The following is a 56,700-nucleotide window of genomic DNA, read 5'->3' as shown; positions in this document are numbered from 1 at the left end:
GTTTCGATCCGCCCTGCTTTGTCACGTCTGAAGCACGCCATCCCCACCAAAACGTGGCGGCGATCACAAAATCACCACTCAATTTTAACGTCATGTTTTTCATGAATAATTTTACTCCCCCTTGCTTTGACTTCCCTGAACCGCCGGGATAGCATTTATTTGAAATGCAATTTCGCATATTGAAATTTAGCGAACCAAAAACAGACGATTCGCACAGGCGGAGAACCGGCATGAGAGTGAGTTACAGCGAGTTAAAACAGCAATTCAAACGCGTGCTGCTGGCGCGCGGCGTGGCGGAACATCTCGCCGACGACTGCGCCGGCATGTTCGCCGACACCACCGCCAGCGGCGTTTACTCCCACGGCGTTAACCGCTTTCCGCGCTTTATTCAGCAGTTGGACGCCGGCGATATCGTGCCGGACGCCGAACCCAGCAAACTGTTGTCTCTGGGGGCGATCGAGCAATGGGATGCGCACCAGGGCATCGGCAACCTTACCGCCCGCCGCATGATGGATCGCGCCATGCAGTTGGCCGACGATCATGGCATCGGCCTGGTGGCGCTGCGCAACGCCAACCACTGGATGCGCGGCGGCGGTTACGGCTGGCAGGCGGCGGAGAAAGGCTATATCGGCATTTGCTGGACCAACTCGATCGCCGTGATGCCGCCGTGGGGCGCCAAAACGTGCCGTATCGGTACCAACCCTTTGATCGTCGCCGTGCCCGGCAACCCGATCACCATGGTGGACATGTCGATGTCGATGTTTTCCTACGGCGCGCTGGAGCTGAACCGGCTGGCGGGTAAAACCCTGCCGGTGGACGGCGGCTTCGACAACGACGGCCGCCTGACCCGCGATCCGGCCATCATCGAAGAGAATCGGCGCATTCTGCCGATGGGGTATTGGAAGGGATCGGCGCTGTCGATCGTGCTGGACATGATCGCCACCCTGCTGTCCGGCGGCGCCTCGGTGGCGGAAGTGACGGAGGATCACCGCGACGAGTACGGCGTCTCGCAGGTGTTCATCGCGATTGAGATCGACCGGTTGATCGACGGCGACAGCCGCGATCAAAAACTGCAGCGCATCATGGATTACGTCACCAGCGCCGAACGGGACAACCCCGACGTCGCCATTCGCCTGCCGAGCCACAAGTTCCCGCGCATTCTGGCAGAAAACCTGCGCGACGGCATTCCGGTCGACGAACGAGTCTGGGCGCGCATTCAGGCGCTGTAACGGGAGGAGCATCATGATATTCGGCCACATCGCCAACACCGCGCCCGAGCAGTACCCGACGCCGGTCGCCAACGCCGTCGCCTATTTGCAGCGCACCGATTTCAGCGTCTTGCCCGCAGGGCGCTATGAAGATCCCGCCACCGGCTACGTGGTGCAAGTGCTGGATCTGCATACCCAACCACCGGATGCGCTGCGCCCGGAAGTCCACCGGCAAAACGTCGACGTGCAGTTTCTGGTCAGCGGCACCGAACTTATCGGCGTAGCGGCGGACAACGGCGACAACGTCGTTCATCAGGAGCTGCTGGCGCAGCGCGACATCCTGTTTTATCAGGACGTGGCCGACGAATCCTGGCTCACGATGCGGCCCGGCAACTTCGCGGTATTTTTCCCACAGGACGTGCATCGCCCGGCCTGCATTAACCAACGCCCCAGCGCGATACGCAAGGTGGTGGTGAAAATACCGCTGGCGTCGTTTAGCGCCTGATAGCCGCCACACCGTAACGATAACAACACCGGTCCATGGGCCTGTGCGGGCGCCCCTGCGCCCAAATCAAGCAAAACAATAACGCCCGACCCTACAAAAAAGCGAACATCGAAAGAGGTCCTTATGAATACAGCCTCCGTTTCCGTCAGCCAAAGCCAGGCGATCCCCAAGCTCCGCTGGCTGAGGATCGTGCCGCCGATCCTCATCACCTGCATCATTTCTTACATGGACCGGGTCAACATCGCCTTCGCCATGCCCGGCGGCATGGATGACGAACTCGGCATCACCGCCTCGATGGCCGGGCTGGCCGGCGGCATCTTCTTCATCGGTTACCTGTTTCTGCAGGTGCCCGGCGGCAAGCTGGCGGTATACGGCAACGGCAAGAAATTCATCGGCTGGTCACTGTTGGCCTGGGCGGTGATCTCGGTGCTGACCGGGCTGGTCACCAACCAGTACCAGCTGCTGTTCCTGCGCTTCGCCCTCGGCGTTTCCGAAGGCGGCATGCTGCCGGTGGTGCTGACCATGATCAGTAACTGGTTCCCGGATAAGGAGCGCGGCCGCGCCAACGCCATCGTCATCATGTTCGTGCCGATCGCCGGCATTCTCACCGCCCCGCTGTCGGGTTGGATCATCACCGCCTGGGACTGGCGCATGCTGTTTCTGGTGGAGGGCGCTCTGTCGCTGGTCGTCATGGCGCTGTGGTACTTCACCATCAGCAACCGGCCCCAGGAGGCCAAATGGATCTCGCAGGCGGAAAAAGAGTATCTGGTAAAGACCCTGCACGACGAACAGCTGCTGATCAAAGGAAAAACGGTGCGCAACGCCTCGCTGCGCCGGGTGCTCGGCGACCGGATCATGTGGCAGCTGATCCTGGTGAATTTTTTCTACCAGACCGGTATCTACGGCTACACCCTGTGGCTGCCGACCATTTTGAAAGAGCTGACCCACGGCGATATGGAACAAGTGGGCCTGCTGGCTATCTTGCCCTATATCGGCGCCATCTTCGGCATGCTGATCATCTCCACCCTCTCCGATCGCACCGGTAAGCGCAAAGTCTTCGTCGCCCTGCCGCTGGCCTGCTTTGCCGCCTGCATGGCGCTGTCGGTGCTGCTGAAGGATCACGTCTGGTGGTCTTACGCTGCGCTGGTCGGCTGCGGCGTATTTATTCAGGCGGCGGCCGGGGTGTTCTGGACCATCCCGCCCAAATTGTTCAACGCCGAAGTGGCCGGCGGCGCGCGCGGCGTGATCAATGCGCTGGGCAACCTCGGCGGCTTTTGCGGCCCGTATATGGTCGGCGTCCTGATCAGCCTGTTCAACAAGGATGTCGGTGTCTACAGCCTGGCTGCCTCGTTGGCGATCGCCTCCGTGCTGGCGTTGATGCTGCCCAATAAATGCGACCACAGTACGAGGAGCGAATGATGGAATATTGGCTGGGGCTCGACTGCGGCGGCACCTTCATCAAGGCGGGTTTATACGACCGCAGGGGCCATGAACACGGCGTTGCGCGGCGCAATCTGGCGATCGTCGCGCCGCAGCCCGGCTGGGCCGAGCGCGATATGGCATCGCTGTGGCGCACCGCCGCCGACGTGATCCGTGAAGTGCTGTCCGCCAGCGGCGTCGCCGCCGGCGCCATCCAGGCCATCGGCATCTCGGCGCAGGGCAAGGGCGCGTTTCTGCTGGATAAACAGGGGCAGCCGCTGGGCAACGCCATGCTCTCTTCCGATCAGCGCGCGCTGGCGCTGGTGCAGGAATGGCAACGGCAGGGCGTGCCGCAGGCGCTGTATCCGCAAACGCGCCAAACGCTGTGGACCGGGCACCCGGTCTCGCTGCTGCGCTGGCTGAAGCGGCATCAGCCTGAACGTTACGCCCGCATCGGCAGCGTGCTGATGGCGCACGACTACCTGCGCTATTGCCTGACCGGCGAGCTGGCCTGCGAAGAAACCAATATCTCCGAATCCAACCTGTATCAGATGCGCAGTGGACGCTATGACCCGGCGCTGGCGCAGCTGCTGGGCATCGGCGACATCATGCCCGCCCTGCCGACGATTGTCGGTTCGGCCGACATCGCCGGACGCGTCGCGGCAAACGCCGCGGCCATTACCGGCCTGCAAATCGGCACCCCGGTGGTCGGCGGGTTGTTCGACGTGGTGTCCACCGCGCTGTGCGCCGGCCTGCAGGACGAAACCCGGCTCAACGCGGTGATGGGGACCTGGTCGGTCACCAGCGGCATCACCGACGCCATCGTCGAGGGTTTCGATCATCCCTTTGTCTATGGCCGCCACGCCGAAAACGGCCAATACATCGTGCACGAAGCCAGCCCCACTTCCGCCGCCAACCTGGAATGGTTCTGTCACCAATGGGGGCTGCAGGACTACGACCAGCTTAACCGCTGGGTCGCCGCCCTGCCGAAAGCCGCCGGCGATCTGCTGTTCGCCCCTTTCCTGTATGGCTCCAACGCCGGCCTGGGGCTGAGCGCCAGCTTCTACGGCCTGCAGGCCTTCCACCAGCGCGAGCACCTGGTGCAGGCGATCTACGAAGGCGTGGTGTTCTGCCACATGACGCACCTTAACCGCATGCGCCGGCGTTTCCCTGAGGCGCAGGCGCTGCGCGTGACCGGCGGCCCCGCCAAATCCCTCCCCTGGATGCAAATGTTCGCCGACGTCAGCGGCCTGCCGGTTGAGCTGCCGCAGGTGGAAGAAACCGGCTGTCTGGGCGCGGCGATGGCGGCCATGGTCGGCAGCGGCGTCTTCAGCGATTTCACCGCCGCCCAGCGCCGGCTGGCGCCGCGTATCGAGCGGCTGCTGCCTGATGCGGCCGCCGCCGAAGCTTACGACCACAAACACCAACGTTATCAGGCGCTGATTGCTGCATTGCAACATCTGCAGCCCGCCAACAAGGAGGCCCCATGAGCACGAAACCGCGCCTGCAGCTGGCGCTCGATCAAACCCGTTTGGATACGGCGCTGCGCACCGCCGAGACCCTCAGCCCCCATGTGGACATCATCGAGGCCGGTACCATTTTGTGCATCAGCGCCGGCATTCAGGCGGTTAGCGCGCTGCGCGAGCGCTGTCCGCAGCACACGCTGGTGGCCGATCTCAAGGTGGCCGACGCCGGTGCGACGCTGGCCGAGCAGGCCTTCGGCCAGGGCGCGGACTGGATGACCGTGATCTGCGCCGCGCCGTTGGCCACCATGGCCAGCGCGCGGGAGGTCGCCGAGCGTCACGGCGGCGAAATCCAGATCGAACTGTTCGGCCGCTGGACATTGGAGGATGCGCGGCAATGGCACGGCCTTGGCATTCGCCAGGCGATCTATCACCGCGGCCGCGACGCGCAGGCCAGCGGGCAAACCTGGGGCCGACAGGATCTGGATCGGATGAAGGCGCTGTCCGATCTGGGCATCGCGCTGTCGGTGACCGGCGGCATCACGCCCGCCGACCTGCCGCTGTTTAAAGAGATCGCCGTCACCGCCTTTATCGCCGGCCGCGCGCTGGCCGAGGCCGGCGATCCGCCGGCGGCCGCCAGGCAGTTCCGCGCCGCCATCGATGACATCTGGAGATCATGATATGCGTCAGCACCCGTTGGGAATCTACGAGAAAGCACTGCCGAAACACCTGAGCTGGCCCGAGCGCCTGGCGCTGGCCAAGGCCTGCGGCTTCGACTTCGTCGAAATGTCGGTGGACGAAAGCGATGAACGCCTGGCGCGCCTGAGCTGGAGCAAGGCGCAGCGCTTGGCGCTGGTGGAAGCCGTGCTGGAAACCGGCATCCGCATCCCGTCGATGTGCCTCTCCGGCCACCGGCGCTTTCCGTTTGGCAGCCACGATCCGGCGCTGCGCCAGCGCGCCTTCGACGTGATGGAACAGGCCATTCAGCTGGCCAAAGACGTTGGTATCCGCACCATCCAGCTGGCCGGCTACGACGTGTATTACGAAGAACAGGACGAGGGGACGCTGGCGCGCTTTAGCGAAGGCATGCAGTGGGCGGTAGAGCGTGCCGCCGCCGCCCAGGTGATGCTGGCGGTGGAAATTATGGATACCGCCTTTATGAACTCGATCGGTAAATGGAAAGCCTGGGACGCCCTGCTGGCCTCGCCGTGGTTCACGGTATATCCGGACGTCGGCAACCTCAGCGCCTGGGGCAATGACGTGCCGCGCGAGCTGGAGCTGGGCATCGATCGCATCGCCGCCATTCACCTGAAAGACACCTACCCGGTCACCGCCGTTTCGCCGGGACAATTCCGCGACGTGCCGTTTGGCGAAGGCTGCGTCGACTTCGTCGAGGTGTTTCGCACGCTGCAGCGCCTCAATTACCGCGGCGCATTCCTGATTGAGATGTGGACCGAAAAAGCCGAGGAGCCGGTGGCCGAGATCGTTCAGGCCCGCCGCTGGATCGAACAGAAAATGCAACAAGGGGGCATGACATGCTGACTCAGTTAAAACAACAGGTGCTGGAGGCCAATCTCGATCTGCCGCGCCATAAGCTGGTGACCTTTACCTGGGGCAACGTCAGCGCGGTGGATCGCGAACGCGGCCTGGTGGTGATCAAGCCTTCCGGCGTTGAATACGAGCATATGACGGCGGAGGATATGGTGGTGGTCGATCTGGCCAGCGGCCGCACCGTCGAGGGGGTAAAAAAACCGTCGTCGGACACCGCCACCCATCTGGCGCTGTACCGCGAATTCGCCGATATCGGCGGCATCGTGCACACCCATTCGCGCCACGCCACCATCTGGGCGCAGGCCGGGCTGGATATCCCCGCCTGGGGAACCACCCACGCCGACTACTTTTATGGCGCGATCCCCTGCACTCGCCTGATGACCCAGGATGAAATTGAGCACGATTACGAACTGGAAACCGGCAACGTGATTATCGAAACCTTCCGCCGGCGCGATATCAATCCCAACGCGATCCCGGCGGTACTGGTCAACGCCCACGGCCCCTTCGCCTGGGGCAAAGACGCCCACAATGCGGTGCATAATGCGGTGGTGCTGGAAGAAATTGCCTACATGGGCATTTTCTCGCGCCAGCTGACGCCGGGCATTCACAGCATGCAGCGCGAACTGTTGGACAAACACTACCTGCGCAAACACGGCCAACACGCCTACTACGGGCAGTAGCGCGCCGGGGCTTTAACCGTGGCACCCGATGCTTTGCCGCATCGGGTGCCAACGGGCATGAGGCGCAGCGTAGCGAAAACCGCATTCGCCCATCGGCGAAAAATTCGCTATCATCCGCACCCACCCTCCAGCCGGCCGCCCGATGTCTACGATCACCGATACCTTTATCGCCCCGCCATGCCATGACCAGATAGAGATCCTCTATCAGGACGATCATCTGGCGCTGATCAATAAGCCGGCCGGGCTGCTCAGCCTCTCGGGCAAGAATCCGCAGAATCTCGATTCGGTACACCACCGGCTGGTACAGAGGTTCCCCGGCTGCGCCCTGGCGCACCGCCTGGATTTCGGCACGTCCGGTTTGATGGTGGTGGCCCGCAACAAGGCCGTCAACGCCGCGCTCTGTCGGCAGTTCAGCGAACGCACCGTCGGCAAAGTGTACAGCGCGCTGCTCTGCGGCCATCTGGCGGATAACGAAGGGGTAATAGACGCGGCGATCGCCAAAGATCCGGCGTTGTTCCCGCTGATGTCGATTTGCGCCCTCCACGGCAAGCCCGCCCGCTCCCGCTATCGGGTCGTCGAACGTTTTTATCGTGAAATGGAAGGCGGGATCTCGCTGCCGCTGACGCGGGTGCAGCTCACCCCGGAGACCGGACGCACCCACCAGCTGCGTATTCACAGCCGGCAATTGGGCCATCCTATTTTAGGTTGCGATCTGTATGGCGGGCGCCTGCTGCCGGGTGCCGAACAGACGCCGCGGCTGATGCTGCACGCCAGCGAGCTGGACTTTGTGCACCCCATCAGCGGAGAGCGGATAGCCGCTCGTCACGCCGCGCCGTTCTGAACGCGGCTTACCACATCAAATCGTCGGGCACTTTAAAGTCGGCGTACGGATCGTCTTCATCCTGCTCTTCCTGACTCAGCGCGCTGTGCAGCACTATGCTGGCCGCATCACGCTGCGCGATTTTATCGGCGACGCTCGCGGGGATAATCGCGTATTCACACTCTTCGCGGCTCTCGACAACCAAGCGGGCAATGGCGAGGCGGCCATTGATCAGCTGCGTCTGGGTCGCTTTATCCACCAGGATTTTTTTGATCAGGTTACCGTCGGTGAAGTTGAAACCGATATCGCCTTTCGCCAGGACGATGCGGTTCATCTCGATCAGCTGCTTCACCTGCGCCTTGTATTCTTTGGACAGCGCTGCCTGCTTTTGCTGCTCGCTCAGTTGCTTATCGCGCTCAAGCTGCGCCTTTTTATTCTCTTCCACCGCCTCTCTGGCCTCGCGCGCCTGAACGCGTGATTTTTTAGCCGTTCTCTGGACTTTGGCCATTTTCTTGCTGGTTACCAAGCCCGCTTTGAGCATCTGCTCTTGTAAGGTGAGTTTTGTCATGTTCGTGTCTGAAGCCTTGGGGTCATGGGGGGATTATACCCGTAATTTTTCAGGCTGCACCAGCTTGCCGGGCGGCTGCACCGCAGGGCAACGGCGGCAAACCCACCTGAACCCCAGATCATGAATGTGGCTCATGTGGTAATGAAATTAAGTCTCTTTCACTCCCACCGGGACTCTGGCAAAAATAGACCTCATTAACGACAGACAATATGAAATCGGCTGAACGAAAAAATATAAAAACAAGCCATTGAAATAAATGGATAAACCCAGCCTTCATATCATATAACAGGATGCTATAAGACGATGAATAGAGACTTTACCTTTACGATTAAGAGCAGTTCTTTCAATGAAGATTATAACCCTTCTGAAAATACGCGTATCACCACCAACTTCGCCAATTTGGCCAGAGGGGAAAACCGCCGGGAGAACCTGCGCAACACGCTGGTGATGATTAACAACCGCTTCAATTCGTTGGCGCATTGGGATAACCCCAAGGCCGATCGCTATGCGGTCGAGCTTGAAATCATTTCGGTTGAGATGCGCATTGAAGATCACAGCGCCAGCTTCCCGGTAATAGAAATCCTGAAAACCAACATCCTTGATAAAAAAACGCAAACGCGTATCGAGGGCATCGTCGGGAACAATTTCTCCTCTTACGTGCGCGATTACGACTTTAGCGTCTTGCTGCCGGCGCACAATAAAAACACGGCGGAATTTACCATTCCGGATGATTTCGGCGATTTGCACGGCAATATCTTTAAGCACTTCGTCAATTCAAACGAATACCATGAGAATTTCAGCAAACCGCCGGTGATCTGCCTCAGCGTGTCCAGCAAAGACACCTATCATCGGACGGGCAATCAACACCCGGTCTTGGGCGACGAGTATCGGCAAGACGGCGCTTCGCTGACCGACCGGTATTTTAAAAAAATGGGCCTGCAGGTGCGCTACTTCATGCCGAAAAATAGTGTCGCGCCCCTGGCGTTTTATTTCCCCGGGGATTTGCTGAGCGATTACACCGATCTGGAGCTGATTGGCACCATCAGCACGATGGAGACCTTCCAAAAAATCTATCGGCCTGAAATTTACAATGCCAACTCGGCGGCGGGGCAATGCTATCAGCCAAGCCTGAATAACCAGGATCATTCATTAACCAAGATTGTTTACGATCGAGAAGAGCGTAGCCAGTTGGCGATTGAGCAGGGGAAATTTACGGAAGAGCAATTTATCAAACCCTACAAGCCTATTCTTGAGCAATGGTCTGCTCACTACGCGCTTTGATTCACTTAAATACAGGTCACCTATCATGAAAATATTGCTCCCCACATCGACCGCCGGCAGCTTACCCAAACCGGTCTGGCTGGCCCAACCGGAAACCCTGTGGTCGCCCTGGAGATTGCAAAATGAAGAATTAATCGAAGGCAAGCAAGACGCCCTGCGTCTATCGCTGGCAGAGCAACAACAGGCCGGCATCGATATCGTCAGCGATGGCGAGCAAACGCGCCAGCACTTCGTCACGACGTTTATCGAACACCTCAGCGGCGTCGATTTCGAGAAACGCGAAGTGGTTAAAATCCGCAATCGCTACGAGGCGAGCGTGCCAACCGTGGTGGGGGCGGTCTCGCGTCAAAAGCCCGTTTTCGTTGAAGACGCCAAATTTTTACGCCAGCTGACCCAGCAGCCGATTAAATGGGCCCTGCCGGGGCCGATGACCATGATCGACACGCTTTATGACAACCACTATAAAAGCCGCGAGAAATTGGCCTGGGAGTTCGCCAAGATCCTCAATCAGGAAGCCAAAGAGCTTGAGGCCGCCGGCGTCGACATTATTCAGTTTGATGAGCCCGCATTTAACGTGTTCTTTGACGAGGTGAATGACTGGGGCATCGCCGCCCTGGAAAGAGCCGTTGAAGGGCTTAAGTGTGAAACGGCCGTACATATCTGCTATGGATACGGCATTAAGGCCAATACCGACTGGAAAAAGACGCTGGGCTCTGAGTGGCGGCAATATGAAGAGGCGTTTCCCAAGCTGCAAACGTCGACTATCGATATTATCTCGCTGGAATGCCATAACTCGCACGTGCCGATGGATCTGCTTGAACTGATCCGCGGTAAAAAGGTGATGGTCGGCGCCATTGATGTAGCGAATCATGCCGTCGAGACGCCGGAAGAAGTGGCCGCTACGCTGCGTAAGGCGCTGCAGTTTGTCGATGCCGACAAGCTCTATCCGTCGACCAACTGCGGCATGGCCCCTCTGCCTCGTCAGGTCGCCCGCGGCAAGCTGAATGCCTTAAGTGCAGGCGCCGAGATCGTGCGCCGGGAACTGTTGGCCAAATAACCGCACCAGCGCCCGCCGCAGTAGCCTCCTGTGGCGGGCGATGATCATCGTCTCCCGCTCCCCGCAACGCCCCCCCTCTGGTGTATACTCGGGTTTCTACGCGATGCCAGCCACAGCGGCCTGAACGGCCCCTCAGCCAGCCCACAACAGCTTAATAACAGTGGAACCCTCATGAGCCCAGATACCGCTCGCATCAGCGAAATCATCGATCGCGCCAGGATCTCGCCTTATCAAATCCTGATCCTGACCTTATGTTTCCTCATCGCCCTGCTGGACGGGTTCGATACCGCCATCATCGGCTATATCGCCCCGGCGCTGCGCGAAGAGTGGGGCCTGCAGCCAGCGCAGCTCTCCCCCGCCTTCGGTGCGGGATTGTTCGGTCTGCTGATCGGCAGCCTGCTGTTCGGGCCGCTCGCCGACGCTATCGGCCGCAAGCGCGTGCTGCTCGTCGCGGTGCTGGTGTTTGGCGGCTGCACCCTGGCTTCAGCCTATGCGCATTCGATCGAATCCCTGACCCTGCTGCGCTTTATCACCGGCATTGGCCTCGGGGGCGCGATACCGACCTGCATCACCCTCAGCTCTGAGTACTCACCGGCGCGCCGGCGCATGCTGATGGTCACCCTGAGCTGGAGCGGCTTTACCGCCGGGCTGGCCCTGGGCGGCCTGTTGGCCGGGCAGATCATCCCGGCGTTCGGCTGGCGCGGCCTGCTGCTGGTCGGCGGCATGGCACCGTTGGCGCTGCTGCCGCTGTTGGCCTGGCAAATGCCCGAGTCGGTGCGCTTTATGGCCGCCAGCGCCAAACATGCCGATCGGCTGCGCCTGGTGGTCGAGCGTATCACCGGCCAGCGTTGGACGGGGGGACCCATTGTCGATGACGAGCGCCCGGCGCAGGCCAGGTCGCCGATCTCGCACCTGTTTATCGAAGGGCGCGCCGTGCGCACCCTGCTGCTGTGGGCGGCATTCTTCTGTTCGCTGTTCGTGTTCTACCTGCTCACCAGTTGGCTGCCGACGATCCTCAAAGACGCCGGTTTCGATATCGCCCACGCCTCGCGCATCGGCGCGATGGTGCCGCTCGGCGGCACCCTGGGCGCCATCCTGATGGCGCTGCTGATGGATCGGGTCGGGCCCTATCGCGTGCTGGCCGTCTCCTACCTGGGCGCCGCGCTGGTGATCGGCGTGACCGGGTATCTGATGGGCGACGCATACACGCTGGCCGCCGTCGTGTTCCTGATCGGCTTCGGCGTGGCCGGCGCGCAAAACGGCCTGAATCTGGTTTCCGCCACCCTTTACCCGACCGCAGCCCGCGTGACCGGCGTCAGCTGGGCCATGGCCAATGGCCGTTTCGGCTCGATCGTCGGCTCGATGCTCGGCGCCTGGATGATGACCGCCGCCGGTTCGCCGGAAGTGTTCTTCCTCTGGCTGGCGCTGCCGGCGCTGCTGGGCGCAGCCGCCATCTTCCTGCTCTATCGCCTCAGCCTGCGCCGCCGCGCGCCGCTCACGGAGCCGGCGGCCGGCATCTGAACTCGCGGAAATAAAGGGCCGGGGCGCCATCAGTGACGTCTCGGCCTGCAATAAAAAAGGGGGCCAAGGCCCCCTTCTCTGTTATTCCGCCTTGGCGGAAGCGTCTTCGGTGCGATACAGGTGCACGTCCATTTGCGGGAACGGAATGCCGATGTTGTGGGCATCCAGCGCGCGCTTGAAGTTTTCCATCAGATCGAAGTACACATTCCAGTATTCCGCGTTAGTGGTCCAGGAACGGGTCACGAAGTTCAGAGAGGACGGCGCCATCTCGTTCAGACGCACGGTCACGCCTTTGGCGTGCATGATGCGCTTGTCGGCGGCGATCACGTCGCCCAACACCTTCTTCACCACATCGATATCGGCGTTGTAGGCCACGCCTACCACGATGTCCACGCGGCGGTTCGGTTCGCGGGAGTAGTTGATGATGTTGCCGGCGATGATTTTACCGTTCGGCACCACGATGGTTTTGTTGTCTGCGGTACGCAGGGTGGTGGAGAAAATCTGCACCTGATCGACGGTACCGGCCACGCCGCCCAGATCGACATACTCACCCACGCGAAGCGGGCGGAAGATCACCAGCAGCACGCCGGCGGCGAAGTTGGACAGCGAGCCTTGCAGCGCCAGGCCGACGGCCAAACCGGCGGCACCCAGCACGGCGATCACCGAGGTGGTCTGCACGCCGACGCGCCCCAGCACCGCGATGAAGGTGAATGCCAGCACGCCGTAACGTACGATCGCCGACAGGAAGTCTGCCACCGTGGCGTCGATGCCGCGCAGCTTCATTACGCGGTTCAGCGCATTGCCGACCACGCGGGCCACGATCGAACCGATGATCAGGATAACGATGGCGGCGACGATATTTACCGCATACTGGATCAACAGATCCTGGTTCTTCACCAACCAGTCGCCGGCACCGTTGATGCCGTCTACTACATTCAAATCTTTCATTCGTGTCGTCCTAACTCAGTCCCTAACGGGAGAAACTCGCAAAAATACACTGGCTTCGGCAGCCAGTAGGAAACCACCGCCTAAGGGTAACCAACATTAAAGGCTCATGCCAACCGTCAGCGTTAAAAATAGCCGAAACCGCCCGCCGCTTCTTCTATGCTGAGAACAGCGCGTTGGCCATTTCACGACAAGGGATCCGTTCTTCATGCACATTCGCTCTTCGCTCAAACACTATTGGCAAGTGCGGCCCAGGCTGCTGTTTTCCGTCGGCGCCGGGCTGTTGTGCTTCCTGCTGCTGCCCGCCCAGCTCTCGTTGTTGCAGCGTTTGATGATCGGCTGGAATACGCTGGCCTGGCTCTATCTGCTGTTTCTCTGGCGGCTGATGTTGGTCAGCACGCCGCAGCACATTCGCCAGATCGCCCGGCGACAGGACGAAAGCGCCAGCACGGTGTTGGCGCTGGTCAGTTTCGGTTGTCTGGTGAGCATTCTGGCGATCCTGTTCGAATTGAGCAGCGCCAAACAGGCCAGCGACTCGCTGAAAACCCTGCATCTGGCACTAACCGGCGGAACGCTGGCGGTTTCCTGGCTGCTGCTGCCAACTGCCTTCACCATGCATTACGCCCATCAATTTTATCGCCAGGGTGCGCAGCAGGCCCCTTTGCCTCTGCTGTTCCCCGGCAACCTCACCGAGCCGACCTATCTGGACTTCGCCTACTTCTCCTTCACCATCGCGGTCGCGTCGCAGACCGCCGATGTGGCGGTCGGTGCGGCAGAGGTGCGCAAGATCACCCTGTTGCAGTCGGTGATCTCCTTCGCGTTCAACATGCTGATCCTGGGTCTGTCCATCAACGTCGGTGCCGGCCTGTTGGGCTGAAAACGAAAAAGGCTCCCCGCAGGGAGCCTTTTGCATAGTGCAACAGCTGGCGAAGATTACAGAACGTCTACCGCGTTCAGATCTTTGAAGGCCTGCTCCAGACGCGTCACCATGCTGGTCTGCGCTGCGCGCAGCCAGACGCGTGGATCGTAGTATTTCTTGTTCGGCTGATCGGCGCCTTTCGGGTTGCCCAGCTGGCCCTGCAGGTAAGCTTCGTTCGCTTTGTAGTACTGCAGGATGCCGTCCCAGGTCGCCCATTGGGTGTCGGTGTCGATGTTCATCTTGATCACGCCGTAGCTGACGGACTCTTTGATTTCCGCATCGCTGGAACCGGAACCGCCGTGGAACACGAAGTTCAGGCTGTTATGCGGCAGGTTGAATTTCTCGGAAACGTATTTCTGAGAATCGCGCAGGATGGTCGGAGTCAGCTTAACGTTACCTGGCTTGTACACGCCGTGCACGTTACCGAACGAGGCTGCGATGGTGAAGCGCGGGCTGATGGCGTTCAGTTTTTCGTACGCGTAAGCCACGTCTTCCGGCTGGGTGTACAGCGCGGAAGCGTCCATATGGCTGTTGTCCACGCCGTCTTCTTCACCGCCGGTGCAGCCCAGTTCGATTTCCAGCGTCATGCCGATTTTGGCCATGCGCTTCAGGTAGGCGCTGCAGATCTCGATGTTTTCTTCCAGAGATTCTTCAGACAGATCGATCATGTGGGAAGAGAACAGCGGTTTGCCGGTAGCGGCGAAGTGCTTCTCACCGGCGTCCAGCAGGCCGTCCAGCCATGGCAGCAGTTTCTTCGCGCAGTGGTCGGTGTGCAGGATCACCGGCACGCCGTAGTGTTCAGCCATCTGGTGAACGTGGTGTGCGCCGGAGATAGCGCCCAGAATCGCTGCGCCCTGAGGCACATCGGTCTTCACGCCTTTGCCGGCGATAAACGCGGCGCCGCCGTTGGAGAACTGAACGATGACCGGCGCGCGCACTTTAGCCGCGGCTTCCAGCACTGCGTTGATGGAGTCGGTACCCACGCAGTTTACCGCTGGCAGCGCAAAGTTGTTCTCTTTAGCAACTGCGAAGACTTTCTGAACGTCATCACCCGTGATGACACCCGGTTTTACGAAATCAAAAATTTTAGACATGTTACTTTGTCCTGTTTCGTCGGCCGTAGATGGATGTAAATCGATGTTTTCACGCCGCGCAGCGTTAGCCGCGCGGTATAAAACAAACGGGCGGCTTTCGCCTCCCGTTGTCTGAATTACTGCTTAGCGCGCTCTTCCAGCATCACGACTGCAGGCAGCGGTTTCCCTTCAACGAATTCCAGGAATGCGCCACCGCCGGTGGAGATGTAGGAAATTTTGTCAGCGATACCGAACAGATCGATGGCTGCCAGAGTGTCGCCGCCGCCAGCGATAGAGAAAGCGTCGCTATCGGCGATCGCGCGGGCGACAATTTCGGTGCCCTTACGGAAGTTAGGGAACTCGAATACGCCAACCGGGCCATTCCACAGAATGGTCTTGGCGTTCTTCAGGATAACGGCCAGACGCTCGGCAGAGACGTCGCCCATATCCAGAATTTGCTCGTTGTCCTGGATCTCGCTCGCCGACTTCACGGTCGCGGTTGCGGTTTCGGAGAACTCGGTCGCTACGCGCACGTCGGTCGGCACCGGAATGTCGCAGGTTTCCAGCAGTTTCTGCGCGTTCGGGATCAGGTCAGGTTCGTACAGGGACTGGCCCACGTTGTTGCCCTGCGCCGCCACGAAGGTGTTGGCGATGCCGCCGCCGACGATCAGCTGATCGGCGATTTTGGACAGGGAATCCAGCACGGTCAGTTTGGTGGAGACTTTAGAACCGCCCACGATGGCGACCATCGGACGGGCCGGGTTGCCCAGCGCTTTGCCCAGCGCTTCCAGTTCGGCGGACAGCAGCGGGCCGGCACAGGCGACAGGCGCGAACTTGCCCACGCCGTGGGTGGAAGCCTGCGCGCGGTGCGCGGTGCCGAATGCATCCATCACGTACACGTCGCACAGCGCCGCGTATTTCTTGGACAGGGTTTCGTCGTCTTTCTTCTCGCCCTTGTTGAAGCGGACGTTTTCCAGCACCACCAGTTCGCCTTCGGCGACGTCGACGCCATCCAGGTAATCCTTCGCCAGACGCACTGGGGATTTCAGGTGGTCTTTCAGGTAGTTGACCACAGGCAGCAGGGAGAATTCTTCGTTGTACTCGCCTTCGGTAGGACGACCCAGGTGGGAGGTTACCATCACGCGGGCGCCTTGCTTCAGCGCAGCTTCGATAGTCGGCAGGGAAGCGCGGATACGCGCGTCGGAAGTCACTTTACCGTCTTTTACCGGCACGTTCAGATCGGAGCGGATCAGTACGCGTTTACCCGCCAGATCCAGATCGGTCATCTTAATTACAGACATGGTGAACCCTCTTTATTGAATCTCTATAAAATTGCCTGAGCAGCGCGCCAATCACGCCGGCGCCGCCGTACTAGAAACCGCTGGCGGCCATTGCCCGTGTTGTATCCAACATCCGATTGGCAAAGCCCCATTCATTGTCGCACCAGACCAAGGTCTTTATCAGGTGCTGCCCGCTGACCCGGGTCTGCGTACCGTCGACGATAGCGCTGTGCGGGTCATGGTTAAAATCGATCGAGACCAATGGTAATTCCGTGTAGTCAACTATACCACGAAATGATTCCCGTGCGGCCTTTTGCAACAGCTGGTTGACCTCCGCCACCTTCACCGCGGCGCTCACGCTGACGCTCAGATCGATAGCCGTCACGTTAATGGTCGGCACGCGCACCGAGATCGCCTCGAAGCGGTCGCAAAACTGCGGGAAGATGCGGGTGATGCCCGCGGCCAGCTTGGTATCGACCGGAATGATCGACTGGCTCGCCGCGCGGGTGCGCCGCAAATCCGCGTGATACGCGTCGATCACCGGCTGATCGTTCATCGCCGAGTGAATGGTGGTCACGGTGCCGGACTCGATGCTGTAGGCGTCGTCCAGCAGCTTGATCACCGGAATAATGCAGTTGGTGGTGCACGAGGCGTTGGACACGATGCGATGTTCCGCCAGCAGCGTCTGATGGTTGACGCCGAACACGATGGTGGCGTCCAGATCGTTGCCGCCCGGGTGGGCGAACAGCACTTTCTTCGCCCCCGCCGCCAGATGGGCTTCGCCATCCGCCCGGCTGCCGTACACGCCGCTGCAGTCCAGCACCACGTCGACGCCCAGTTCGCCCCAGGGCAACTGCTCCACCGCCGGCTGATGCAACAGGCGAATCGCGTCGTCCCCGACGCTCAGCGTGTCGCACTCCTGCCGCACATCCCAGGCGAAGCGGCCGTGGCTGGAGTCGTACTTCAGCAGATGGGCCATGCCCTCGGCGTTCGCCAGCTCGTTGATCGCCACCACGGAGATTTCCGCCCGTCGTCCCGATTCGTACAGTGCGCGCAATACGCTGCGGCCGATGCGGCCAAAGCCGTTTATCGCTATGCGGATGGTCATGCTGCTCCTGAAAAAGGGCCGTCCACGCCGGGTTGGCTCACCGGCACCGGTCGGCGCTGACTGGTTGTCTCACTAACCCGCATAGAGTAGTGGATCGTACCGCCCGCTGTGAATCGCCGAGTTTGCATTATTCCCGCGCTTCAGCGGTTTTTCACCGCCGTCACATCGGCATTTCTGTTGAAGAGTGCTTCAACTGAAACGCTTCAGCTGAGCATAAACCAAAGTTTTGGCAAAAGGAACAAGTGCAACAGTTCCTCAGGTAACGGAGGGGAGTTTTACGAGCATAAGATGATCTGGCGCACATTTTTGGCCTCAAGACCGCGACGGATTTTCGCTCGCCGGCCCCGTTTCGCCGTAGTGCTCACGAAAATAGTCGCGCAAAAATTCGACCGTCACCCGCACTTTCGCCGACGTTGCCAGCCGGGAAACGTATACCGCTAGCGGTTTAACTCTGTAAACGAAACGCCCGCATCGGCGGGCGTCCTGGTTAGGCTTTCGGGAATATCCACAGATGCTCGGCCGGCAGGGAGAGCCGGCACAGCGCCCGATCGCGCGCCTCGTGGCCATAGGCGCGCACCACGAAGTCTTCGGCCACGGTGCGGAACAGGTATTCCCAGCGATCGCCGAGATACATGCTGGTCAGCAACGGCAGCTCAAGCTGGTTGCCCTGCGGATCTTCGCCCAACTGCACGCGCTCCACGCGGATCACCGCCGTGCCCTCCTGCCCGACCTGCACGCCGGCGCCCGCTTTGCCCCACAGCGCCCAATCCTTGCCTTCGATGCGCGCCCGGTCGCCTTCCAGCGCCACGATCTTGCCCGGCAAGCGGTTGTTGCTGCCCATGAACTCGGCGGTGAACAGCGTGGTGGGCGAGCCGTACATCTCCTGCGGCGTGCCCTGCTGTTCGATTTTGCCGTTATTGAGCAGCAGGATGCGATCGGAAATGGCCATCGCCTCGTTCTGATCGTGGGTCACCATCAGCGCCGACAGACCGAGCTTGATGATCAGCTCGCGCAGGAATACCCGCGCCTCTTCACGCAGCTTGGCATCGAGGTTGGACAGCGGCTCATCCAGCAGGATCACCGGCGGGTTGTAGACCAGCGCACGCCCGATCGCCACGCGCTGCTGCTGGCCGCCGGAAAGCTGGTGCGGGTGCCGCTTGGCCAGATGCCCCAACCCGAGCTGATCCAGTACCGCCTGCACTCGCTGGGCGATTTCCGCCGAGCCGGTCTTACGCAGCTTCAGCGGGTAAGCGACGTTTTCAAACACCGTTTTATGCGGCCACAGGGCATAGGACTGAAACACCAGCCCCAGATTGCGCTCTTCGGCGGGAATTTCGCTGCGCGCGCTGCCGTTGTACACGGGGTTATTGCCGATGACGATCCGCCCCTGGCTCGGTTTCTCCAGCCCGGCCACCGCCCGCAGCAGCGTGGTTTTGCCACTGCCCGACGGGCCCAGCAGCGAGACCACTTCGCCCCGTTTCAGATCCATCGACACCCCTTTCAGCACCGGGTTGTCGCCATAGGTCAAATGCAGATTCTCTACCGAAAGTTCAATCATGTAATTTCACTCCAAAGCGCAAGGCGATCCCCAGCCCCAGCACCACCAGCAGAATATTGATGAACGACAGCGCGGCGACGATATCGATAGCGCCCGCGGCCCACAGAGAAACCAGCATCGAGCCGATGGTTTCCGTGCCCGGAGACAGCAGATACACCCCGGTGGAATATTCGCGTTCAAAAATCAGGAACATCAGCAGCCAGGAGCCGATCAGGCCATAGCGCGACAGCGGAATGGTGACGTGGCGGGTGATCTGGCCGCGGCTGGCGCCGGCGCTACGCGCCGCCTCTTCCAGCTCCGGCCCCACCTGCAGCAACGTGGAAGAGATCAGCCGCAGGCCGTAGGCCATCCACACCACGGTGTAGGCCAGCCAGACGCTGAAGATGGTGCTGCGCAGCGAACGCAGCCAGACAATCCAGTTAGCACGCAGCCACTCGGCCATCGGCAACGCCGACAGCCAGCCTTCCTTGAGCGATTTGTCCAGCCACATCGGCAGGAACAGGAACACCCACAGGAATGCCAGACCGGCCAGCAGCCCTGGCACCGCGCGCGGCACCAGCACGCTGTAGTCGAGGAAGCGCGTGGCGCCATCCGGCTTGCGGTGCATGGCGATGCCGATAAACAGGTAGCACGCCACCGCCAGCGCCCCGCCGATCACCCCGATCGCCATCGAGTTGACGATGGCGCGCAGCAGGTTGGGCTGCGCCCAGATGGTGCGAAAGGTGTTGATCGACAGTTCGTCCCAGACAGACACGCCCACGCCCCAGTTGGAGATAAAGGCGCGCAGCACCACGCCGATCAGCGGCACGCCGATGGTCACGGTCAGCCAGAACACCACCACCGCGCCGGCCACCCAGCGCCATTTACCCAGCGGCAGCGCGCGGGCCTGCGAGGCTTTGCCCTTGACGGTGACAAAGCGGTTGGCGGTGCGCATCAGCCGGCGCTGCAGCATCACCAACGGAATAGTGATGCAAATCAGCACCACCGCCACCGCCGCCATCAGATGGTAAGACGGCGTGCCCAGCTTGTTGGTCAACTGGTACAGGTAGGTCGCCAGCACCAGGTTGCCTTCCGGATCGCCCAGCACCAGCATCAGGCCGAACACTTCCAGCCCGAGGAAGAACAGCAGCACCCCGGCGTACAAGATAGACGGCCGCACCATCGGCAGACTGACGGCGGTCATCACCTGCAGCGGCGTGGCGCCGGCGGTGCGCGCCGCTTCTTCAACGTCGGAGCCCACGCTGCGCAGCGCCGAGGAGATGTACAGGTAGGCGTGGGGCACGTGCGTCAATCCGGCTATCACCACGATGCTGGCCATTGAGTAGATGTTCCACGGCACGAAGCCCAGCAGCGCCTCCGCCCACAGCGAGAAGAAGCCTACCGGCCCCGCCGCCACCACGTAACCGAAACCCAGCACCATCGGCGACACGAAGATCGGCACCAGAATCAGCGGTTCGATGATTCGCCGCCCCGGCAGATCGGTGCGCACCATCAGGAAGGCCAAAATGCCGCCGAGCGGGATGGCGATAATCACCAGGCCGAATGCCAGAATAAATCCGCTTTTCAGGGCTTTGTAGAAATCCGGGTCGGTAAAGATGAACTCGAAGGCCTCAAGGCTGAAGACCTTGGAAGGAGAGAAAAACGGTGCCGAGAGGAAGCTTTGAATAATGATAAACGACAGAGGGACATAGATAACCAGCGCGGTTATCAACACCACCAGGCCGCGCGGCAGGCTCTGCCACTTTCTGCGCCATGCTTGCATAAATGCTCCCTATGGTTGTAAACGACGACCAAAGGGCGCGCGCCCGTGCGACAGGCGCGCGTCCGAATGCAGTCCCTGTTATTTCGCCGCGGCGGCGCGCCATTGTTTGATGTAGTCGAGACGCTTGGCCGGCTGCAGATATTCCAGCAGGCTGTCATCGACCGGGATCGGCTTTAGCGCGTTACCCAACAGCTTGGTCATGCCATCGATGTCGTTCTTGCCTTCGATGTCGTTGCGGATCGAGGGGATATCCGCCTGATTGGCGAGAATATTTTGCCCTTTCTCCGACAGCACGTAGTCGAACCACAGCTTGGCGGCGTTAGGGTTGCCGGCCTCTTTGCTGATGAAGCTCACGCGCGACAGCACCAGGGTATAGTCTTTCGGATAGACAATGCCGAGCGACGGGTCGCTCTTGGCGCGAGCCTCGGCGTATGAACCGAGGATATTGAAGCCGATCAGGTTTTCACCGGAGGAAACGCGTTCCATCATGGTGCCGGTGGAGGATTGCACCGCCAACCCGCCCTTGGCCACGTCGGCCAGCGTTTTGAAGTAGTTGGGATCGGCCTTGAAGTCCTGCACCGACAGCATGAAGCCGACGCCGGATTTTTCGATGTCGTAGGTGGTGACTTTCTTCTTGAATTTGTCCGTCTGGCCGGCGATCAGCTTGGCCAGCGCCGCATGCGAATCCGGCACATCGCCTTGCGGGATCAGGCGTTTGTTATAGATAAACACCACCGGCTCGTAGGTGGTGCCATACACCTTCTCTTGCCATACCGCCCATTTCGGCAGCTGAGCCTGCTCGGGGGAGGCATATTCCTGCGCGTAATCGCCCGCCAGTTTCAAAATGGTGTCCATCGACGAGCTCCACACCACGTCGCCGCTGGTGCCGCCGGCCGCCTGCTCGCTGATAAAGCGGTTATACAGTTCGGTGCTGTTCATGTCGTTGTATTCGACCTTGATGCCCGGATACAACGCCTCGAACCCCTGGATCAGCGGCGCCGCCGCCTTGGTGTCGGTGGTCGAGTAAATCACCACCTTGCCTTCTTTCTTCGCGCCGTCGACCAGTTTCTGATAGTCGGCGGGGTAGCCCGCCGGGAAGGCCGCATAGGCGGACACGGAGCCCAGCAAGGTGATTGCCGCTACGGTCGCGCTGATTTTTTTCATCATCATCATCCATCCCCTGATTACATTTAATAAACCAAAAATTAACATATAGTTAATAACTGAGACGTAGCAACGGCGTTGCTTTGTTATCTTTCGGTTTTGTGAGGTTGGACGTTTTTCAGCCAATAAAAAAGCCCGGCAGCGCGGGCTTTACGGCGCTTCCAATCGCAAACTATTCGGCCAGGCGAGAACGCCGCAGCAGGCGAATTCGCTGTACGATGGCGACCCCCAGCAGGGTCAGGGCAAACCCCGCCAACTGCACCAGCGACAGCGCCTCGCCAAACAGCGCATAAGCCTGCAGCGCTGCCGCCGGCGGCACCAGCAGCATCAGCGCGGTAATGCGAGTCAAATCGCCGTGGCGCACCATCCAGATGAACAGCGCGGTGCCGCCCAGCGACAACACGCCGGCCGACCACAGCAGCGAGAACCACAGCGTCGGCGAATTGTCCCAGGCGCCGGAGCCCATCACGGCCGCCAACGCGCCGGTCACGATCGCCGCGCCGAGGTGCTGAATGGCGCCCGCCGCCCGCAGATCGGCCGCCGCCAGCGAAGACTTCTGCACCATGATGCCGATCGTCAGCGCGACGATGCTGCCAAACCCCATCAGGATCGGCAACAGCGCCATATTGCCGACATCAATGCCGGTCAGCCGGGGAGAAAGCACCAGCGCAACGCCGATAAAGCCGATCGCCAGCCCGGCCCAGGAGCGTAACCCTATCGATTTGCGCAGCACCAACGCGAAAATCAGCGCGGTGAACAGCGGCTGCAAGCCGCCGATCAGCGACATCACCCCGGCCGCCAGGCCGTTCGCTACCGCCCACCAGCTTGCAGCGAGATAAACGCCATTCATCAACATGCCGGTCAGCAGGTGCATCACGAACTGCCGCCCCTTGGGCCAGGCGCAATGCAATGCCAGCAAAGCGAATACCGCGGCGGCGATCAAAAAGCGAAAGGTCAGGAAAAGGTTGGGATCGGCATGATCCGCCACCGCCCGCGCGGCAATAAAACCCGTCGACCAAATTAATATCAGGAAAAACGGCGCGATAAATGCCTTTCGCCGATCGCGTTTTTCACGCGGGGTTATTTCCATATCACTACCTGAAAGAATGCGGTTGATGAATGAAGGCATACTAACCAATTTAACACGGGCTTAACAGTGCCGAGCGGACGCCCAAGTTCAGATGGTGCACATAATTACCGGTGAATAATGAAGTTTCAATTTCATATAATTCATCAAGCTTATAATTAATTACGCTACGTTACGACAATGTAAATTAATTGCTACATCGGGTATAAATATTCCCCTCTTGGCGACATTGTCGGGATAATTCCCCTTTGCTAGCCTTTCTGAAGCCATTTAATTAACGGGACTGACTCATGGCCGAAATCACTGATTTTATGAAACTGGATATGCGTATTGGCGAAATTATTTCCGTGGAATATAACGACAAGGCGTTAAAACCCGCCTATAAGCTGCGCATTGATTTCGGCGAGGAAATTGGCATTAAAAACAGCTCGGCACAATTATGCGAAAACTATCAGGAAGATGACCTGCTTGGCAGAAAAGTCATCTCCGTCGTTAATTTCCCCGCCAGGCGAGTTGCCGGATTTAAATCCGAAGTGCTGGTTCTTGCCGCGGTCACCAGGGATCAAGGCACCGTCTTGCTGAAACCCGATTTCGACGTGGAGATCGGCAGCAAGATTTTATAACCGCCCCATCATTCGTGAGGCCACCGAGAAATGCGACAGTTATCTCTGCTTGATGAAGTTAAGAAGGCATACCAGGAACACCGTTCAGCCTTTATCCCCGGCGCTACCATGCAGGCAATCCTGCTGGCGCTGGGCGCGCGGCCGGAAGATTTCGCCAGGCTGCAGCAGGTCAGCGCCAATCTGGCGGACGATCCCACGCTGCCTTTCCGCAAGTCCAGAAACGGCCGTTTCTGTTTCGACTTCGATCGCGCCCGGATTGAGCGGCTGGAGTTCCAGCCTTTCGTGCTCTCGGTCGAGGAAGACTTCATCCGCTACGATTCGGGAAAGGTGCGCCATTTCCGCGGCATCAACGACGATCTGCAGTTGAATACGGCCTTTCAGGCGCTGATGAAATTCAAAGCCTACGTGATCGATGGCGTGAGCGTGACGCCGCGCCCCCGGCTTAATCAGGAGATCAACAAGTTCGTCTGCACCGTGTTCAACCTGCGCACCGTCACCACGCCGCAGATGCTGGGCGAACCGGCGCTGGAAGGCGTGCACAGCGACGGCGTCGACCACACCATGACAACCTTCCTCGGCTGCGACAACATGACCGACGACAGCGCCAAGACCTTTATTCACGATATGCGCGAAACCAGCGGGATCAAATTCGATCGGGCCCGGCCGGAATGGATTTTGGGCGAAATACAGCATCGGCATTTCCTCGACACCCTGCTGATTGTCGACCACGAGCGCAAACACAGCCTCTCTCCGGTAAAAGCGCAGGACAAACGTAAGGATTCAACCCGCGATATGCTGATCTTTTTCACCCGCAAACCGGTCGAAGACGGCCACGTCTCTTTCGCGTATGATTCTTTCAAGCCGCACATCGAAATTCCGCTGTCGATAGACATGGTGGCGCGCTAACGCGCTGCCGGGCCGGCCGCCATGATCCCTCTGTGCGGCCGGTTCACGCCAGGATAAACAACGCTGGATTAATCAGGTTTTTGTCGCCGAATTATTATATCCTGCCGGACGAAAATTTTTGCGGGCGCTCGCTGCCCCACGCGCCAGCCCTCTGCAGGCGGGCCGTTTATTTCATGAATACAGGCAGTGCCATACCGTTATGACCAAGAGTTTATCCCCGAAAGACATTATCGCCCTGGGCTTTATGACCTTTGCCCTGTTTGTCGGCGCCGGCAACATCATTTTCCCGCCGCTGGTGGGGCTGCAGTCCGGCGAACATCTGTGGCCGGCCGCCCTCGGGTTTATGGTGACCGCCGTCGCCCTGCCGGTGATCGCCGTGATCGCGTTGGCGCGCGTCGGCGGCAGCATCAGCCTGCTTACCGGCCCCATCGGCCGCACCGCCGGCCTGCTGCTGGCGACCGTCTGCTATCTGGCGCTCGGCCCGCTGTTCGCCACGCCGCGAACCGCCAATGTCTCTTTCGCCCTCGGCATTGCGCCTTTCACCGGCGACGGCGCCCTGCCGCAGTTCATCTACAGCCTGCTGTTCTTTACCCTGGCGATGATTGTGTCGCTATATCCCGGACGGTTGCTCGATAACGTCGGCCATATTCTGGCGCCGCTGAAAATTCTGGCGCTGGCCGCGCTCGGCATCGCCGCCCTGATCTGGCCCGCAGGCGCGCCGCTCTCCGCCGTCGGCAGCTATCAGGCCGCGGCGTTTTCCACCGGCTTCGTACAGGGTTATCAAACCATGGACACGCTGTCGGCGCTGATGTTCGGTTCGATTATCGTTACCGCCGCACGCTCGCGCGGCGTCAGCGACAGCGGGTTGCTGCTGCGTTATACGCTGTGGGCCAGCCTGATCGCCGGCGTCGGCCTGACGCTGGTCTATATCTGCATGTTCAAACTCGGCGCCGGCAGCGGCAGCCTGATCGAGAATGGCGCTCAGGATGGCGCGGCAATCCTGCACGCCTATGTACAGCACACCTTCGGCGATCTGGGCAGCGTCTTTATGGCGGTGCTGATGTTCATCGCCTGCCTGGTGACAGCGGTCGGCATGACCTGCGCCTGCGCGGACTTCTTCTCCCGCTACCTGCCGCTCTCTTACCGCACGCTGGTGGTCATCCTCGCCCTCTTCGCCATGCTGGTCTCCAACATGGGGCTGGCCAATCTTATCCGCGTCTCGCTGCCGGTGCTGACGGCGATCTACCCGCCCTGCATCGCGCTGGTGTTGCTCAGCTTCAGCCAGAACCGCTGGCGCAGCGCCAGGCGCGTCTTTGCGCCAGTGATCGCCACCAGCCTGGTGTTTGGCCTCGCCGACGGCCTGAAGGCTTCCAGCTTCAGCGGCCTGCTGCCCGCCTGGTTCGATAAGCTGCCGCTGGCCGAGCAGGGTCTGGTCTGGCTGCAGCCTACGCTGTTGGTGCTGTTGCTGGCGGCCGCTTACGACCGGTTGCGCAGCGCCGAAAGCGCCAACGCCGCGTCGTAATCGCGATTTCCGCCCATAAAAAAAGCCGGTCATGATGACCGGCTTTTTTATCGGCTGGCGCCAGGCCGCTTACTTCAGCAGCGCCTGCGCCTTCGCCACCACGTTGTCCACGGTGAAGCCGAACTCGGCGAACAGCTGCTCCGCCGGCGCCGACTCACCGAAGGTGGTCATGCCCACGATGGCGCCGTTCAGCCCCACGTACTTGTACCAGTAGTCCGCGATACCCGCTTCCACCGCCACACGCGCCGTCACCGCCGCCGGCAGCACCGACTCGCGGTACGCCGCATCCTGCTTGTCGAACGCGTCGGTCGACGGCATCGACACCACGCGCACCTTGCGGCCCGCCGCGGTCAGTTTGTCCGCCGCTTCCACCGTGATGCCCACTTCGGAGCCGGTGGCGATCAGGATAACGTCCGGCGTGCCCGCGCAGTCTTTCAGCACGTAGCCGCCGCGGTACACGTTCGCTAGCTGCTCTGCGGTGCGCGGCTGCTGGGTCAGGTTCTGGCGCGAGAACACCAGGGTGGTCGGGCCGTCGTTACGCTCGATGCCGTACTGCCACGCCACCGCCGATTCCACCTGGTCGCACGGGCGCCAGGTGCTCATGTTCGGGGTCACGCGCAGGCTCGCCAACTGCTCCACCGGCTGGTGGGTCGGGCCGTCTTCGCCCAGACCGATGGAGTCGTGGGTGTAGACGAACACGTTGCGCAGCTTCATCAGCGCCGCCATGCGCACCGCGTTGCGGGCGTATTCCACGAACATCAGGAAGGTCGCCGAGTACGGCAGGAAACCGCCGTGCAGCGCGATGCCGTTGGTGATGGCGGTCATGCCGAACTCGCGCACGCCGTAATGAATGTAGTTGCCCGCCGGGTCAACGTTCAGCGCTTTCGAGCCGGACCACATGGTCAGGTTGCTCGGCGCCAGGTCGGCGGAGCCGCCCAGGAACTCCGGCAGCACCTTGCCGAACGCTTCCAGCGCGTTCTGCGACGCCTTGCGGCTGGCGATGTTGGCCGGGTTGGCCTGCAGTTTTTCCACGAACGCCTTGGCGTCGGCTTTCCAGTCCGCCGGCAGCTCGCCGTTCATGCGGCGCTTGAACTCGGCGGCCAGTTCCGGGAAGGCCCGGGCGTAGGCGGCGAACTTGTCGTTCCAGGCCGCTTCTTTGGCCTGACCGGCTTCTTTGGCGTCCCACTGGGCGTAGATGTCCTGCGGGATTTCAAAGGCGGCGTATTTCCAGCCCAGCGCTTCGCGGGTGGCGGCCACTTCGGCGGCGCCCAGCGCGGCGCCGTGCACGTCATGGGTACCGGCCTTGTTCGGCGAACCAAAGCCGATAACGGTCTTGCACATCAGCAGCGACGGCTTGTCGGTCACCTTGCGGGCTTCTTCAATCGCCGCCTTGATGGCGTCCGGGTTGTGGCCGTCGACGTTGCGCACCACGTGCCAGCCGTAGGCTTCGAAGCGCAGGGCGGTGTCGTCGGTGAACCAGCCGTCGACGTGGCCGTCGATGGAAATGCCGTTGTCATCGTAGAAGGCGGTCAGCTTGCCGAGCTTGAGGGTGCCGGCCAGGGAGCAGACTTCGTGCGAGATGCCTTCCATCATGCAGCCGTCGCCCATGAAGGCGTAGGTGTGGTGGTCGACGATGTCGTGGCCAGGGCGGTTGAACTGCGCCGCCAGGGTGCGTTCGGCGATGGCGAAACCGACGGCGTTGGCGATGCCCTGGCCCAGCGGGCCGGTGGTGGTTTCAACGCCCGGGGTGTAGCCGTACTCCGGGTGGCCCGGGGTTTTGGAATGCAGCTGACGGAAGTTTTCCAGCTCGCGCATCGGCAGGTCGTAGCCGGTGAGGTGCAGGAGGCTGTAAATCAACATGGAGCCGTGGCCGTTGGAGAGCACGAAACGGTCGCGGTCAGCCCAGTGCGGGTTAGTCGGGTTGTGGTTGAGGTAGTCACGCCACAGGACTTCGGCGATGTCCGCCATGCCCATAGGGGCCCCCGGGTGGCCGGAATTTGCTTTTTGTACGGCGTCCATGCTGAGTGCGCGGATAGCGTTGGCAAGCTCTTTACGAGAGGACATGTTTTACTCCAGGTCGGATAAAAAAAGCAGTCAAGTTCCCTATTTTCTCAGACTCCACATCACAACGGCAATCCCTAATGCCAAATGAGAGCGAGTTCACCACTTATTAGCACGATTGGTCGCTTTTTCGGAATAACACTATTCTCGCTCCGGCTGGCGTACACTAGGCTCTTGCGACAAGATTTCCTCCAGGCAAAATGACTCTTTTACCTTGTTACCTTCACAGGAAGATGGCGTTATGAAAATTCGTACCTCTTTGATTGCGTTGGGCATTGCCACCCTGGCAACCGGCTGTCAAAACCTGAATACCGAAACCCTGATGCAGTCCGGCGCACAGGCGTTCCAGGCGGCGACCCTGAGCAACAACGACGTTAAGGCCCTGAGTGATAAATCCTGCGCCGAGATGGACAGCAAGGCACAAATCGCGCCGGCCGACAGCACCTATGCCAAGCGCCTCAACAAAATCGCTGCGGCACTGGGCGACAACATCAACGGCACCCCGGCCAACTACAAGGTCTACGTGACCAAAGACGTCAACGCCTGGGCGATGGCCAACGGCTGCATTCGCGTCTACAGCGGCCTGATGGACATCATGAACGACAACGAAGTGGAAGGCGTGCTGGGCCACGAAATGGGCCACGTGGCGCTGGGCCACACCCGTAAAGCGATGCAGGTGGCTTACGGCACCGTGGCGCTGCGCACCGCGGCGTCCTCCGCCGGCGGCGTCATCGGCTCGCTGTCGCAGTCGCAGCTGGCGGATATCGGCGAGAAGCTGGTCAGCGCCCAGTTCTCGCAGAAGCAGGAAAGCGAAGCGGATGATTACTCGTTCGATCTGCTGAAAAAACGCGGTATCGATCCGAACGGCCTGGCCACCAGCTTCGAAAAACTGGCCCAAATGGAAGCCGGTCGTCAGAGCAGCATGTTCGACGATCACCCGTCTTCCCAAGCGCGCGCACAGCACATTCGCGATCGCATCGCGGCAGAGAAATAACCACGAGAACGCCCGGCAATCGCCGGGCGTTTTTTTATCGTCTCAATACAGCGTTTTCTGCGGCGGCCCGGCGAAGGTCAGCGGCCCGACCTGCTTCATGTCCACCTCGACCACCGACGGCCCCGGGTAATTGATCGCCTCGGCCAGCACGCCGTTGAACTGCGACGCCGCGTCCACCTTCCAGGCTTTCAACCCCATCGCTTCGGCGATCTGGGTAAAGGCCGGCGTATGCAGCTCGTTGTAATACTGGCGCCCGGCGAAATACTTGTCCTGAATGCCACGCATTACGCCATAACCGCCATCGTTCATGATCAGCAGAGTGATGTTCACCTGTTCCTGCGCCATGGTCGCCAGCTCCCCCAGGCCCAGCGCCAAACCGCCATCGCCCACCAGCCCCACCACCTTGCGCTGCGGGTTGGCAATCGCGGTGCCAATCGCCATCGGCAGCCCCATGCCGATAGCGCCGGCCAGCGAGTGAATGTTGCACAGCGGCGAGATCGCGCGGAACAAACGGCTGCCCCAGACGCTGCCAGAAACGGTGATATCGCGCACCAGCAATCCGTCCTGCGGCAGTGCGGCGTCGATGGCGTCATTGAGTTTGGCGTATTCACCGGACTGCTGGCGCAGCGCGCTCTCCGCCTGCTGCACCGCCCCCGCGATTTCGGCATCCCACTCGGCGTTGACCTTTTCGCCGGGGGCCAACCGCGCCGCCAGCGCCGCCAGCAGCGCCGCGCAGTCGCCGTTGATCTGCTCATCGGCCAGGTAGTTGCGGTTGGCCGCCGCCGGATCGATGTCAATCTGCACCAGCGGGCGCGGCAGCGGCAGCGTCCAGGTACGGGTTTCATTACTGCGCAGGCGCGAACCGGCCACCAGCGTCAGATCGCACTGCGTCAGGATCGCCTCGATGCTCGGTGAGTTATGGAACGCCCGCAGGCTGCGCGGATGGCTGTCCGGCAGAATGCCGCGCCCGTGGGTGCTGGAGATCACCGCCACGCCGGCGTCCGCCAGCTTGCGCACCGCGTCGCCGCAGGCCAAGGCGCCGCCGCCTAACCAAAGCAGCGGACGCTTGGCCTGTTTCAGCCGCTGATGCAGCCGTTCCACCGCCGCATCGTCCGCCTTCGGCAATGGCGCCGGCGCCAACGGCTCGCTCAGCACCGAGCGGGACACCAGGCTGCTTTGAATATCGATCGGGATCTCGACCGCCACCGGGCCGCAGGGCACGGTTTGCGCATCCAGGATCGCTCGCTGGATCACCGCCACCGCCTGCTCCGGCGAATTGACACGGTAAGCGCGCTTGGAGCAGGCGCGCAGGAAGCCGAGCTGATCGCGGGTTTCATGAATAAAACCGGCGTCGGCATCCAGATAGGCTTTTTCCACCTGGCCGGTGATATGCAACAGCGGTGTGTTGGCGTTGAGCGCCTCAATCATCGCCCCCACCGCGTTGCCGGCGCCGGCGCCGGTGCTGGTCAACGCTACGCCCAGGCCGGAGAAGCGCCCGTGCGCGTCGGCCATGGTGACCGCCCCCGCTTCGCCGCGCGCCGGCACGAAGCGAATTTTATCGCGCTGCCCCACCGCATCGGCGATCGGCAGATTATGAATCGAAATGATGCCGTACATCGCCGACACCGCGTACTGTTCCAGAGTCCGGGCTATCGCCTCGCCAACCGTGATTTTATCGCTCATCATCTGCCTTCTTAGGATAATCGTTATTAGGGTTATGCGTAGAGGTGTCGGCCTAGTCGCTCCAGCGGTTCACCTGATGGCTCAGCGCCAGATACACGCTTTTCTGCTGCATGTAGGCCTTGATGCCGTTCAGGCCCTTTTCGCGGCCCAACCCGCTCTCCTTGAAACCGCCGAACGGCGTGGAAATCGAGAACGTTTTGTAGGTATTGACCCAGACGGTGCCGGTTTCCAGCCGCTCCGCCAGCACCATCGCGCGAGGGAAGTCGCGGCTCCAGATGCCGGCCGCCAGGCCATACACCGAGTCGTTGGCCTGTTCGATCAGCTGTTGCTCGTCGTCGAACGGCAGCGCCACCAGCACCGGGCCGAAGATCTCTTCCTGGCACACGCGGGCGTCGTTGTTCAAGCCTTCAATAATGGTCGGCAGGTAATAGCTGCCGCTCGCCAGTTGCGGATCGGCCGGCGCTTCGCCGCCGATGACCACCCGGCCGCCCTCCTGCCGCGCCAGCGCCACGTAGTCCGCCACGCTTTGCCGATGTTTGGCGCTGATCAGCGGGCCAATATGCACGCCCGGCACCAGCGGGTTGCCGATACGCAGCCCCGCCGTCAGTTCGGTCAAGCGCGCCAGCAGCAGCTGATACAGCGAACGGTGTACGAACAGGCGCGAGCCGGCGATGCACGCCTGGCCGGCGGAGCTGAAAATGCCGTAGCAGATGCCGCGCGCCGCCTGTTCCAGATCGGCGTCCTCCAGCACGATGGTCGGCGATTTGCCCCCCAGCTCCAGCGAGGTGGGGATCAGCTTATCGGCGGCGATGTGCGCCAAATGACGCCCGGTGCTGGTCCCGCCGGTAAAGGAAATCTTCTTCACCAGCGGATGGCGCGCCAACGCCTCGCCGATCACCGAACCTTTGCCCGGCAACACGCTGAGCAGCCCGGCCGGCAGCCCCGCCTGTTCGAACAACTCGGCCAGCTTCAGCGCCATCAGCGGCGTGGCTTCGGCCGGTTTGAGCACCACCGCGTTGCCCGCCGCCAGCGCCGGCGCCACCTTCTGCATTTCGCTGGCGATCGGTGAGTTCCACGGCGTAATGGCGGCGATCACTCCCATCGGTTGATACTGGCTGAGGGTCATCACCTCGGCGCTGCGCGGGGTCGGCAGCTCGCCTTCCAACACCTCGCAGGCGGCGGCGAAATAGCGCGCGGTCGCCGCCGCGCTGGCCACCAGGCCGCGGGTTTCCGCCAGCGGTTTGCCGTTGTCGCGGGTCTGTAGCTCGGCCAGCTGTTCCTGCTGCGCCAGGATCAGGTTGCTCACGCGGTAGAGAATTGAAGCACGCTGATGCGGCACCAGCCCGCGCCAATCCGGCGCGCGCCAGGCGTGTTCCGCCGCTTCCACCGCCTCGTTCACGTCCTCGACGTTAGCGGCGCGCAGCCGCGCGTTGACGCTGCCGTCGGCCGGGAATACCGAAGCCATCTCTTCGCCACGCCCTTCACGCCAGCGCCCGGCGACAAAAATATTCAATCGTTCCATGCTCCGCTCCTGCCGTTCAGGCAATAAAACCGCCGTCCACCAGACGGCGGCAGGCTTGTACCGCGCTCAGCGCCGCCAGGGTTGATGTTTTGGGATTGCTCGCCAGCGGGGTGCCGCTCAGCTCGATGTGAAACTCGCCAAAGTCGCCGCACACCTGCAGGCGATGGGTATTGCGTCGGGTGGCGGGGTCGACCTGCAGGCGCACCCGGGTGGCGTCCATCCCCAGGCCGTTGAGCGCAATGGTGGCCGCCACGTTGGCGTTGGCCGGGAACAAACGCGCCGCTTCACGCGCCGACCCTTCAAAAAATACCTGCGCCTCGCGCACCGCATCGAGGTCGATCAGCTGCTCCGCCGGGCTGCCGCGCCAGCTGGCCGGACTTTTGCTGGCCTGATAGGTCACGCTCTCCAGCCCGCCTTCGCGCGCCGACGCCAGCCCGTCCATGCCCGCCACCGCGCCGGACAGCACGATCAGTTGCCCGTGATGGCTGCGGCAGGCCTGCTGCAACCGCTGTTGCAATGCGGCGTCCGCCAGCGCGCCGGTCGAGATCACCGCCAGCGGCCAACCGCGCTGCAGCACCGCCTCGCCAAACTCCGCTACCGCCTGCTGGCTGGCGCACTCCAGCACCAAATCCGGCCGCTGCGAACACTGCTCCGGATGGGTCAGCGCCTGCACCCGCCCGCCGAAGGCCTCGGCGATCGCCGCATGATGAGCTGCGCGCGCCAGGATCCAGCCGACCTCCACGCCTTCCGGCAGACGGGCGATCACTTCCTTCGCCATTGCGCCGTAGCCAATCATCATGATCTTCTTCATCTTTCTCGGCCCCTGCTACACATGGCGGTTAAAGCCGCCGGAAACGTCCAGCGCCGCGCCGGTGGTAAAGGAAGCCAGCGGCGAAGCGAGGAACAACAGCGCCTGCGCCGGCTCCTGCGGCTTGCCGAGGCGTTTCATCGGGATGCCGCGGCGTTCGGCGATCGCCGCCGTCCACTGCTCCCAGCTTTGATCTTTATCGCTGCGATCGTCGAAACGGCGGCGCCACTGGCCCGACTCCACCATCCCCAGCAAGATCGAGTTAACGCGAATGCCTTTGCCCACCAGCTCTTTCGACAGCGTCAGCGTCATGTTGAGCAGCGCGGCACGCGCCGCCGAGGTGGCGATCATGTGCTCTTCCGGCTGCAGCGCCAGCAGCGAGTTGACGCAGGTGATAGACGCGATCGCCGATCGTTCCAGCGCCGGTAAGAACGCCTGCACCGGGTTGATCACGCCGAACAGCTTCAGCTCGGCCTCATGCAGCCAGGCCTCGCGCGGCGTCTGGTCAAAATGGGCGACGAAGCCCTGACCGGCGTTGTTGATCAGCAGATCCACGCCGCCGAAATGCGCCGTCACCTGAGCGGCGAACTGCGCCACCTGCTGCGCGTCCAGTACGTCACAGCGCAGCGCCAGGATATCCGCCTGCGGGAAGTCCGCGCGCAGGCTGGCTGCTGCGCCGGCCAGTTTGTCCGGATCGCGGCCGCAGAACGCCACTTTCGCCCCTTCGGCCAGCAGCAGCTTCAGGGTTTCGAAACCGATGCCCGACGAGCCGCCGGTCACCACCGCCACCCGATCCTCAAGCTGAAAATTCATCGTTGGATTGCTCCCGTAAAGTCCCGCAGATAGCGGTTGAAACACGCCGGCGCATCGAGGTAGCTGGCATGACCGGCGGCGGCGATCAGACGCAGCGCCGCGTCCTGCTCACCCGCCAGCTCGGCCGCCTTCTCCGGTGGCGTAATGCGATCCTGTTCGCCGCACCACACCTCCAGCGGGCCACGATAGCGCGCCAGATAACGGCCGATATCATCGTTGGCCAGCATCCAGGCGGCACTCAGAAAACCGTCGGGATCGAGCTGCTGCATGCCGTTGCGCACCCAGGCGATATCCTGCGGATCCGCCCCTTCACGCAGCAAGGCCGCCGCCCGCTGCTCGCCGTAGCCCACCGGCCCCAGCGTCTCTATCATCTGCTGGCGCTGGCCGTACACCTGCCGACGCTTTTCCTCCGGCGCCGTGGCATAGCCCTGCGCCGGATCCGCCAACACCAGCCCACACAGCCCATCCGGATAGCCGGCGGCATAGGCGCTGCCGATCAGCGCCCCCAGCGAATGGCCGACGATCAGCGGCTGCACCAGCTGCAGCTCATCAATCAGCGCCGCCAACGCCGCCGCATAACCGGCAGCATCGGCCTGCGGATCCGCCAACGGCAGGCTGCCGCCGTAGCCCGGCGCGTCCCATGCCACCAGACGGTGGCCGTCCGTCAGGCCGTTATCGTTGAACTGCTTGATCCACGAGGCGGATCCGGAGCTGATGCCATGCAGCAACACCACCGGCCGCCCCTGCCCGGCCTCGCGCCAGCTCAGGGTGTACGCCCCGCAGCGCGCCCGTTGGCGTTGCGCCAGGCCGTTCATCAGTTGCGCTTCACTTTGGACAGCGGGTGATCCGCCGGATAGGTCGGGATCTCCGGCTTGGCGGTGCCGAGCATCACGCACATCAGCGCCTCTTCCTCGCCGTGGTTGAACAGGCCGCGATACACCCCCGCCGGCACCGAGATCAGATCGCGCTCTTTCAGCCTGGTTTCGTAATACTCTTCGCCATCCTGAATCATCAGCGTGATGCTGCCTTTCAGCATGAAGAACACTTCTTCCACGTCATCATGCAGGTGCAGCGGGCCCTCGCACTTCGAAGGCAGCACCATGGTGGAGAAGGTGAAGTTGCCTGCCGGAATGGTGTTGGCATCGCTGGCCACGCCGGTGGCGCCGGTGCCGATGTAGCGCATCTGCGCGCGGCGGTATTTCGGGTCGAAGTCGGCCTGGAATTTCAGCGCGTTCCAGTCATATTTGCGGCCCTCGAAACGGGCGATGCGCGACTCCACCCAATTTTCCATCGACAGATCCTGCGGCTTGACGCCGGCTTTGTTCTCAACCTGAGACATGTTGTCACTCCTCTGTTGAATCGATTGATTAATCAGTACTTTCTCAGCAACGGCAGCAGAATGAGGCAGCCGACGAAAGCCATCACCACCAGGAACAGCAGGCCGTTATCCATATTGCCGGTGGCGGCGATCAGCGCCCCCATCAGCACCGGCGCCAGCGCACCGGCAAAATTGCCCAACCCGTTGAAGATGCCGCCGGCGGTGGCGCTCACCTTGCTGCTGGTGGCCTTCGCCAACAGCGCGAAAATATTCGGCGCGCCGGCGCCCCACATAAAGGTGCTGAAGGCCATGGCGGCGATCACGCTGTAGGTACCCTGCAGGTGCAACACCACCGCCAGACCGAGGCCGGCACCGCACAGCGACAGGAAGCAGGCCAGCGCGCGGCGATCCAGCTTGTCCGACAGCCAGGCGCCCAGCACTTCGCCGAGCAGCATGGCGATGAACGGCAGCGAAGAGAGGTAACCGGCATGTTCCAGATGAATGCCTTTGCCCTTGATCAGATAGCTCGGCAGCCAGCCGTTCATGCCCCACAGGTAGGTCAGGAAGGCGATGTTGAACAGGCAAATCATCCAGAAATGCGGGCTGCGCAGCAGCTCGCGGCGATGCTGTTTGCGTTCGGACACCGCCGGCTTGGCCGCCGCCGCCGGACGCGCGACGTTCAGGTGGCGCATGCCGAACAGCACCAGCAACATCACCGGCAGCGTCAGAAACGCCATAAAGAAGAAGGTGGCCTGCCAGTCGAAGGTATTGAGAATGTACAGGGTGACCGGGAAGCCGAGCGCGGCCCCCAGCGGCGTGCCGAGCAACCACAGCATGGTGGCGCGCGCCTGCAGCTGCGGCGGGAAAGCCTGACGAATAATGGCGTAGGCCATCGGCAGCAGCGGCCCTTCGGCGATGCCGAGCAGGATGCGCAGCGTCATCATGGCGTGATAGGAACGCACCAGCCCCATCAACACCATCAGCACGCCCCATACCACCATCATGCCAATCAATACCTTGACCGGATTAAGCCGATCGCCGATGCCGCTGAGCAGCATGGAGGAAATGCCGTAGGAGAACAGAAACGCGCTCATCAGCAAGCCCAGCCGCGCCGGGTCAAAACCGATGCCCAACGCCTGCTGAAACTCGGCGTCGGAAAACAGCGCCGCGATGCTGATCTTGTCGAAAAACGCCAGCAGCACGCAGGCAAACAGCGCGATCGGCACCGACCAGCGCACCCGCTGCTGCGGATTTTCGGCAACGGTTTCCCCCGCCCGTCCAGCGCGGGCGTCAATGTCTTGCGTAGTCATAAAACGCTCCCGAGGTTCGGGCGTTATTTCAACGCCATCAAAGAAAACTCCGCATCCGCCAGTTGCTGCGGATCCAGCACCCGGCCACTCGCCAACCAACGCTTGCCGAGCTTGATGGCGCGCGCGTCGTTGAACGCCACCATCTGCACCAGCTGCCGATCGGCGTTCAGCGTGAAGAACACCTGCGACTGCGGCGTGCGGCGCACCACATGGTGCACACCGCCGCTCGGCACGCCGAGGATCTGGATATTGACGTCATATTGATCCGACCACAGCCAGGCCACGTCGTCATACGGGGCGGCGAAGGCGTCGAGCATCGCGCAGGCGGTGCTGATGGCCTGATTTTGCGCGTAGGCCCAGGACTGCAGGCACAGGCCAAGCGTCGGGTGACGCGCCACATCGCCCGCGGCGAAGATCGCCGGATGGCTGGTGCGCCCCTGGCCGTCGACCACAATGCCGGACTCGATCGCCAGCCCTGCGCTGCGCGCCAGTTCGAGATTCAGCTCGACGCCGATCCCCACCACTACCAGATCGAAGGCTTGCGGATCGCTGACTTCGCTGCCGATCCAGGCGGCGCCGTCGCGATCTTCCAGCGAGATCTCACCGCAGCCGCACAGCACCGTGACGCCCTGCCGGCGATGCAGTTCGAGCAACGTCTGTGAGACATCGGCGCCGACGCTGCGCATGCACAGCGCGGGTTGGCGTTCAAACACCGTCACCTCGGCGCCGAGACGGCGCGCGGAAGCGGCGATCTCCAGCCCGATCCAACCGCCGCCGACGATAGCCAGGCGACGGCAGCCCTGCAGCCCCTGCCGCAACCGGGCCGCATCGTCCCAGGAACGCAGCGTCATCACGCGCGGGTGCTGCGCCCAGGCGGCGCTCGGCAAACGCGGCCGCCCGCCGGTGGCGATCAGCAACTGCTCGAACTGCAGCCGCTGCCCGTCGCTGAGCGTAACGATTTGCTGTTCAGCGTCGATGGACTCGGCGCGCAGCGGGCGGCGCCAGTCGATATTCAGCTCCGCCACCGTCTGTTCGCTGAACAGCCGGCTGAGGGGCGCCGCGGCATCCAGCAGCGCCGCTTTCGACAGCGGCGGCCGCTCGTAAAAATCGTAGGGTTCGTCGCTGACAACCGTCAGCCGGCCGCTGTAACCCCGGTCGCGCAGCGTCTTGGCCGCCCAACCGCCGGCCTGGCCGCCGCCGACGATGACGATGCCCGCCTGCTCCGGCCGGTTCATAACGCCTCCGCCTTTTTATGCTGACGGCGCGTGTCGTGATCGATGCCGCCCTCTACCGCCCATTCGGTGAAGGAGACCAGCGAATGTTCCAGCTCGCGCGGCTGCCAGTTTTCCGTCAGATAATCGTCGTTGGTGTAGTACTCGAACGCGCCGCCGGCCGGGCTGTTGACGTACCAGAAATAGGCCGAGGAGATCGGGTGACGGCCGGGGCCGATAAAGGTGCTCCACTGCTCTTTGTTCATGGCAATGCCGCCGCCGATCACTTCGTGGATATCGCGCACGGTGAACGCCACGTGGTTCAGGCCGCGTGGGCGATTCGGCAGCTTCAGCAGGAACAGGTTATGGTGGCCGCCGCGCGCCTGGGTGCGCAGGAAGACGGCGCGATCGATATAGCGATCGGAAACCTGGAAATCCAACAGCTCGCGGTAGAAACGCTCGGTCGCCGCCAGATCTTCAACGAAGAACACCACGTGGCCAATGTTGATCGGCTGCGCCTGCGAATAGACCGGGCTGGGTTGATCGATGCGGCGCACGTCGCCCCATTGGTTGATCGGCGTGACCGGCACCTCGACCGCCTGCTGGCGGCTGACGACGAAGCGCAACGTCATGCCGTTGGGATCGAGGCATTCCAGCTCTTCTCCCACCTGACGGAAGCCGGGCATCAGCGCCAAACGCGGCTGCAGGCGCGCCAGATCGGCGGGCGAGGCCACGCCCCAGGTCATGCGGCGCAGGGTGGAACCGCCTTCAAACGCCGCAGGCAGCACCGCGCTTTGCAGCGGATGCAGGACAACCCGCGCCCCGCTCAGGGTAGTGAATTCGCGCTGCGGTTCGCCCCAATGTTGCGTGGCGGGCTGCAGGCCGAAGTCTTGCATGAATTTTTCGCAGGTTGGCAGATCTTCGACGCCAAATTCCAGTTTTTCGATTCCGATTACGCTCATTGTTCAGCCTCACGTTCTCGCTGCATACGGTTTTCAGGCATGAGTGAACCCCGGCCCCTGTTTGCTACGGGCCTTGTCCCTGCCTGAGTAAAAGAGTCGGTCCTGTCGGTTAGCCGACGTTGGCCTGCGGCGGCGCGCCGAGGAAGCCGGAAATTTTCTCCGCCGCGTCACGCACTTCCATGCGCAGCCGCTCGCGATCCGCTTTCGGGATCTCATCGGACGGCACCATGATGCTGACCACCGCCTCGACCCGCTGCTCGCGGTTGAAGATCGGGTAGACGATCGAGGAGATGCCGTGGCGGAAGAACGATTCGCCGATCACATAGCCGCGCGCCTTGTCTTGCTGCACCATTTGCCACAGCGTTTCGCGATCCGCCGGGGTGCCCGGCGCATTGCCCGGCAGCTGCGCGTCTGGATACAGTTGTTCGAACTCGCTGCGAGTCGCGCTGGTCAACAACATGCGGCCGAGCGAGGTTTGGTGCACCGGCAAGCGGGTGCCGACGCTGACCTGATTGATCTGCGAACCGGCGGCGCTGACGCGGGCGATATAGATCACGTCACGCCCGTCGCGGATCGCCAGATGGCTGCTGCACTGGCTGCGATCGCGCAGCTGCTCGATCACCGGCTGGCCGGCCTGCGCCACGTCCAGCGACGCGATATATTCGAAGCCGAGGCGCAGCACCTTGATGCCGAGCGCAAAGGTGTTGGTGCGCGGATTGCGCTCCAGAAAGCCGAGGTGTTCGAGCGTCTGCACCACGCGATAAGCGGTGGCCTTCGGCATATCGACCAGGCGATGCAACTCGGCGAAGGTCATCTCCTTATGCTGCTCGCCAAACGCCAGCAGCAACTGCAACCCGCGATCCAGCCCCGGGATCAGATATTTACATGCTTGCTCGTCCGCCATCTCTCGCTCCTGCGCTGTGCGCCTGCCCTGCGGGCCGTCAGTTGAATACGAAGCCGCCGTTGACCGGCAGCAGTTGACCGGTGACGAAATCCGCCAGCGGCGACAGCAGATAAAGCACCGTACCGTTCACATCGTCCGGGTGCTGCGCCCCGACCAACGCGCGCCCCTGCTCGTACAGCTGGTGGCGCTCGGCGGGCACATACTCGGTAGCTTCCACCCGCGTCAGGCCCGGCGCGATGGCGTTGACGCAGATCCCCTGCGGGCCCAGCTCACGCGCCATCGATCGGGTCATCGCGATCAGCGCGCCTTTGCTGGCGACATAGGCCATCAGGCGCGGCGCGCCCCACAGCGCGGTGTCCGACGCCACGTTGACGATCTTGGCGTGCGGGTTGCGCGCCAGCAGCGGCACCGCCGCCTGGCTCACCAGCCAGGTGCCGCGCACGTTGACCTGCATCACCCGATCCCACAGTTCGATATCGTATTCCATCATGGTTTTGCCGCCGACGCCGGTCGCCAGCGCCGCGTTGTTCACCAGGCCGTCGATCCCGCCGCCTGCGGCGATCTTCTCGAACGCCGAACGGATCGAATCCGGTGACGCCAGATCGATGGTTTGCGTTTCCACCTGAGCGCCCTGCTCGCGCAGCGCGGCGCCGCTCGCCGCCAGCTCATCCGCCAAAATATCGCACATCACCACCTGCGCGCCGGCAGCGGCGATGGCGGCGGCGAAGCTGTAGCCCAGGCCGCGCGCCGCGCCGGTGACCACGATGCGTTTACCGTTCAGCAGGCCGTTCACTGCGCCGCCTCCCGCTCGCGCAGCGTCGCCAGCTGTTTTTGCGCCTCTTTCTGCATCAGGCGGCGCAGGCGAGAAAGACCGACGTCGTGCTGGTACAGATATTCGCGGCCGCGGGCGTTAGGCGCCATGTTCTCAAGCACGATGCGATCCTGCTCGAGCACGTCCCAATGCAACGATTCCAGGCGGTTGCGGTACATGAAGCGCCACATGTCGCGCTGCCAGTCTTTGACCTTACGAATGCGCCAGAAGAATACCCGGCAGTGATCCTTGTCCTCCGGCACCACCATGCCGATGATCCAGAAGTGACCGCCCGGCCCGAAGCGCTTCTTGTACGGGATCGACAGGCGCATCCAATACGCGCCGCTGTTGCCGAATTCCACCCAGTCGAAGTTGACGCCGATCTGGCCGTTTTTCTTGAAGATGAAACCGCTGTCGGTCGGCTCCAGCGCCATGTCCGCCTTGCGATCACCTTCCGCCATCGAGTGTGAAGAGGAGTGCAGGTAGGTGCCGTGCATCGGATCCATCACGTTTTCCAGGGCGTACTGGTAGTTGCAGTTCCAGCTGGCGGTGCACAGAAAATGACTGTACGACGCTTCGTCCGCCAGCTCTTGCGGGAAAGTCAGCTCCGCCGGCGCTTCATCCGCCGTCACGCCGAAATAGAGGAACACCGCGCCATAGGCTTCTTTGGCCGGGTAAGATCGCAGGCATTTTTGCCCCACCAGCGGGCAGCGATCCACCGCCGGCACGTCTTTCACCGTCCCGTCGCCGCCGACTTCCACCCCGTGATACCAACAGGCGATGCGATCGCCGAGGTTCCACCCCATGGAAAGCCGCGCGCCACGGTGCGGGCAGCGGTCTTCCAGCGCGTGGATCTGGCCTTCAGCGTCGCGCCACACCACGATTTGCTGCTCCAGGCGGGTGATGCCGACCGGGTTGTTGCCCACTTCCCAACTGGCCAGCACCGGATACCACATGCCGCGCAGCCCCTGGTCAAGATAGTCCTGCAAGCTCTGTTCGGAGGATGTTGTGTTTGCTGTCATTGTCTTCTCCCGGGTGTCGCTCAGAAACCGTTAACGTGAAGGAATTCGCGGAACGTCGCCTCATTCCACGGCTGGCCGCTGCGATCGAACAGACGACGCTGATTCAACGCGCTGACGATCTGCTCCAGCTCTTCCGCCCCCTGATCGAAGATCGTTTCCAGCGCCGCCACCAGGGCGGTTTCGAAGCCGTCCGGCACCCGGGCACGGTTTTGCCAGATGACATTGCGGAACTGGCCCGGCTGATGGATTTGACCGTTGCCGCCTTCGCGGGCCGGCGTCACCTGTTGGGTGTCCGGCAGCCAGGGATTGAAATCGGTGATGTGCTGCATGATTACTCCTCCGCGATAAAGGTGATCTGGATTTGGTTGTCGACCACCCGGGTGGGATAGGTTTGCAGATCGCGGCCGCCCGGCTCGCGCAGGCACTGGCCGGTACGCACGTCAAACAGCGCTTCGTGCAGCGGGCACTCAACCTTGCCGTCGTCTACAAACCCCTGGCTGAGCAAGGCATAAGCATGCGGGCAGACGTCTTCCAGCGCGTAGTAGTTACCGTCGAGCAGGTACACCCCGATCTCCTTTCCTTCCACTTTGCCGGAGAAAGGAAAATCTTCTTTCACCTGAGACACTTCGCACACATTCTTCCAGCTCATTGCTTTTATCCTCTATCTGATTGTTTCATATATGAAACTCAGTTTCTTATTTAATACAGCCACTATAAGTCTGGCGAAACTTTCGTCAAGCGAGCGGAACGGCAAATGTTAATGAAAGGTTGTTTAAAAATGACAAATGCGGGAAAGATCACGAAATCATGCACCGATATGAAAAACCTATGTCAGTTGTGCGCTCCCTCGCTAATTTATGGCAAAAAATGCGTTGATCCCGGCGGCGCATTGCGCGTAAAAGTGTTTTCTCTCTGTCTTTTACACCCTATTTGATAACAATAAATTTACATCAATCAGCCCCATCCCCGCGTTTGCGCCAAATGGCATCCTCGGGTGAGTTTACTGCTGCCTGAATTCGTCAACCGCTCGCACTGAGGAACGCGCCGTGCAACAACGTCAACGCTGGTTTGGGGTGATCGCCCTGCTGTTTCTGATCGTTATCGCCTATGCGGATCGGGTTAATATCGCCGTGATGTTGGTCAATCCCGACTTCCTGCAACACTTTCAACTCGGCGGTGACCGCGCTCACCAGGGCACGCTGATGACGGTGTTTTTACTCGGTTACGGCCTGTCCGCCATGTTGCTGACGCCGTTTCTGGAAACGCTGATGGGTTACCGCCGCGCGCTGACGCTGAGCGTGGTGCTGTGGGCGCTGCTCACCGCCGCCTCGCCGCTGGCGGGATCGCTGCTGTTGCTGTGCGTGGTGCGCGCGCTGCTTGGCGTCAGCGAAGGGCCGCTGTTCTCGCTGAAAACCATGTACATCAGCGATCATTTCACCGCCGACGAGCGCGGCAAGCCCAACGCGGTCAGCGCGCTGGGCGTCTCGTTGGGGCTGGTGCTCGGCTTTCCGCTGGTGAGTTTTCTGATGGCGCACTTCGGCTGGGCGATGTCGTTTCACCTGCTGGCGCTGCTCAACCTGCTGCTGGGCCTGGCGTCGGTGCGGTTGTTCGTTCATCCGCTCGCCTTATCTTCATCTTCACGCCCCGCCGATCCGCAACCGGTGCTAAGCCGCGTCTGGCACACCTTTGCGCTGGCCTGGCGCACGCCGATGCTCGGCTGGATCCTGCTGATCGAGATCGCCACGCTCAGTTACCTGTGGGGCTCCAGCGCCTGGCTGCCGGCTTACCTGACCGATGAAAAGGGGTTCTCCATCAAGCAAATGGGCTGGATGGCCGCGCTGCCTTTCATCGTCAGCATCGCCTCCAAATACCTCGGCGGCGCGTTGCTCGATCGCATCCGTCCTTATCAGGCGCCGCTGATCTTCGTCTTTGGCGGCGCGGCGACCGCACTGTGCATCTATGGCGTAATGAACAGCCATCAGCTTGGCTGGATCGCCTTCTTCCTGCTGGCGGCCAATGCCTGTTGGGGCGCGCAGGGCGCGGCGATCCCCACGCTGCTGCAGCATTATGCGCGGCCGGAGGCGGTCGGCAGCGCCTATGGGCTGATTAACGGCATCGGTAATCTATTCTCGGCGTTCGTGCCGATGGCGATGGGCATGGTGATGGCCAGCCAGGGCAAGGTGTCCTCGGGCTTTGCGGTGCTGATTGCCTCACAGCTGCTGACGCTGCTGGCGGGCGGCGCGCTGTTTAGCCGTATGTTGCTGGCGCGACAGGTTAAACGGGCATAAACCCGTTTCTCTCTCCTCTGTGACGAGAAACCGAATGCTGTGAGTGGGTGCTCAGGGATCTGGACGCCACCAACCACATCCCCCGTCGCCAGGTTGCCTTACCGTTCGGATTCGTAAGCCAAAATGGCCGCAACCTCCGTAGTGCCCGATCGGATCCGCAGCTCACACAGCGAGCTGCGGGTTATCCATGCCAGTGATATTACCGTGGCACAAATAACCACCAATTTTAACAGGCCCCGTTTGTTCGGCATCATGCCTTCTTCTCCTTGCCTCGCGGCGGGTAAGAGGCTAACTTAACGTTGCTGGCGTTAGAGTAGGCCTCGGGTTGATGAATATCGACTCGGGGCTTTTCTCTTTGTACCTTTCACGCAGGCTCCAGATACAAAGATCCAGAGCACCCGCGCGCAGTATATTCATCCTCTCCGTTGTCGCGGTTCCTTTTTACTGGCTCAGTTTCATTTCTGCGCAGGCTTGCGCAAAGGCGTTGCAACAGACTGAAAATCGCCGCGCGGATGGCGACAAACGAAATAAAAAAAAGCGGCCCCCATACGATGGGAGCCGCTTTTTCAGCGAGGCGTGGCCCGGCGTCACGCGTGTTTCTTGGCCGCCTGCAGGTACAGCATCTCCAGACCCAACGTCGCCGCAGCCAGCGCAGTGATCTCGGACTGGTCATAAGCCGGCGCCACTTCCACTACGTCCATGCCGACGATGTTCAGCGACTGCATGCCGCGCACCAGTTTCAGCGCGCGATCGGAGGTCAACCCGCCGATCACCGGCGTGCCGGTGCCCGGTGCGAACGCCGGATCCAGACAGTCGATGTCGAAGGTCAGGTATACCGGCATATCGCCGACGATGCCTTTGATCTGCGTCAGCAGGTCGTCCACGCTGCGATCGTTCACCTGCGCGGCGTCCAGTACGGTAAAGCCGTTGTCATGATCGAACTCGGTGCGAATGCCGATCTGCACCGAGTGATGTGGATCGATCAGGCCTTCGTTCGGCGCATGATAGAACATGGTGCCGTGGTCGAACTTGCTGCCGTTGGCGTAGGTATCGGTATGGGCATCGAAGTGCACCAGCGCCAGCTTGCCGAAATGCTTGGCGTGCGCACGCAGCAGCGGCAGAGTGACGAAGTGGTCGCCGCCGAACGAGAGCATGCGCTTACCTGCCTTCAGCAGTTTCTCCGCGTGCGCCTGCAGCTTGTCGCTCATGTCCTGCGCATCGCCGAAGTTGAACACGATGTCGCCGCAGTCAACCACATTCAGGCGATCGCGCAGATCGAAGCTCCACGGCCAACGATTGCCTTCCCAGGCCAGGTTGGTGGACACCTGACGGATAGCCGCCGGGCCATGACGGCCGCCGGCGCGGCCGGAGGTCGCCATGTCAAACGGAATGCCGGTGATGACCCACTCTGCATCGCTGTCGTAAGGCATGAAGTTCAGCGGAAAGCGCAGGAAACCAAAGGCGTTGGACACTAATGAATTATCGGACTGATGGCCTAAGGTGCTCATAGTAAACCCTCGTAGTTCAACAAGTTGCCGGGCGCAGACGCCGGGCCGTTACAAAAAAAAATCCCTCCCGCGTCGTTAGCCCGACGAGAAAGGGATTTATTCGATGTGTGTTTCGGTGCTACCGATACGGCAGATTATGGCCGCATTTTGCTCATGCTTCAAGGGGGCATAGCTTCGTGCCCAAGAACAGATGCGGAACGCTGCTTGCGCAGTTCTCCACTTTATGCAGGGACCATAAAATGGTGACGTTGTTCGCGGCCTACTCCAGACTCCCATCCCTGTAGCGACTACAGCTTTGCGCTGTTGAAACAGCCATGCGTTTATGTTTTTCCGGCTCACGCCTAGTCGGCAAGAACGAATCGGGTCAACGACTTTTATTGAAGAGACATCAGGCGTTTACTCAATCTCGTTCAATGCCGCATCAGGCACCCAATAAGCACCAGGCTTATTAGGGATAGTTATGTGTTTTCGATATTGCTGGAATCCTTTCCTTCTATCAGTGATACAAACCTCAATGCCGGCAGGAAGTGCAATGACAGAATGCTCTGATAATAAAGGAGATAATTCCGATGTATTTCCAGATTCGATAATAGAGGTCATTTTTCTATAAGACTCATCGTTGAGCGCGGCATAGTACCCTGATTTAGTCACCACTGTATTTCCGTCTGGGCAGGCTGCAACGACTGGCCCCGTGAAACCTAACAGAGCAAGCATTCCAATTACAGTATTTTTCATTTTGGTCTCTCCTTGTATGATTTAAGGACATTCCCGGCGAGCATGTAGCGCACGTAAAATTTCCATTTACAACTCATTGATGTGGCAAATAATAAGATAGTTAGGCTGAACAATAATCTCCCGTGAACCAGAGCCCCTGCCAAAGCGATAAAGATAAGGGTGCTTAGGCAGATTCTCGGAGCATGTACAATTTAGCTGTGCAACTTTCTACTCGCAGCTGGGTTATATTGATCAATATAATCAATGTTCTCTGTTAGTAGAGCTACTACACCTTAATTCTAAAAATATCATCCGCCCATTTGTCTACGCCATTGGACAGGGTAGCTCAATTGTAATACAAGTCAATTTGGGTCGTCAGGTTGGCCGTACCGGGAGTAACGTGATCATTCAGGGCAACATACTGCGCCGCGTACTTCATGGTTAGCTCACCCTCAGAATTTGGATAAAAGCTCCTCCCCCACCAATTATTATTGGGCATAACGAAATAATCATAGACGCCATTATAGCTCTCATTCGCTATCTTCACTGCGACCCCCAACGCCACACTGTCTTGATCCAAAGCAAAAGCCTGACTATCCTCCGCTGCGGCCGTGCCTGAAAAACGCACTGTAACGGAAGTATCTTTGCTTGCTCTCGGGCAACCGGTCGCTTTTAATTCAAACAACACAGGCGAACTCAGGCTCCCGGTTTTAGCCAGCTGACTGCGGTTAATATCCCCCAGCGGCACGCTCATGTTCTTGCTCGCGGCCGTCAGATTGCAGGTAAACTGAATAAACTTCACTTTAGTTTTGATGGTACCGTCTGCACCCTGTGCCGCACAGGCCAGGCCAATCAGGCAGATTGACAAGCCCTGAACGATGCTTTTGATTGCTTTATTCATCATATTTTCCTTCGCCGCCCTAAAAATAGGCCATAGCGGGCTTAGTTATAAAGAATGCTGAACTGAATAGCGCCCGTCGCCTCACCAAGTGGGATGGGCTGGCTCTCGCCGCCATTAAGCCAACGTATCGACACACCAAAATGAAGATCATTCGCACTGCCGGAACCGCTGTTTTTCAGCTCATAAGGCTTCGATTCACCGTTAACTTTAATATCAGAGTAATCACCCACATTGTATATCCCGAAGCCTACGTTCTGTGCTGCTCCCGGCTGTCCCTGATTATCGGGGGAAAAAACATCCCCGTACCCGGTACCTTCAAATCTAATCTTTACCTGCTTAGCCCCCGAAGGGCAATCCAGAAGCCTTATGGTTTGCCCACCATAACCACGGCCGGCCAACGAGGAATTACCCGCCTGCTCACCGAAATCCACCATGATATTCTTCGACTCGGCGGCTACCACACAGGCATTCTCCAACACCCGGCCGGTGACGTTAATATTGCCGTCCGCTGCGTATAGCGGCGGAGATAACATTGCCGCACTGAGTAAGGCCAGCAGCGGCACTTTTTTTACTGTTGCTATCATCATTAATTTCCTTATATTGCTGACAATGCCAAACAATCATCGCGCTAAAACAGGCCCGGTTATTATGGATAAACCAGGCTAATCTGCGTGGTCAGGTTGGCGCTGCCGGGGGTGGCGCTTTGCACTTTCGTAACAACATAGGCAGCCGCGCCGCTGATTTACTTTTTACTATCGCTCTCTTCCTTATTACTATTTTTGTCATTATTTACAGGTACAGTTAAAGTTCATCGCCAAGTGATTTCATTCCAAGTTCTCTTACTCTGGCTAGTGAGATCGTGAATTCCACTTAATCAAAAAATTGGCCAGCTTAAGCATATCCTGCCACCTGAAAAATCAGCATTCAGAGGGAAAAGCACGCATCTAAAATTACTTATAAGTCACGCTAAACTGAATGGTGGCATTAGCTTTTCCTGATGCAATGGGTAAAGCGTAGGTTTTATAACGAGCAAACAACCCTACCTCACCACTATTACTTACACTATCAGCATAGTCGCTTCTGTTAGGATAAAAGATCAGCTCATCCATTTGATAGCGACTGATTTGCAGACCTAAACCTTTGGCGCTTTCAGATGAATTATCCAGCATAAATATACCAGAGCTAGAATCTGGTGTTTCGCCTTCAAATTCAAACCAAACATAAGTACTGGGAACGCAATCTGAAAATTTAAACTTGAATGGCACCCATGCACTGGTCGCATTTATCTTATTCAGTTCAGTAGCATCAAAATCCCCTAGCCCTACAGTCAAGCTTTTTGTCTGCAGATTACAAGTAGGCTTTACAATATCGGCAATAATACGCAAGTTGCCATCGCTCGCATGAGCCGTGAGCAGAGCACTTCCGAGCAGGCCACTGGTCAGGAAATAAATTACTTTTTTCATAGAAAATCCTTTTAGCATTCATTATAAATGGCCGTTAAAAGTATGTCGGCGTCTATATATAATAAAGTTAATTTATTTATGGATAAACAATACTAAATTGAATATCAGCAATGGCCTTTCCGAACTCAACAGCAGAGGCATATGCGTCTGTCATTATTGCATAAGTGGTAAATTCTAATCTATTTACAGTCCCAGTCTTCAATGTAAAGAGTTCACTGAGTTCATTAGGAGCGAGACGGGTAGACGTATAGGTTGTTTCTGGATAATAGTAAATCATAAAACCAACGCCTTTGGCAGCGCCCGGCTCAGAGCTATTATTGGCCGCGAACACACTTTTTTCCCAATCCCAGCCGTTTGGATTCGCCGCAGTCCCTTCAAACCTCACACGTACCTGCGAAATACTCGCCGGGCAATCCTGTAACACAATATTAAATTTTTTATGCCCGCCATGAGAGGTCGTCGTTCCTAAATTCAGAATCTGATTCTTAGAGCCCGCATCGACTACACAGGCATTCTCCACCACCCTGCCAGTCACATTAATATTCCCATCCGCCGCCTGCAGCGGCGGCGCCAACACGGCGGCGCCGAGCAGCGTCAGGGGCAGTGCTATTTTTCTCATCATTATCTTTGTCCTTATTGATAGGTGAGGCTAAAGGTTGCTACCGCGTTGGCCTCGCCGGCGGCGATCTGCGGTTGCGTTTGGTAATAACGGGCGCTGAACGGGTAGCTGCGCAGACCCTGTAAGGCCGTTTCCAGCGGCAGCCGTTCGCCCAGCGTCAGCGGCACGCCGCGGTAGAGCAACTGCACCCCGACGCCGCGCGCGCTGGCCTGCGCATCGGGGTTAACCAGCGCCAACACGCCGGGCAGGTCATCCTCTGCAGCGATGCCATCGAACTGAATATTGACCCGGGCGCCGGCATCGCAGGCCAGATCCAGCAAGAACGGCTGTTCGCCGCGCGTGCTGCCCACGCCGCGAAAATCGCTGCGCGCCACCTCGCCCAACGCCACCGTGCGGTTGCGGCCGCCCTGCAGCTCACAGGCCAGCCGGGTGATGGCAACCGGCTTTTGCAAGGCGATATCCAGCACCGGCTGGCCGTTGAGCGTGCGGCGGGCCAGGGTTTCCGTCGCCAACACGCCGGAGGCCAGCGGCCCGGTCACCACCAGCCGCAGGCTGATTTGCTCTTTTCCGGCAGCAATGGTGCCGTTGGCGGGCCAGCCATCGCTAAACGAAGCGCTGGTATCCAATGCGTAGCCCAGGCCGCCGATATTCGTGCCGTAGACCGCGCTGTTGCCGCTTTTCAACCCGCTATCGCTGCCCAACAGGTTGAGACGTGCGTCTTCCGCTCCCGCACAGGGCGCCAGCGACGCGGCTTGCTGCACCTGGCGCGTGCCCTGCCACACCACGCTGCCGACCGGCAGATCGCGTTGCAACGTCTGCGCCGGAATGTCGAACAGCAGCCGTTCCGGGTTGCCGGCCGGCGGACATTCCGCTCCCCAGGCGCCGCCCGCTGCCCACAGCCCGCACAGGCCGAGCATCCATACTCCCGCTTTCATCCTTTGCTCCTTAACGACACTCTGCCGCTATCTCTGGGATCTCCGGGCCGGCCGTTTCCGGCAGGCTGTAGACGACCTGGCATTGCTGGTCCGGTTGTTTGCCCCACTGCACGTGCAGCATGCCGTTGGCCGGCATGCCGGCCAGGAACAGCTGCCCGCCGTCGCCGACAATGCTGCCGTCACCGCCTGCGCCCGTCAGCCTGGCAATCGCACCGAACGGCACCGGCCGGCCATCGGCGCGCGTCAGCGTCATCATCATCCGTGCGCCTACCTTGGTTTGATAATCCGCCAGCACCACCGCGCCACGGGTTGGGATCACCGTCTGGCTGGTCAGCCCCAGCTCCACGTTGTCCGCCAGGGTGGTCGGATCCAGCGCGATCGCATTCTGGCGATAGGCAGAGAGATAAGGCACCACCGCATAGCCGCGGCTATCGGTTTTCACCCCCACCTGATTCACCACGCTGACCCCGCCGGCACCCGGCGCGCGCACCAGCGCCACCGTATCGTTAAGCGGTTGCGACAGCGTCACACCGCCGGCATGCAGCAACACCCCGCCCTGAATGTCGTAATTCAGCCGCTGGCGCTGCCCATCGTTGCTCAGCCCGGCGCCAAGCAACGCCTTGCTGCCGCGATAGCCCAGCGCCAGATTGCCGTTCTCGCCCTCCCCTTGATTGCCATAGCCGCCGGTCAGCCCCCAGTTCAGGTTATCGCCTTCCAGCGCGGTGCCGTTCAGCCCCAGCGTCTGCAACGTTTTGCCGTTGTTGCTATTGCTGATGCCGTAACCGGCCCAGGTGTTGTGTGCCCACAGGTTCAGTGGAATGCTGACATTCAGCGCTACGACGCGATCGGTCTGTGCCCGATAACTCTGGTTCTGGCTGTAGTTAAGGCCATAACTCACTCCTTTGATGCTGCCGTTGTAGCCCAGGCTGACGGACTGGCGCTTGCCTTGTTCTCCCCAGCGCCGATCTTCCGCCAGGCTCAGGAACAGCGAGCCTGGCAGCGGCCCCAACCCCTGCTGCAGCGACAGTTCTTTACGGCTGCGGGTAGCGCTGTTGCCTGTGCTTTCGCGAGATTGCATCGCCTGTTGCAACGTGGTGTAGCCCTCACTGGCATGGCGATAACCGGCCATGCTCAGCTGGGTGCCGGTGAGCGGGAAGCTTTTTTCATAGCGCAGACGCCACATTTTGCCCTGCCGATCGTCCCTCTGAACGGCCTCTTCCGGCCGCCGGGCCCAGCTTTGCGTCATATCCAGCGACAACGCGCCGGCGCGGCCCAGGTTTTGCCCCACGCCCAGCGCCAGCGAACGGTAACGATTGGCCCATTGGCCACCGCCATACAGCGTGGCGCCGAGCGGCAGGCCGTAGATCAGCGTGCCCTGCATAAACTTCTCGTCATCGGCGCTCGCGTCCTGCGCACGGTATTGCCCGGCGGCCAGGCCGTAGCTGAGCCGCCCTTCGCGCTGCAGCACCGGCAGCGAAGCAAACGGCACCAGCAGGCGCTGTTCCGTACCGTCGCTTTCTTTGATGATGACATCCAGATCGCCGCTGCCGGAGACCGCATACAGGTCGCTGATTTCAAAGGCGCCTGGCGGCACATAGCGCTGATCGACCACCACGCCGTTCTGGCGAATGATCACCTCCGCGTTGCTTTTGGCGATGCCGCGCACCACCGGCGAGTAGCCGCGCAGGCTGTCCGGGTACATCTCCTCCACCGAGACCAGCTGTACGCCGCGCAGCGGTAGCGAATCGAAGATATCGCCCGGCGTGGTGGCATCGCCCAGCGTCAACAGCCCGTTCAGCGGGGTGATGTCTCGCTGTACATAGCTGTTCAACGTGCGCCAGTGCGCCTCTCCCTGGCCGTTCCGGTTCCACACGCCGTCATGCCGCAACCGCCAGGCGCCCCAGTTGGCGCCATTGCGCAGATTGACGAAATAGCTGCTTTCATTGCCGCCCCCCTGCCGGCTGCGATCGTGCGCCCCACGCAGGGTATAGTTGCTCAGCAACGCCGGAATGCCGCTGTCCCACTGCTCTGGCGGCACATAGCCGCGCGCCTGGCGTTTTAACGCCGCCTGCGGGATGCTCAGCTTCAACTGCTGTTGCTCGAACAGCAGTTCCGTTCTGGCGCCGGGAATGGCCTGCGGCAAGTTGATGCACGCCTCGGAGGGCTGCAGCGCGGGAAAGGCGGCCAGATCCACGCCAAAGCCCTTCAGGTCCTCCCATTTCAGGCAAGGAGCCAGACGCTCTTTGCCCTGCTCATCCGGCTGCAGAGAAAAGGCCAGCGTACGGGTATCCAGCCGCTGCTCGTTGAGGAACAGATCAACGCGATACTCTCCCGGCGGCTGTTTATCCTCATCAGAGAACAACGCCAGATCCACTTCGGTTTGCGGCGTATTGCCTATCTGCAATAAAGCAGAGCTAAAACGGTATTCCGCCTGCGCCACGCCGCTGTACATCAGCAGGCCGGCAAGTTGCCAGGCCAACGGCGTCAGCCGATATTCGCCGCGCCGCCCAGATTGGCGACGCGCTGTTTTGCTGTTCATGTTCCACATCCCTGTTCACACCGCAGCCCTGGTTATCAACCGCGCCATCACAACGCTTGTTGGTGCTGCGCGCTCAGGCCGCCGTAGTCGTTGATCACCTGCCAGCTCACCTGTTTGCCGGTGGCTGAAGGCGGCAGGGTATAGGCCAGCGTGGCGAACGGCGCCACCATCTGCGGCTCCTTGATTTTTTCACCGGCGACCGAGACCGTGGAGAAACTCAGGTAGTAGGGGGAATCATTGATCGCTTTCAGCGTATTGCCGCTGCGCTCCCAGCGTACTTTGCTCGCCGCTTCTTCCGGTGAGCCGGCCAGCGACGCCGGGCGATAGAACAGTTTGATGCGGGTGCGCACCGCGATTTGCAGATGGTTGCCCTTGCCTTCCGCCTCCGGCGGCACGGTCTTGACGCTGAACCAGAATACCGACTCGCGATCTTCCGGCAGCGCCTGAGCGGTTTTCACCACCCGCAGCGTATTCTCTTTGCCGCCATTCAAACGAAACAGCGGCGGCGTGACCAGGAATGGTGCCTTGACGTTGCCTTCCAGATCGGCGTTGACCCACGATTGCACCAGATAAGGAATATCGTCCGGATTTTTCACCGTGATGGTCGCTTCTTTCTTGCCGCCGGGGTACACCAGCCGGGTGCCGCCGATCACCACACCGGCAGCGGCCTGAAAACTGTTGATTAACAGTGCGGCACAAAGTGCCAAATAGACGGCCTTCATTTTATCCATTCCCTTGATGTTATTTTTTTAATCAGCGCTGAGGAATAACGATTCCGCCTAGCGCAAACATGTAAAATAACCGGCGAAAGCGTATTTCGCCGGTAGATTAACGCCCGGATAGAAAATTAGTTATACGAAACGCTGAATTGGATAGTGGCGTTGGCATCACCGGCGGTGACTTTATCTGTCGAACGATAAGCCACAGTGAACGGCAGCAAGTTATCACCTTCACTCAAGGCGATCTCCGCCGAGGCCGCGCCGGGGAGCAAGTGCTCGTTATCAGGCCCGTTAATACGCAGCGCCAAGCCTGCCGCACCGCCATCGTCTAATTTGAACAGCTTAGCGTCTTTATCATCCACTGCGCCATCCAGAGTCACTTTAGCCGCTTTCAGATTGGCCGGGCAGTCTTTCAGCTGCAAAGTAAATTCCTTATAATCAGACTCATCACCCACATTTTTAAACTTAGCCGCCGCCACATCGCCCATCTGTACATTCAGCGTCGGGTTAACCACACAGGCGTTATCGACAATTTTACCGGTGAAGTTAATCACACCATCAGCGGCAAATGCCGAGGAAGAGATCGCCGCACAGGCCAGTGCGGAAGCTACCAGATACTTTTTCATATAAGTCCCTTATATTATTTAAACTACTAAGTTATATATCGATATACATACATCCATCCATTGACCGTGGCGTGAACACCACGTTTACTACGCATCGTTATTACCGATGCCAATATATGGTGCGCATGCACGAAAAATACGGGCACCATGCATTGCATCGGCTTTATAAAACCTAAGGATGGTCATTAGCAATCAGAAACCCATCAAGGATAATAAGTCATTTAAAAATATTAATTCAACTACAAAGAGAAACGGAACAAAAAGAACAGAACCATAATTCATAATTAATGGGTTTGTTTTTTGAAAAATCAGAATCATGCCCTATTCACAGGAATATAAAATATACAAATAAAATATAACACCTTATAAAACAAAGAGATTACCCACCACACTCATAAAGACAAAACCATATAGATACTTGATTAAAAATTCAAACCCATCAAGAAAAAGAGGTAAAATGAAAGAGAAACTGATCAATTATCGCATTTATAATGAACAACAAAACTAATACTGGTTATGTTTTATAATTGAAAGATCTAACTAGTGAATGAGAAGGTTAATTTCAGAGACTTCTTGTATTTAGTAGATGGATTTATAATATAGGATGCATTCAATAAAGAAGATGAAAGAAAACATACTTTTCGTAACGTGTTGAACTCACCACTGCAGAGTTGGACGTTGCATCAGGGCGGCAAAAGCCCGGTAATGTTAAGTACGCCCTGCGCCGCCGTTCGAACGGCAGCATGGCTGTCTGCAACCTGTACGCCATCGAAAACTTAGTCGTGCGACAGAAAAGAAAAGGCCGGGCGTCCTTAAGCCGCCCGGCCTTCCTTCACTTCATTACTCGTCTTCCAGATACGTGTAACCGTACAGGCCGGCTTCAAACTCTTCCAGGAACTGCGCCTGCAGCTCGCTGTCCAGATCGGTTTCTTTGACCTGATCGCGGAATTTGGACAGCAGCGCGCTCGGATCGAGCTGCACGTACTCCAGCATGTCCGCCACGGTGTCGCCCTCGTCGGACAACTCGGTCTCGACGCTGCCGTCCGGGAACACGTACACGTCAACCGAGGCGGTGTCGCCGAACAGGTTGTGCATGTTGCCGAGGATCTCCTGATACGCGCCGACCATGAAGAAGCCCAGCGCCGGCGGGTTCTCCGGATCGTACGGCGGCATCGGCATGGTGGTCGCCACGCCGTCGCCGTCGACGTAATGGTCGATGGTGCCGTCGGAGTCGCAGGTGATATCGAGCAGCACCGCACGGCCTTCCGGCGGCTTGTCCAGCCCTTCCAGCGGCAGCACCGGGAACAGTTGATCGATACCCCAGGCATCCGGCATCGACTGGAACAGTGAGAAGTTGACGTAGAACTTGTCCGCCATGCGCTCTTGCAATTCGTCGATGATCGGGCGGTGCGCGCGGTTGCTCGGATCGAGCTGCTGCTGGATCTTGTTGCAGATGTTCAGATACAGCTGCTCGGCCCAGGCGCGCTTGGTCAGGTCCAGCATGCCGTGCGCATATTGGGTATGCACGTCGTGCAGATCCATCTGGCTGTCGTGCAGCCATTCGCGCAGCGAGCGGCGGTTTTCCGGCTCGTTCATTTCCAGCCAGGTTTCCCACATGCTTTCCAGCGCGCGCGGGGCGTCGGCTTCCGGCGGCTGCGGTTCGCTGAATTCGTTGCGCTCTACGCCGATCACGTTGGAGACCAGCACCGTGTGGTGCGCGGTCACGGCGCGGCCGGACTCGGTGATCACCGTCGGGTGCGGCAGGCCGTGTTCGTTACAGGCGTCGCCGATGCCCCAAATCACGTTGTTGGCGTATTCGTTCAGGCCGTAGTTGACCGAGCAATCGGACTGCGAACGGGTGCCTTCGTAGTCGACGCCCAAACCGCCGCCCACGTCGAAGCACTGAATGTTGACGCCCAGCTTGTGCAGCTCAACGTAGAAGCGCGCCGATTCGCGCACGCCGGTGGCGATATCGCGAATGTTGGCCAGCTGCGAGCCCAGGTGGAAGTGCAGCAGCTGCAGGCTGTCGAGACGGCCCGCTTCGCGCAGGGTCTCCACCAGCTTCAGCACCTGCACCGCCGCCAGACCGAATTTGGATTTTTCGCCGCCGCTCGACTGCCATTTGCCGGAGCCTTGCGACGCCAGACGCGCACGCACGCCCAGGCGTGGTATGACGTTCAAGCGTTCGGCTTCTTCCAGCACCAGGTTGATCTCGGACATCTTCTCGATCACCAGGTACACCTTGTGCCCCAGTTTTTCCCCGATCAGCGCCAGGCGAATGTATTCACGATCTTTATAACCGTTACAGACGATCACCGAGCGGGTCATGCCGGCATGCGCCAGCACCGCCATCAGCTCGGCCTTGGAGCCGGCTTCCAGCCCCAGCGGTTCGCCGGAATTCACCAGCGATTCAATCACGCGGCGATGTTGGTTCACCTTGATCGGATACACCAGGAAATAGCCGCCCTGGTAACCGAAGGACTCGCGCGCGCGTTTGAACGCGGCGTTGATCGAACGCAGGCGATGCTGAAGGATCTGCGGGAAGCAGAACAGCGCCGGCAGACGTTGGCCGTCTTGCTGGCGCGTTTTCACCAGTTCTGCCAGATCGACGCGCGCCTGCGGGACATCCGGATCCGGGCACACGCTGATATGGCCCAGCTCGTTGACGTCATAGTAATTGTTGCCCCAGTAGGCGACGTTATAAGTACGCAGCATCTTGCTGGCATTACGATCATTCATGGCAACCTCCTGCATGGAGCGCAAAGATAAAGACTCGCCCGCAACCGGCGGACGGTGAATCAACAGATCATCAGACATGGTTCGCCTCACATTCCGTACTGACGAAACCGCCAGCCACTATCGCAGCTACAACCCGCGAGAACAACCCAACAAGCCGCGCCGGCGGCAGCGAAGAGAACTGCCGTTCGCGGTCAGCGATCGGTTTATCAC

At 60.1% G+C, this 56,700-nt stretch carries 53 protein-coding genes and 1 pseudogene; 17 read left to right on the top strand and 37 right to left on the bottom strand.

Annotated elements, in window-relative coordinates; genetic code table 11:
* The first annotated feature begins 230 nt into the window (after window positions 1-230).
* From yiaK to WFM45_RS17180, 8 genes are all read left to right on the top strand, one after another.
* Window positions 231-1,229, top strand: a complete 999-nt coding sequence (gene yiaK / locus WFM45_RS17215; protein ID WP_336956551.1) for a 3-dehydro-L-gulonate 2-dehydrogenase — start codon at window positions 231-233, stop codon at window positions 1,227-1,229.
* A 13-nt stretch (window positions 1,230-1,242) separates the two neighbouring features.
* Window positions 1,243-1,713: a YhcH/YjgK/YiaL family protein gene (locus WFM45_RS17210; protein ID WP_016930018.1), complete on the top strand. Its 471-nt coding sequence runs from the start codon at window positions 1,243-1,245 to the stop codon at window positions 1,711-1,713.
* Window positions 1,714-1,836: 123 nt separating this feature from the next.
* Window positions 1,837-3,132, top strand: a complete 1,296-nt coding sequence (locus WFM45_RS17205; RefSeq protein ID WP_033632141.1) for an MFS transporter — start codon at window positions 1,837-1,839, stop codon at window positions 3,130-3,132.
* The gene (locus WFM45_RS17200; RefSeq protein ID WP_336956685.1) at window positions 3,132-4,622 is read left to right on the top strand and encodes an FGGY-family carbohydrate kinase; all 1,491 of its coding nucleotides are present in this window, start codon (window positions 3,132-3,134) and stop codon (window positions 4,620-4,622) included. Before WFM45_RS17205 ends, WFM45_RS17200 begins: the two co-directional genes overlap by 1 nt.
* Entirely contained in the window at window positions 4,619-5,275 is a 657-nt protein-coding gene (gene ulaD / locus WFM45_RS17195) for a 3-keto-L-gulonate-6-phosphate decarboxylase UlaD (protein ID WP_336956549.1), read from the top strand. Before WFM45_RS17200 ends, ulaD begins: the two co-directional genes overlap by 4 nt.
* 1 nt (window position 5,276) lies before the next feature.
* Window positions 5,277-6,137 carry an L-ribulose-5-phosphate 3-epimerase gene (locus WFM45_RS17190; RefSeq protein WP_082997448.1) on the top strand — a complete coding sequence of 287 codons (861 nt, stop codon included), beginning with the start codon at window positions 5,277-5,279 and terminating at the stop codon, window positions 6,135-6,137.
* Window positions 6,131-6,826, top strand: coding sequence for an L-ribulose-5-phosphate 4-epimerase (gene araD / locus WFM45_RS17185; protein ID WP_079452420.1), 696 nt, complete (start codon window positions 6,131-6,133; stop codon window positions 6,824-6,826). The genes WFM45_RS17190 and araD overlap by 7 nt, the downstream gene beginning before the upstream one ends.
* A 142-nt stretch (window positions 6,827-6,968) precedes the next feature.
* Window positions 6,969-7,667, top strand: a complete 699-nt coding sequence (locus tag WFM45_RS17180; protein WP_336956546.1) for an RluA family pseudouridine synthase — start codon at window positions 6,969-6,971, stop codon at window positions 7,665-7,667.
* Between the two features lie 7 nt (window positions 7,668-7,674).
* Here the strand turns inward: WFM45_RS17180 and WFM45_RS17175 are convergent, their stop codons facing one another.
* Window positions 7,675-8,214, bottom strand: a complete 540-nt coding sequence (locus WFM45_RS17175; RefSeq protein WP_004931599.1) for a DUF2058 domain-containing protein — start codon at window positions 8,212-8,214, stop codon at window positions 7,675-7,677.
* A gap of 303 nt (window positions 8,215-8,517) precedes the next feature.
* Between WFM45_RS17175 and WFM45_RS17170 the strand changes: the two genes are divergently transcribed.
* The 3 genes from WFM45_RS17170 to WFM45_RS17160 all read left to right on the top strand — a co-directional run bounded on the left by WFM45_RS17170 (window position 8,518) and on the right by WFM45_RS17160 (window position 12,073).
* Window positions 8,518-9,495, top strand: a complete 978-nt coding sequence (locus WFM45_RS17170) for a DUF1852 domain-containing protein (RefSeq protein WP_049277091.1) — start codon at window positions 8,518-8,520, stop codon at window positions 9,493-9,495.
* Between the two features lie 25 nt (window positions 9,496-9,520).
* The gene (locus WFM45_RS17165) at window positions 9,521-10,552 is read left to right on the top strand and encodes a methionine synthase (protein WP_085337114.1); all 1,032 of its coding nucleotides are present in this window, start codon (window positions 9,521-9,523) and stop codon (window positions 10,550-10,552) included.
* A 171-nt stretch (window positions 10,553-10,723) separates the two neighbouring features.
* Window positions 10,724-12,073, top strand: coding sequence for an MFS transporter (locus WFM45_RS17160; protein ID WP_336956543.1), 1,350 nt, complete (start codon window positions 10,724-10,726; stop codon window positions 12,071-12,073).
* 81 nt (window positions 12,074-12,154) lie between these two features.
* On the opposite strand, the gene mscS is transcribed toward WFM45_RS17160, so the two are convergent.
* A complete protein-coding gene (gene mscS / locus WFM45_RS17155) occupies window positions 12,155-13,021 on the bottom strand; it encodes a small-conductance mechanosensitive channel MscS (RefSeq protein WP_015378992.1) in 867 nt (288 codons plus the stop codon).
* A gap of 205 nt (window positions 13,022-13,226) precedes the next feature.
* Here mscS and WFM45_RS17150 point away from each other — a divergent pair, with 205 nt between their 5' ends.
* Window positions 13,227-13,895 (top strand): DUF1345 domain-containing protein, encoded by a 669-nt coding sequence (locus WFM45_RS17150; RefSeq protein ID WP_085337116.1) that lies wholly within the window; start codon window positions 13,227-13,229, stop codon window positions 13,893-13,895.
* A gap of 56 nt (window positions 13,896-13,951) precedes the next feature.
* Here the strand turns inward: WFM45_RS17150 and fbaA are convergent, their stop codons facing one another.
* The 8 genes and pseudogenes from fbaA to WFM45_RS17110 form a co-directional block, all read right to left on the bottom strand.
* Window positions 13,952-15,031 carry a class II fructose-bisphosphate aldolase gene (fbaA, locus tag WFM45_RS17145; RefSeq protein WP_004931586.1) on the bottom strand — a complete coding sequence of 360 codons (1,080 nt, stop codon included), beginning with the start codon at window positions 15,029-15,031 and terminating at the stop codon, window positions 13,952-13,954.
* Window positions 15,032-15,147: 116 nt separating this feature from the next.
* Window positions 15,148-16,311, bottom strand: coding sequence for a phosphoglycerate kinase (pgk, locus tag WFM45_RS17140; RefSeq protein ID WP_004931584.1), 1,164 nt, complete (start codon window positions 16,309-16,311; stop codon window positions 15,148-15,150).
* Window positions 16,312-16,381: 70 nt separating this feature from the next.
* On the bottom strand, window positions 16,382-17,398 hold the full coding sequence (gene epd, locus WFM45_RS17135) for an erythrose-4-phosphate dehydrogenase (protein WP_004931582.1): 1,017 nt from the start codon (window positions 17,396-17,398) through the stop codon (window positions 16,382-16,384).
* A 312-nt stretch (window positions 17,399-17,710) separates the two neighbouring features.
* Window positions 17,711-17,836 (bottom strand): annotated as a pseudogene (locus WFM45_RS17130) (LysR family transcriptional regulator); the annotation flags it as partial.
* A gap of 49 nt (window positions 17,837-17,885) precedes the next feature.
* Entirely contained in the window at window positions 17,886-18,956 is a 1,071-nt protein-coding gene (locus WFM45_RS17125; RefSeq protein WP_085337117.1) for an ABC transporter ATP-binding protein, read from the bottom strand.
* The gene (locus WFM45_RS17120) at window positions 18,949-20,718 is read right to left on the bottom strand and encodes an ABC transporter permease (protein ID WP_004931567.1); all 1,770 of its coding nucleotides are present in this window, start codon (window positions 20,716-20,718) and stop codon (window positions 18,949-18,951) included. The genes WFM45_RS17125 and WFM45_RS17120 overlap by 8 nt, the downstream gene beginning before the upstream one ends.
* 78 nt (window positions 20,719-20,796) lie before the next feature.
* Entirely contained in the window at window positions 20,797-21,885 is a 1,089-nt protein-coding gene (locus WFM45_RS17115) for an ABC transporter substrate-binding protein (RefSeq protein ID WP_041922370.1), read from the bottom strand.
* Between the two features lie 169 nt (window positions 21,886-22,054).
* The gene (locus tag WFM45_RS17110) at window positions 22,055-22,972 is read right to left on the bottom strand and encodes a DMT family transporter (protein ID WP_004931563.1); all 918 of its coding nucleotides are present in this window, start codon (window positions 22,970-22,972) and stop codon (window positions 22,055-22,057) included.
* A 287-nt stretch (window positions 22,973-23,259) separates the two neighbouring features.
* Here WFM45_RS17110 and WFM45_RS17105 point away from each other — a divergent pair, with 287 nt between their 5' ends.
* The 3 genes from WFM45_RS17105 to brnQ all read left to right on the top strand — a co-directional run bounded on the left by WFM45_RS17105 (window position 23,260) and on the right by brnQ (window position 26,020).
* Window positions 23,260-23,592: a tRNA-binding protein gene (locus tag WFM45_RS17105; RefSeq protein WP_004931561.1), complete on the top strand. Its 333-nt coding sequence runs from the start codon at window positions 23,260-23,262 to the stop codon at window positions 23,590-23,592.
* 30 nt (window positions 23,593-23,622) lie between these two features.
* Window positions 23,623-24,498 carry a 2OG-Fe dioxygenase family protein gene (locus WFM45_RS17100; RefSeq protein ID WP_033632129.1) on the top strand — a complete coding sequence of 292 codons (876 nt, stop codon included), beginning with the start codon at window positions 23,623-23,625 and terminating at the stop codon, window positions 24,496-24,498.
* A gap of 199 nt (window positions 24,499-24,697) precedes the next feature.
* Window positions 24,698-26,020, top strand: coding sequence for a branched-chain amino acid transport system II carrier protein (gene brnQ / locus WFM45_RS17095; RefSeq protein ID WP_242141790.1), 1,323 nt, complete (start codon window positions 24,698-24,700; stop codon window positions 26,018-26,020).
* Between the two features lie 69 nt (window positions 26,021-26,089).
* On the opposite strand, the gene tkt is transcribed toward brnQ, so the two are convergent.
* Window positions 26,090-28,084, bottom strand: coding sequence for a transketolase (tkt, locus tag WFM45_RS17090; protein WP_033632127.1), 1,995 nt, complete (start codon window positions 28,082-28,084; stop codon window positions 26,090-26,092).
* A gap of 238 nt (window positions 28,085-28,322) precedes the next feature.
* Between tkt and WFM45_RS17085 the strand changes: the two genes are divergently transcribed.
* Window positions 28,323-29,075, top strand: coding sequence for a M48 family metallopeptidase (locus WFM45_RS17085; RefSeq protein WP_004937650.1), 753 nt, complete (start codon window positions 28,323-28,325; stop codon window positions 29,073-29,075).
* Window positions 29,076-29,117: 42 nt separating this feature from the next.
* On the opposite strand, the gene WFM45_RS17080 is transcribed toward WFM45_RS17085, so the two are convergent.
* The 14 genes from WFM45_RS17080 to WFM45_RS17015 all read right to left on the bottom strand — a co-directional run bounded on the left by WFM45_RS17080 (window position 29,118) and on the right by WFM45_RS17015 (window position 42,088).
* The gene (locus WFM45_RS17080; protein WP_085337119.1) at window positions 29,118-30,758 is read right to left on the bottom strand and encodes a thiamine pyrophosphate-binding protein; all 1,641 of its coding nucleotides are present in this window, start codon (window positions 30,756-30,758) and stop codon (window positions 29,118-29,120) included.
* 52 nt (window positions 30,759-30,810) lie between these two features.
* Entirely contained in the window at window positions 30,811-32,280 is a 1,470-nt protein-coding gene (locus WFM45_RS17075; RefSeq protein WP_261441028.1) for an aldehyde dehydrogenase, read from the bottom strand.
* A 16-nt stretch (window positions 32,281-32,296) separates the two neighbouring features.
* Window positions 32,297-33,091, bottom strand: a complete 795-nt coding sequence (locus WFM45_RS17070; RefSeq protein WP_160126123.1) for an aspartate dehydrogenase — start codon at window positions 33,089-33,091, stop codon at window positions 32,297-32,299.
* A 15-nt stretch (window positions 33,092-33,106) separates the two neighbouring features.
* On the bottom strand, window positions 33,107-33,901 hold the full coding sequence (locus tag WFM45_RS17065) for an SDR family oxidoreductase (RefSeq protein ID WP_004937639.1): 795 nt from the start codon (window positions 33,899-33,901) through the stop codon (window positions 33,107-33,109).
* Complete coding sequence (locus WFM45_RS17060) at window positions 33,898-34,716, bottom strand: alpha/beta fold hydrolase (protein ID WP_015379008.1); 819 nt, start codon at window positions 34,714-34,716, stop codon at window positions 33,898-33,900. The genes WFM45_RS17065 and WFM45_RS17060 overlap by 4 nt, the downstream gene beginning before the upstream one ends.
* A complete protein-coding gene (locus WFM45_RS17055; protein ID WP_004937634.1) occupies window positions 34,716-35,240 on the bottom strand; it encodes a cupin domain-containing protein in 525 nt (174 codons plus the stop codon). The genes WFM45_RS17060 and WFM45_RS17055 overlap by 1 nt, the downstream gene beginning before the upstream one ends.
* Window positions 35,241-35,272: 32 nt before the next feature.
* Window positions 35,273-36,529: an MFS transporter gene (locus tag WFM45_RS17050; protein ID WP_015379009.1), complete on the bottom strand. Its 1,257-nt coding sequence runs from the start codon at window positions 36,527-36,529 to the stop codon at window positions 35,273-35,275.
* Between the two features lie 23 nt (window positions 36,530-36,552).
* Entirely contained in the window at window positions 36,553-37,764 is a 1,212-nt protein-coding gene (locus WFM45_RS17045) for an NAD(P)/FAD-dependent oxidoreductase (RefSeq protein WP_336956534.1), read from the bottom strand.
* Window positions 37,761-38,702 carry a VOC family protein gene (locus WFM45_RS17040; RefSeq protein WP_336956533.1) on the bottom strand — a complete coding sequence of 314 codons (942 nt, stop codon included), beginning with the start codon at window positions 38,700-38,702 and terminating at the stop codon, window positions 37,761-37,763. Before WFM45_RS17040 ends, WFM45_RS17045 begins: the two co-directional genes overlap by 4 nt.
* Before the next feature lie 109 nt (window positions 38,703-38,811).
* Window positions 38,812-39,606, bottom strand: coding sequence for an IclR family transcriptional regulator (locus WFM45_RS17035; RefSeq protein WP_004937625.1), 795 nt, complete (start codon window positions 39,604-39,606; stop codon window positions 38,812-38,814).
* A gap of 37 nt (window positions 39,607-39,643) precedes the next feature.
* Complete coding sequence (locus WFM45_RS17030; protein ID WP_099982591.1) at window positions 39,644-40,399, bottom strand: SDR family oxidoreductase; 756 nt, start codon at window positions 40,397-40,399, stop codon at window positions 39,644-39,646.
* Window positions 40,396-41,439 carry an aromatic ring-hydroxylating oxygenase subunit alpha gene (locus tag WFM45_RS17025; protein ID WP_033632121.1) on the bottom strand — a complete coding sequence of 348 codons (1,044 nt, stop codon included), beginning with the start codon at window positions 41,437-41,439 and terminating at the stop codon, window positions 40,396-40,398. Before WFM45_RS17025 ends, WFM45_RS17030 begins: the two co-directional genes overlap by 4 nt.
* 20 nt (window positions 41,440-41,459) lie before the next feature.
* Window positions 41,460-41,768 (bottom strand): recombinase-like helix-turn-helix domain-containing protein, encoded by a 309-nt coding sequence (locus WFM45_RS17020; RefSeq protein ID WP_004937617.1) that lies wholly within the window; start codon window positions 41,766-41,768, stop codon window positions 41,460-41,462.
* A 2-nt stretch (window positions 41,769-41,770) separates the two neighbouring features.
* Window positions 41,771-42,088 carry a non-heme iron oxygenase ferredoxin subunit gene (locus WFM45_RS17015; protein WP_004937614.1) on the bottom strand — a complete coding sequence of 106 codons (318 nt, stop codon included), beginning with the start codon at window positions 42,086-42,088 and terminating at the stop codon, window positions 41,771-41,773.
* A 397-nt stretch (window positions 42,089-42,485) separates the two neighbouring features.
* Between WFM45_RS17015 and WFM45_RS17010 the strand changes: the two genes are divergently transcribed.
* Window positions 42,486-43,727, top strand: a complete 1,242-nt coding sequence (locus WFM45_RS17010; RefSeq protein ID WP_336956531.1) for an MFS transporter — start codon at window positions 42,486-42,488, stop codon at window positions 43,725-43,727.
* A 98-nt stretch (window positions 43,728-43,825) separates the two neighbouring features.
* Here the strand turns inward: WFM45_RS17010 and WFM45_RS17005 are convergent, their stop codons facing one another.
* The 12 genes from WFM45_RS17005 to speA form a co-directional block, all read right to left on the bottom strand.
* The gene (locus WFM45_RS17005) at window positions 43,826-43,978 is read right to left on the bottom strand and encodes a Hok/Gef family protein (protein WP_033633582.1); all 153 of its coding nucleotides are present in this window, start codon (window positions 43,976-43,978) and stop codon (window positions 43,826-43,828) included.
* Window positions 43,979-44,314: 336 nt separating this feature from the next.
* Entirely contained in the window at window positions 44,315-45,235 is a 921-nt protein-coding gene (speB, locus tag WFM45_RS17000; RefSeq protein ID WP_004937606.1) for an agmatinase, read from the bottom strand.
* Between the two features lie 396 nt (window positions 45,236-45,631).
* Entirely contained in the window at window positions 45,632-45,970 is a 339-nt protein-coding gene (locus tag WFM45_RS16995) for a hypothetical protein (RefSeq protein ID WP_243750841.1), read from the bottom strand.
* 325 nt (window positions 45,971-46,295) lie between these two features.
* Entirely contained in the window at window positions 46,296-46,850 is a 555-nt protein-coding gene (locus WFM45_RS16990; RefSeq protein ID WP_208020758.1) for a fimbrial protein, read from the bottom strand.
* Between the two features lie 41 nt (window positions 46,851-46,891).
* Complete coding sequence (locus tag WFM45_RS16985; RefSeq protein WP_166445395.1) at window positions 46,892-47,437, bottom strand: fimbrial protein; 546 nt, start codon at window positions 47,435-47,437, stop codon at window positions 46,892-46,894.
* 363 nt (window positions 47,438-47,800) lie between these two features.
* Entirely contained in the window at window positions 47,801-48,313 is a 513-nt protein-coding gene (locus tag WFM45_RS16980; protein ID WP_166445396.1) for a fimbrial protein, read from the bottom strand.
* A gap of 76 nt (window positions 48,314-48,389) precedes the next feature.
* On the bottom strand, window positions 48,390-48,935 hold the full coding sequence (locus WFM45_RS16975) for a fimbrial protein (protein ID WP_166445397.1): 546 nt from the start codon (window positions 48,933-48,935) through the stop codon (window positions 48,390-48,392).
* An 11-nt stretch (window positions 48,936-48,946) separates the two neighbouring features.
* Window positions 48,947-49,867, bottom strand: coding sequence for a fimbrial protein (locus WFM45_RS16970; RefSeq protein WP_336956526.1), 921 nt, complete (start codon window positions 49,865-49,867; stop codon window positions 48,947-48,949).
* Between the two features lie 10 nt (window positions 49,868-49,877).
* Window positions 49,878-52,406: a fimbria/pilus outer membrane usher protein gene (locus WFM45_RS16965; RefSeq protein WP_336956524.1), complete on the bottom strand. Its 2,529-nt coding sequence runs from the start codon at window positions 52,404-52,406 to the stop codon at window positions 49,878-49,880.
* A gap of 47 nt (window positions 52,407-52,453) precedes the next feature.
* Entirely contained in the window at window positions 52,454-53,128 is a 675-nt protein-coding gene (locus WFM45_RS16960) for a fimbrial biogenesis chaperone (protein WP_085337134.1), read from the bottom strand.
* A gap of 125 nt (window positions 53,129-53,253) precedes the next feature.
* Window positions 53,254-53,751: a fimbrial protein gene (locus tag WFM45_RS16955; protein WP_099982580.1), complete on the bottom strand. Its 498-nt coding sequence runs from the start codon at window positions 53,749-53,751 to the stop codon at window positions 53,254-53,256.
* 840 nt (window positions 53,752-54,591) lie between these two features.
* Entirely contained in the window at window positions 54,592-56,568 is a 1,977-nt protein-coding gene (gene speA, locus WFM45_RS16950; protein WP_004937600.1) for a biosynthetic arginine decarboxylase, read from the bottom strand.
* Window positions 56,569-56,700: the final 132 nt, after the last annotated feature.

This window comes from Serratia sp. KG1D, from assembly GCF_037150675.1.
Taxonomy (GTDB): Bacteria; Pseudomonadota; Gammaproteobacteria; order Enterobacterales; family Enterobacteriaceae; genus Serratia; species Serratia nematodiphila.
The sequence above is the reverse complement of the archived record's forward strand: the minus strand, read 5'-3'. Positions and strand labels throughout refer to the sequence as shown.

Excerpts from the sequence above, each read along its gene's own strand:
- speB (WP_004937606.1), bottom strand. The coding sequence starts at position 45,235 with ATGAGCACCTTAGGCCATCAGTCCGATAATTCATTAGTGTCCAACGCC.
- WFM45_RS17120 (WP_004931567.1), bottom strand. The coding sequence starts at position 20,718 with ATGCAAGCATGGCGCAGAAAGTGGCAGAGCCTGCCGCGCGGCCTGGTG.
- WFM45_RS16960 (WP_085337134.1), bottom strand. The coding sequence starts at position 53,128 with ATGAAGGCCGTCTATTTGGCACTTTGTGCCGCACTGTTAATCAACAGT.
- WFM45_RS17050 (WP_015379009.1), bottom strand. The coding sequence starts at position 36,529 with ATGACTACGCAAGACATTGACGCCCGCGCTGGACGGGCGGGGGAAACC.
- WFM45_RS17160 (WP_336956543.1), top strand. The coding sequence starts at position 10,724 with ATGAGCCCAGATACCGCTCGCATCAGCGAAATCATCGATCGCGCCAGG.
- WFM45_RS17075 (WP_261441028.1), bottom strand. The coding sequence starts at position 32,280 with ATGGAACGATTGAATATTTTTGTCGCCGGGCGCTGGCGTGAAGGGCGT.
- WFM45_RS17070 (WP_160126123.1), bottom strand. The coding sequence starts at position 33,091 with ATGAAGAAGATCATGATGATTGGCTACGGCGCAATGGCGAAGGAAGTG.
- mscS (WP_015378992.1), bottom strand. The coding sequence starts at position 13,021 with ATGAAAGATTTGAATGTAGTAGACGGCATCAACGGTGCCGGCGACTGG.
- WFM45_RS17055 (WP_004937634.1), bottom strand. The coding sequence starts at position 35,240 with ATGTCTCAGGTTGAGAACAAAGCCGGCGTCAAGCCGCAGGATCTGTCG.
- WFM45_RS17125 (WP_085337117.1), bottom strand. The coding sequence starts at position 18,956 with ATGATTGAACTTTCGGTAGAGAATCTGCATTTGACCTATGGCGACAAC.
- WFM45_RS17180 (WP_336956546.1), top strand. The coding sequence starts at position 6,969 with ATGTCTACGATCACCGATACCTTTATCGCCCCGCCATGCCATGACCAG.
- epd (WP_004931582.1), bottom strand. The coding sequence starts at position 17,398 with ATGACCATCCGCATAGCGATAAACGGCTTTGGCCGCATCGGCCGCAGC.
- brnQ (WP_242141790.1), top strand. The coding sequence starts at position 24,698 with ATGACCAAGAGTTTATCCCCGAAAGACATTATCGCCCTGGGCTTTATG.
- WFM45_RS17005 (WP_033633582.1), bottom strand. The coding sequence starts at position 43,978 with ATGCCGAACAAACGGGGCCTGTTAAAATTGGTGGTTATTTGTGCCACG.
- WFM45_RS17080 (WP_085337119.1), bottom strand. The coding sequence starts at position 30,758 with ATGAGCGATAAAATCACGGTTGGCGAGGCGATAGCCCGGACTCTGGAA.
- fbaA (WP_004931586.1), bottom strand. The coding sequence starts at position 15,031 with ATGTCTAAAATTTTTGATTTCGTAAAACCGGGTGTCATCACGGGTGAT.
- ulaD (WP_336956549.1), top strand. The coding sequence starts at position 4,619 with ATGAGCACGAAACCGCGCCTGCAGCTGGCGCTCGATCAAACCCGTTTG.
- speA (WP_004937600.1), bottom strand. The coding sequence starts at position 56,568 with ATGTCTGATGATCTGTTGATTCACCGTCCGCCGGTTGCGGGCGAGTCT.
- WFM45_RS16970 (WP_336956526.1), bottom strand. The coding sequence starts at position 49,867 with ATGAAAGCGGGAGTATGGATGCTCGGCCTGTGCGGGCTGTGGGCAGCG.
- WFM45_RS17065 (WP_004937639.1), bottom strand. The coding sequence starts at position 33,901 with ATGAATTTTCAGCTTGAGGATCGGGTGGCGGTGGTGACCGGCGGCTCG.
- WFM45_RS17175 (WP_004931599.1), bottom strand. The coding sequence starts at position 8,214 with ATGACAAAACTCACCTTACAAGAGCAGATGCTCAAAGCGGGCTTGGTA.
- WFM45_RS17110 (WP_004931563.1), bottom strand. The coding sequence starts at position 22,972 with ATGGAAATAACCCCGCGTGAAAAACGCGATCGGCGAAAGGCATTTATC.
- WFM45_RS17020 (WP_004937617.1), bottom strand. The coding sequence starts at position 41,768 with ATGCAGCACATCACCGATTTCAATCCCTGGCTGCCGGACACCCAACAG.
- WFM45_RS17040 (WP_336956533.1), bottom strand. The coding sequence starts at position 38,702 with ATGAGCGTAATCGGAATCGAAAAACTGGAATTTGGCGTCGAAGATCTG.
- WFM45_RS16980 (WP_166445396.1), bottom strand. The coding sequence starts at position 48,313 with ATGAAAAAAGTAATTTATTTCCTGACCAGTGGCCTGCTCGGAAGTGCT.
- WFM45_RS17085 (WP_004937650.1), top strand. The coding sequence starts at position 28,323 with ATGAAAATTCGTACCTCTTTGATTGCGTTGGGCATTGCCACCCTGGCA.
- WFM45_RS16955 (WP_099982580.1), bottom strand. The coding sequence starts at position 53,751 with ATGAAAAAGTATCTGGTAGCTTCCGCACTGGCCTGTGCGGCGATCTCT.
- WFM45_RS16990 (WP_208020758.1), bottom strand. The coding sequence starts at position 46,850 with ATGAATAAAGCAATCAAAAGCATCGTTCAGGGCTTGTCAATCTGCCTG.
- araD (WP_079452420.1), top strand. The coding sequence starts at position 6,131 with ATGCTGACTCAGTTAAAACAACAGGTGCTGGAGGCCAATCTCGATCTG.
- tkt (WP_033632127.1), bottom strand. The coding sequence starts at position 28,084 with ATGTCCTCTCGTAAAGAGCTTGCCAACGCTATCCGCGCACTCAGCATG.
- WFM45_RS16965 (WP_336956524.1), bottom strand. The coding sequence starts at position 52,406 with ATGAACAGCAAAACAGCGCGTCGCCAATCTGGGCGGCGCGGCGAATAT.
- WFM45_RS17170 (WP_049277091.1), top strand. The coding sequence starts at position 8,518 with ATGAATAGAGACTTTACCTTTACGATTAAGAGCAGTTCTTTCAATGAA.
- WFM45_RS17025 (WP_033632121.1), bottom strand. The coding sequence starts at position 41,439 with ATGACAGCAAACACAACATCCTCCGAACAGAGCTTGCAGGACTATCTT.
- WFM45_RS17210 (WP_016930018.1), top strand. The coding sequence starts at position 1,243 with ATGATATTCGGCCACATCGCCAACACCGCGCCCGAGCAGTACCCGACG.
- pgk (WP_004931584.1), bottom strand. The coding sequence starts at position 16,311 with ATGTCTGTAATTAAGATGACCGATCTGGATCTGGCGGGTAAACGCGTA.
- WFM45_RS16985 (WP_166445395.1), bottom strand. The coding sequence starts at position 47,437 with ATGATGATAGCAACAGTAAAAAAAGTGCCGCTGCTGGCCTTACTCAGT.
- WFM45_RS17045 (WP_336956534.1), bottom strand. The coding sequence starts at position 37,764 with ATGAACCGGCCGGAGCAGGCGGGCATCGTCATCGTCGGCGGCGGCCAG.
- yiaK (WP_336956551.1), top strand. The coding sequence starts at position 231 with ATGAGAGTGAGTTACAGCGAGTTAAAACAGCAATTCAAACGCGTGCTG.
- WFM45_RS17015 (WP_004937614.1), bottom strand. The coding sequence starts at position 42,088 with ATGAGCTGGAAGAATGTGTGCGAAGTGTCTCAGGTGAAAGAAGATTTT.
- WFM45_RS17035 (WP_004937625.1), bottom strand. The coding sequence starts at position 39,606 with ATGGCGGACGAGCAAGCATGTAAATATCTGATCCCGGGGCTGGATCGC.
- WFM45_RS17100 (WP_033632129.1), top strand. The coding sequence starts at position 23,623 with ATGCGACAGTTATCTCTGCTTGATGAAGTTAAGAAGGCATACCAGGAA.
- WFM45_RS17200 (WP_336956685.1), top strand. The coding sequence starts at position 3,132 with ATGGAATATTGGCTGGGGCTCGACTGCGGCGGCACCTTCATCAAGGCG.
- WFM45_RS17205 (WP_033632141.1), top strand. The coding sequence starts at position 1,837 with ATGAATACAGCCTCCGTTTCCGTCAGCCAAAGCCAGGCGATCCCCAAG.
- WFM45_RS17150 (WP_085337116.1), top strand. The coding sequence starts at position 13,227 with ATGCACATTCGCTCTTCGCTCAAACACTATTGGCAAGTGCGGCCCAGG.
- WFM45_RS17105 (WP_004931561.1), top strand. The coding sequence starts at position 23,260 with ATGGCCGAAATCACTGATTTTATGAAACTGGATATGCGTATTGGCGAA.
- WFM45_RS17165 (WP_085337114.1), top strand. The coding sequence starts at position 9,521 with ATGAAAATATTGCTCCCCACATCGACCGCCGGCAGCTTACCCAAACCG.
- WFM45_RS17115 (WP_041922370.1), bottom strand. The coding sequence starts at position 21,885 with ATGATGAAAAAAATCAGCGCGACCGTAGCGGCAATCACCTTGCTGGGC.
- WFM45_RS16995 (WP_243750841.1), bottom strand. The coding sequence starts at position 45,970 with ATGAAAAATACTGTAATTGGAATGCTTGCTCTGTTAGGTTTCACGGGG.
- WFM45_RS17190 (WP_082997448.1), top strand. The coding sequence starts at position 5,277 with ATGCGTCAGCACCCGTTGGGAATCTACGAGAAAGCACTGCCGAAACAC.
- WFM45_RS16975 (WP_166445397.1), bottom strand. The coding sequence starts at position 48,935 with ATGATGAGAAAAATAGCACTGCCCCTGACGCTGCTCGGCGCCGCCGTG.
- WFM45_RS17060 (WP_015379008.1), bottom strand. The coding sequence starts at position 34,716 with ATGAACGGCCTGGCGCAACGCCAACGGGCGCGCTGCGGGGCGTACACC.